Annotated in this window: 50 protein-coding genes and 1 tRNA gene (2 of these 51 only partly in view); 32 read left to right on the top strand and 19 right to left on the bottom strand. The window is 70.0% G+C overall.

Features of this window, described 5'->3' with window-relative positions; translation table 11 throughout:
- From FHT38_RS24315 to FHT38_RS24285, 7 genes are all read left to right on the top strand, one after another.
- Positions 1-547, top strand: partial view of a glutathione S-transferase family protein gene (locus tag FHT38_RS24315; RefSeq protein WP_183493475.1) — the 3' portion only. The gene continues 92 nt to the left of window position 1, outside the view; the window shows 547 of its 639 coding nt (coding positions 93-639); the start codon falls outside the window, past its left edge; its stop codon occupies positions 545-547.
- A gap of 19 nt (positions 548-566) precedes the next feature.
- Positions 567-1,496 carry a pyridoxamine 5'-phosphate oxidase family protein gene (locus FHT38_RS24310; RefSeq protein WP_183493474.1) on the top strand — a complete coding sequence of 310 codons (930 nt, stop codon included), beginning with the start codon at positions 567-569 and terminating at the stop codon, positions 1,494-1,496.
- Between the two features lie 193 nt (positions 1,497-1,689).
- Entirely contained in the window at positions 1,690-3,519 is a 1,830-nt protein-coding gene (locus FHT38_RS24305) for an ATP-binding protein (protein ID WP_183493473.1), read from the top strand.
- 214 nt (positions 3,520-3,733) lie between these two features.
- Positions 3,734-4,720 (top strand): AEC family transporter, encoded by a 987-nt coding sequence (locus FHT38_RS24300; protein ID WP_183493472.1) that lies wholly within the window; start codon positions 3,734-3,736, stop codon positions 4,718-4,720.
- A gap of 61 nt (positions 4,721-4,781) precedes the next feature.
- Complete coding sequence (locus tag FHT38_RS24295; RefSeq protein WP_183493471.1) at positions 4,782-5,699, top strand: N-acetyltransferase; 918 nt, start codon at positions 4,782-4,784, stop codon at positions 5,697-5,699.
- Between the two features lie 235 nt (positions 5,700-5,934).
- Positions 5,935-8,814 carry a pitrilysin family protein gene (locus FHT38_RS24290; protein WP_255488909.1) on the top strand — a complete coding sequence of 960 codons (2,880 nt, stop codon included), beginning with the start codon at positions 5,935-5,937 and terminating at the stop codon, positions 8,812-8,814.
- Between the two features lie 127 nt (positions 8,815-8,941).
- The gene (locus tag FHT38_RS24285) at positions 8,942-10,216 is read left to right on the top strand and encodes a glutamate-5-semialdehyde dehydrogenase (protein ID WP_183493470.1); all 1,275 of its coding nucleotides are present in this window, start codon (positions 8,942-8,944) and stop codon (positions 10,214-10,216) included.
- 45 nt (positions 10,217-10,261) lie between these two features.
- Here the strand turns inward: FHT38_RS24285 and FHT38_RS24280 are convergent, their stop codons facing one another.
- Positions 10,262-11,878 carry a DUF4139 domain-containing protein gene (locus tag FHT38_RS24280; protein WP_183493469.1) on the bottom strand — a complete coding sequence of 539 codons (1,617 nt, stop codon included), beginning with the start codon at positions 11,876-11,878 and terminating at the stop codon, positions 10,262-10,264.
- Between the two features lie 85 nt (positions 11,879-11,963).
- Here FHT38_RS24280 and queC point away from each other — a divergent pair, with 85 nt between their 5' ends.
- A complete protein-coding gene (gene queC, locus FHT38_RS24275; protein ID WP_183493468.1) occupies positions 11,964-12,728 on the top strand; it encodes a 7-cyano-7-deazaguanine synthase QueC in 765 nt (254 codons plus the stop codon).
- Positions 12,729-12,742: 14 nt separating this feature from the next.
- Positions 12,743-13,291: a LemA family protein gene (locus tag FHT38_RS24270; protein ID WP_091730837.1), complete on the top strand. Its 549-nt coding sequence runs from the start codon at positions 12,743-12,745 to the stop codon at positions 13,289-13,291.
- 30 nt (positions 13,292-13,321) lie between these two features.
- Here the strand turns inward: FHT38_RS24270 and folE are convergent, their stop codons facing one another.
- Positions 13,322-14,038, bottom strand: coding sequence for a GTP cyclohydrolase I (gene folE / locus FHT38_RS24265; protein ID WP_091730833.1), 717 nt, complete (start codon positions 14,036-14,038; stop codon positions 13,322-13,324).
- A 116-nt stretch (positions 14,039-14,154) separates the two neighbouring features.
- Between folE and rsmB the strand changes: the two genes are divergently transcribed.
- The 5 genes from rsmB to FHT38_RS24240 all read left to right on the top strand — a co-directional run bounded on the left by rsmB (position 14,155) and on the right by FHT38_RS24240 (position 19,392).
- A complete protein-coding gene (rsmB, locus tag FHT38_RS24260; RefSeq protein WP_183493467.1) occupies positions 14,155-15,549 on the top strand; it encodes a 16S rRNA (cytosine(967)-C(5))-methyltransferase RsmB in 1,395 nt (464 codons plus the stop codon).
- 30 nt (positions 15,550-15,579) lie between these two features.
- Positions 15,580-16,194, top strand: a complete 615-nt coding sequence (locus FHT38_RS24255) for a DUF4390 domain-containing protein (protein WP_091730826.1) — start codon at positions 15,580-15,582, stop codon at positions 16,192-16,194.
- 55 nt (positions 16,195-16,249) lie between these two features.
- Positions 16,250-18,493: an ATP-binding protein gene (locus tag FHT38_RS24250; RefSeq protein ID WP_183493466.1), complete on the top strand. Its 2,244-nt coding sequence runs from the start codon at positions 16,250-16,252 to the stop codon at positions 18,491-18,493.
- 13 nt (positions 18,494-18,506) lie between these two features.
- Positions 18,507-19,241, top strand: a complete 735-nt coding sequence (locus FHT38_RS24245; RefSeq protein ID WP_091730817.1) for a response regulator — start codon at positions 18,507-18,509, stop codon at positions 19,239-19,241.
- A gap of 75 nt (positions 19,242-19,316) precedes the next feature.
- A tRNA-Phe gene (locus tag FHT38_RS24240) sits at positions 19,317-19,392 on the top strand.
- Positions 19,393-19,489: 97 nt separating this feature from the next.
- Here FHT38_RS24240 and FHT38_RS24235 read toward each other — a convergent pair.
- From FHT38_RS24235 to FHT38_RS24220, 4 genes are all read right to left on the bottom strand, one after another.
- Complete coding sequence (locus FHT38_RS24235; protein ID WP_183493465.1) at positions 19,490-19,930, bottom strand: group 1 truncated hemoglobin; 441 nt, start codon at positions 19,928-19,930, stop codon at positions 19,490-19,492.
- Between the two features lie 46 nt (positions 19,931-19,976).
- Entirely contained in the window at positions 19,977-20,873 is an 897-nt protein-coding gene (locus FHT38_RS24230; protein WP_183493464.1) for a DUF3034 family protein, read from the bottom strand.
- A 41-nt stretch (positions 20,874-20,914) separates the two neighbouring features.
- Positions 20,915-21,334, bottom strand: a complete 420-nt coding sequence (locus tag FHT38_RS24225) for a VOC family protein (protein WP_091730804.1) — start codon at positions 21,332-21,334, stop codon at positions 20,915-20,917.
- A 180-nt stretch (positions 21,335-21,514) separates the two neighbouring features.
- The gene (locus tag FHT38_RS24220) at positions 21,515-22,396 is read right to left on the bottom strand and encodes an acyl-ACP desaturase (protein ID WP_091730800.1); all 882 of its coding nucleotides are present in this window, start codon (positions 22,394-22,396) and stop codon (positions 21,515-21,517) included.
- Positions 22,397-22,571: 175 nt separating this feature from the next.
- On the opposite strand from FHT38_RS24220, the gene FHT38_RS24215 reads away from it, so the two are divergent.
- Positions 22,572-23,192, top strand: coding sequence for a glutathione peroxidase (locus FHT38_RS24215; RefSeq protein ID WP_091730796.1), 621 nt, complete (start codon positions 22,572-22,574; stop codon positions 23,190-23,192).
- A gap of 588 nt (positions 23,193-23,780) precedes the next feature.
- On the opposite strand, the gene corA is transcribed toward FHT38_RS24215, so the two are convergent.
- Entirely contained in the window at positions 23,781-24,770 is a 990-nt protein-coding gene (gene corA, locus FHT38_RS24210; RefSeq protein WP_091730793.1) for a magnesium/cobalt transporter CorA, read from the bottom strand.
- A gap of 726 nt (positions 24,771-25,496) precedes the next feature.
- On the opposite strand from corA, the gene hpf reads away from it, so the two are divergent.
- From hpf to hprK, 3 genes are all read left to right on the top strand, one after another.
- On the top strand, positions 25,497-25,838 hold the full coding sequence (gene hpf / locus FHT38_RS24205; protein ID WP_091730788.1) for a ribosome hibernation-promoting factor, HPF/YfiA family: 342 nt from the start codon (positions 25,497-25,499) through the stop codon (positions 25,836-25,838).
- Positions 25,839-26,125: 287 nt separating this feature from the next.
- On the top strand, positions 26,126-26,596 hold the full coding sequence (gene ptsN, locus FHT38_RS24200; RefSeq protein ID WP_091730784.1) for a PTS IIA-like nitrogen regulatory protein PtsN: 471 nt from the start codon (positions 26,126-26,128) through the stop codon (positions 26,594-26,596).
- A gap of 51 nt (positions 26,597-26,647) precedes the next feature.
- Positions 26,648-27,610, top strand: coding sequence for an HPr(Ser) kinase/phosphatase (gene hprK, locus FHT38_RS24195; protein ID WP_091730781.1), 963 nt, complete (start codon positions 26,648-26,650; stop codon positions 27,608-27,610).
- 81 nt (positions 27,611-27,691) lie between these two features.
- Here hprK and fur read toward each other — a convergent pair whose 3' ends face one another.
- Entirely contained in the window at positions 27,692-28,123 is a 432-nt protein-coding gene (gene fur / locus FHT38_RS24190) for a ferric iron uptake transcriptional regulator (RefSeq protein WP_091730779.1), read from the bottom strand.
- 140 nt (positions 28,124-28,263) lie between these two features.
- On the opposite strand from fur, the gene FHT38_RS24185 reads away from it, so the two are divergent.
- The 9 genes from FHT38_RS24185 to FHT38_RS24145 all read left to right on the top strand — a co-directional run bounded on the left by FHT38_RS24185 (position 28,264) and on the right by FHT38_RS24145 (position 38,296).
- Positions 28,264-28,800, top strand: coding sequence for an outer membrane protein assembly factor BamE (locus tag FHT38_RS24185; RefSeq protein WP_255488908.1), 537 nt, complete (start codon positions 28,264-28,266; stop codon positions 28,798-28,800).
- Positions 28,797-29,603: a 4-hydroxy-tetrahydrodipicolinate reductase gene (gene dapB / locus FHT38_RS24180; RefSeq protein WP_183493463.1), complete on the top strand. Its 807-nt coding sequence runs from the start codon at positions 28,797-28,799 to the stop codon at positions 29,601-29,603. The genes FHT38_RS24185 and dapB overlap by 4 nt, the downstream gene beginning before the upstream one ends.
- 40 nt (positions 29,604-29,643) lie before the next feature.
- Entirely contained in the window at positions 29,644-30,288 is a 645-nt protein-coding gene (locus tag FHT38_RS24175; protein WP_091730771.1) for a MotA/TolQ/ExbB proton channel family protein, read from the top strand.
- 26 nt (positions 30,289-30,314) lie between these two features.
- The gene (locus FHT38_RS24170; RefSeq protein WP_091730768.1) at positions 30,315-30,797 is read left to right on the top strand and encodes a biopolymer transporter ExbD; all 483 of its coding nucleotides are present in this window, start codon (positions 30,315-30,317) and stop codon (positions 30,795-30,797) included.
- An 89-nt stretch (positions 30,798-30,886) separates the two neighbouring features.
- Positions 30,887-33,520, top strand: a complete 2,634-nt coding sequence (gene leuS / locus FHT38_RS24165; RefSeq protein WP_183493462.1) for a leucine--tRNA ligase — start codon at positions 30,887-30,889, stop codon at positions 33,518-33,520.
- A 4-nt stretch (positions 33,521-33,524) separates the two neighbouring features.
- Positions 33,525-34,034: an LPS assembly lipoprotein LptE gene (gene lptE, locus FHT38_RS24160; protein WP_091730762.1), complete on the top strand. Its 510-nt coding sequence runs from the start codon at positions 33,525-33,527 to the stop codon at positions 34,032-34,034.
- Between the two features lie 19 nt (positions 34,035-34,053).
- Complete coding sequence (gene holA / locus FHT38_RS24155) at positions 34,054-35,121, top strand: DNA polymerase III subunit delta (protein WP_183493461.1); 1,068 nt, start codon at positions 34,054-34,056, stop codon at positions 35,119-35,121.
- Between the two features lie 27 nt (positions 35,122-35,148).
- Positions 35,149-35,874, top strand: a complete 726-nt coding sequence (locus FHT38_RS24150) for a methylamine utilization protein (protein ID WP_183493460.1) — start codon at positions 35,149-35,151, stop codon at positions 35,872-35,874.
- A 7-nt stretch (positions 35,875-35,881) separates the two neighbouring features.
- Positions 35,882-38,296, top strand: a complete 2,415-nt coding sequence (locus tag FHT38_RS24145) for a bifunctional diguanylate cyclase/phosphodiesterase (RefSeq protein WP_183493459.1) — start codon at positions 35,882-35,884, stop codon at positions 38,294-38,296.
- A gap of 76 nt (positions 38,297-38,372) precedes the next feature.
- Here FHT38_RS24145 and FHT38_RS24140 read toward each other — a convergent pair whose 3' ends face one another.
- Genes FHT38_RS24140 through FHT38_RS24120 form a run of 5 tightly spaced genes read right to left on the bottom strand, consistent with a single transcriptional unit; the run spans position 38,373 to position 43,212 of the window.
- Positions 38,373-38,873 (bottom strand): CinA family protein, encoded by a 501-nt coding sequence (locus FHT38_RS24140; RefSeq protein ID WP_183493458.1) that lies wholly within the window; start codon positions 38,871-38,873, stop codon positions 38,373-38,375.
- Positions 38,874-38,929: 56 nt separating this feature from the next.
- Positions 38,930-39,451, bottom strand: a complete 522-nt coding sequence (locus FHT38_RS24135) for a phosphatidylglycerophosphatase A (protein WP_183493457.1) — start codon at positions 39,449-39,451, stop codon at positions 38,930-38,932.
- Entirely contained in the window at positions 39,448-40,422 is a 975-nt protein-coding gene (thiL, locus tag FHT38_RS24130; protein WP_183493656.1) for a thiamine-phosphate kinase, read from the bottom strand. Before thiL ends, FHT38_RS24135 begins: the two co-directional genes overlap by 4 nt.
- 37 nt (positions 40,423-40,459) lie before the next feature.
- On the bottom strand, positions 40,460-41,116 hold the full coding sequence (locus tag FHT38_RS24125; RefSeq protein WP_091730740.1) for a response regulator transcription factor: 657 nt from the start codon (positions 41,114-41,116) through the stop codon (positions 40,460-40,462).
- Entirely contained in the window at positions 41,113-43,212 is a 2,100-nt protein-coding gene (locus tag FHT38_RS24120; protein WP_183483956.1) for a sensor histidine kinase, read from the bottom strand. The genes FHT38_RS24125 and FHT38_RS24120 overlap by 4 nt, the downstream gene beginning before the upstream one ends.
- Before the next feature lie 306 nt (positions 43,213-43,518).
- Here FHT38_RS24120 and FHT38_RS24115 point away from each other — a divergent pair, with 306 nt between their 5' ends.
- The 3 genes from FHT38_RS24115 (at position 43,519) to FHT38_RS25505 (ending at position 46,759) form a co-directional block, all read left to right on the top strand.
- Complete coding sequence (locus FHT38_RS24115; protein WP_091730730.1) at positions 43,519-45,816, top strand: NADP-dependent malic enzyme; 2,298 nt, start codon at positions 43,519-43,521, stop codon at positions 45,814-45,816.
- Between the two features lie 347 nt (positions 45,817-46,163).
- Complete coding sequence (locus tag FHT38_RS24110; protein ID WP_091730726.1) at positions 46,164-46,595, top strand: barstar family protein; 432 nt, start codon at positions 46,164-46,166, stop codon at positions 46,593-46,595.
- Between the two features lie 41 nt (positions 46,596-46,636).
- Positions 46,637-46,759 carry a hypothetical protein gene (locus FHT38_RS25505; RefSeq protein ID WP_255488907.1) on the top strand — a complete coding sequence of 41 codons (123 nt, stop codon included), beginning with the start codon at positions 46,637-46,639 and terminating at the stop codon, positions 46,757-46,759.
- 93 nt (positions 46,760-46,852) lie between these two features.
- On the opposite strand, the gene rsmA is transcribed toward FHT38_RS25505, so the two are convergent.
- Genes rsmA through FHT38_RS24095 form a run of 3 tightly spaced genes read right to left on the bottom strand, consistent with a single transcriptional unit; the run spans position 46,853 to position 51,464 of the window.
- A complete protein-coding gene (rsmA, locus tag FHT38_RS24105; RefSeq protein ID WP_091730722.1) occupies positions 46,853-47,626 on the bottom strand; it encodes a 16S rRNA (adenine(1518)-N(6)/adenine(1519)-N(6))-dimethyltransferase RsmA in 774 nt (257 codons plus the stop codon).
- Between the two features lie 18 nt (positions 47,627-47,644).
- Positions 47,645-49,039 (bottom strand): peptidylprolyl isomerase, encoded by a 1,395-nt coding sequence (locus FHT38_RS24100; protein ID WP_147240452.1) that lies wholly within the window; start codon positions 49,037-49,039, stop codon positions 47,645-47,647.
- Positions 49,040-49,049: 10 nt separating this feature from the next.
- Positions 49,050-51,464, bottom strand: coding sequence for an LPS-assembly protein LptD (locus FHT38_RS24095; protein WP_091730713.1), 2,415 nt, complete (start codon positions 51,462-51,464; stop codon positions 49,050-49,052).
- 204 nt (positions 51,465-51,668) lie between these two features.
- Here FHT38_RS24095 and FHT38_RS24090 point away from each other — a divergent pair, with 204 nt between their 5' ends.
- Positions 51,669-52,808 carry an aminoglycoside phosphotransferase family protein gene (locus FHT38_RS24090; protein WP_255488906.1) on the top strand — a complete coding sequence of 380 codons (1,140 nt, stop codon included), beginning with the start codon at positions 51,669-51,671 and terminating at the stop codon, positions 52,806-52,808.
- Here FHT38_RS24090 and FHT38_RS24085 read toward each other — a convergent pair whose 3' ends face one another.
- The 3 genes from FHT38_RS24085 to FHT38_RS24075 form a co-directional block, all read right to left on the bottom strand.
- Positions 52,809-53,855 (bottom strand): LysR family transcriptional regulator, encoded by a 1,047-nt coding sequence (locus FHT38_RS24085; protein ID WP_091730706.1) that lies wholly within the window; start codon positions 53,853-53,855, stop codon positions 52,809-52,811. It abuts the gene before it with no gap.
- Between the two features lie 142 nt (positions 53,856-53,997).
- On the bottom strand, positions 53,998-55,473 hold the full coding sequence (locus tag FHT38_RS24080) for a M20 family metallopeptidase (protein WP_183493455.1): 1,476 nt from the start codon (positions 55,471-55,473) through the stop codon (positions 53,998-54,000).
- 92 nt (positions 55,474-55,565) lie between these two features.
- Positions 55,566-56,414, bottom strand: a complete 849-nt coding sequence (locus FHT38_RS24075) for an alpha/beta hydrolase (RefSeq protein WP_091730700.1) — start codon at positions 56,412-56,414, stop codon at positions 55,566-55,568.
- A gap of 66 nt (positions 56,415-56,480) precedes the next feature.
- On the opposite strand from FHT38_RS24075, the gene FHT38_RS24070 reads away from it, so the two are divergent.
- On the top strand, positions 56,481-56,936 hold the 5' portion of the coding sequence (locus FHT38_RS24070; RefSeq protein WP_183493454.1) for a succinylglutamate desuccinylase/aspartoacylase family protein. 531 nt of this gene lie beyond the right edge of the window; 456 of the gene's 987 nt are visible here — the first part of the coding sequence; it begins with the start codon at positions 56,481-56,483; the stop codon falls past the right edge of the window.

Genomic DNA, 56,936 nt, shown 5'->3' with positions numbered 1-56,936 from the left:
GCTGCTGTCGCTGCTGGGCCTGCCCTACGAGGTGGTCGACCTCGACCTGCGCCGCGGCGACCAGCACCAGCCGGCCTTCCTCGCGCTGAACGCGCTGGCGCAGGTGCCGGTGCTGGAGGACGGCGAGCTCGTGCTGCCGGAGAGCAACGCGATCCTGGTCTACCTCGCGACCCGCTACGCGCCCGAGGCCGGCTGGCTGCCCCGCGACGCGGTCGAGGCCGCTTGGCAGCAGCGCTGGTTCAGCCTGTCGGTGAGCCTGCTCGGCCCGGGCGCGGCCTCGCCGCGCTACCGCGCGCTGACCGGCCAGCCGGTGGATCCGGCCTCGCTGGCGCTGGGGCACCGGCTCTTCGCGCTCATCGAGGACCGGCTCGCCCGCGCCGCCTTCCTCGTGGCCGACCGGCCGATGCTGGCCGACCTCGCGTTCTACGGCTACACCTCGCAGGCGCCGATCGGGGGCGTGTCGCTGAGCGACTACCCGCGCTTGCGCGCCTGGCTCGCGCGCATCGAGGCGCTGCCTGGCTTCGTCCCGCTCACCGACCAGCTCTGAACGACGCCGGAGGCTCCCCATGGACAAGTCCTGGCACCCCGCCGAGCAGACGCTGCAGGCGCGCGTCGGCATGCGCGAGCGCATGGCCGAGATCGGCCCGCAGGTGATCCGCGACCACATGCCGGACCAGCATCGCGAACTCTTCGGCAAGCTGCCGACGATGCTGCTGGGCGCGCTCGACGCCGCGGGGCAGCCCTGGGCGACGATGCTGGCCGGCCCGCCGGGTTTCGTCGCGACGCCCGACGCGCGGACGATGACGATCACGACGGCGCTCGACGGGCAAGACCCGGCGCTGGCCGCGCTGCGCGCGCGCGGTCCGGGCGCGCCGGTCGGTCTGCTGGGCCTGGAGCCGCACACGCGGCGCCGCAACCGGATGAACGGCCGGCTCGCGGCGATGTCGGAGGTCGGGCTCGAGGTGGCCGTCGTGCAGAGCTTCGGCAACTGCCCGAAGTACATCCAGGCGCGCGACCCGCTGCGCTGGGACGACACGCCGCCGGCACTGGCACAGCCGCTGGACGCGGCGCTCGATGCCGGCGCGCTGGCCTTGATCGAGGCCGCGGACACCCTCTTCATTGCCAGCGCCTCGGCGCCGGTGCCTGGCGACGGCCGTGCCGAGGGCGTGGACGTGTCGCACCGCGGCGGTCCGCCGGGCTTCGTCGCGGTGCAGCGGCGGCTGGACGGTGGCGTCGACCTGCTGATCCCGGACTTCCCCGGCAACCGCTTCTTCATGACGCTGGGCAACCTGCTGCGCCATCCGCGCGCCGGGCTGCTGGTGCCGGATTACGCCGGCGGCGAGCTGCTCCACCTGGCGGCGGATGCGGAGATCGTCTGGCGGGACGACACGCGCGGGCTGCGCCTGCGGGTCACCGCCGGCCTGCGCCGGCCGGGCGCGCTGCCGTGGCGCTGGAGCGCCGCGCAGCTCGCGCCGCAGTTCGAGCCGGCGCCCTAGCGGCGTCCGCGGCATCCGCGGCGGTGGCCGCAGCCCAGGCGCCGCGAGTGCCCGCGGCGCCCCTTTCGCGCGCCCTCAAATCGCAACCCGTGAAATCCTGGGGGCCGGTTCGTGCCTGCTCGCCGGGCGCGCTCCCGCATTTGCGCGACACTCGGCCGCAAACAACGTGCGAGTCAGGAGAGGGCATGGGGTCATGGGCCGATCGACGCTGAGCATCCAGACGCGGCTGGTGGCCGCGCTGAGCCTGAGCGCGACGGTGCTGGTGGGCTTGATCGGTCTGTACTGGGTCGACCGCCACGAGCACGAACTCAACGAGGCGCTGACCGAGCGCCAGCAGCGCATGGCGCAGCTGGTGGCGCGCGGCTTCGCCGAGCCGGTCTGGAACCTGGACAGCGCGGCGCTGTCCGAGCTGCTGGACGCGGTGATGGCCGATCCCGAGGTCCAGTCCATCACCCTGGCCGCGCCCGGCCTGGAAACCCTGCAGCGCGCCCGCGAGACGCCGGCGGTGCGGCCGCTGACGCTGGAATTCGAGCTCAGCCATCGCGCCGGCGCCCAGGGCGCGGCCGGGGCGCTCGGCCGCGCGACGCTGGTCTACACCCGCAGCTACATCGACCAGACGCTGGGCGAGACGCGCCGTCTGGTGGCCAGCCTGCTGGCCACGGTGCTGGCGGCGATCGCGCTGACCAGCTACGTGCTGGTGCGCCGCCTGGTGGAGCGGCCGGTCTCGCGCCTGCGCGGCCTGGCGCAGCGGGTGGCCAGCGGCGAGCTCGGCGCCCACATCCAGCCCGAGCATGCCGACGAGATCGGCGACCTGACCGACCAGCTCAACGCGATGAGCGCCAAGCTGCGCGACTTCGCCGAGGGCCTGCGCAGCAGCGAGCAGCGCTACCGCAGCCTGTTCGAAAACGCGGCCGAAGGGATCTTCCAGGCCGACGGCCACGGGCGGCTGCTGCGCGTCAACAAGGCGCTGGCCCACATGCTGGGACTGGGCCGGCCCGAGGACGCGCAGGGCGTCACGCTGCGGCGCGTGGTGCGCATCGAGCGCGACGAGTACCGGCGCCTGGCCCTCGCGCTGGAGCGCCACCGGCTGCTGCAGCAGGTGCCGCTGCTGGTGACCACGCGAGACGGACGCGACCTGTGGGTCGAGCTCAGCCTGCACCTGGTGCTCGACGGCGCGCCGCGCATCGAGGGCCTGGTCAGCGACATCACGCTGCGCCGGCTGGCGGAGCAGGAACTCACCCAGCATCGCGATCACCTCGAGGAACTGGTCACCGAGCGCACCGTCGAGCTGTCCCAGGCCAAGCAGCGCGCCGAGGCGGCGAACCAGGCCAAGAGCCGCTTCCTGGCGACGATGAGCCACGAGTTCCGCACGCCGCTCAACGCCATCCTCGGCTTCGCGCAGCTGCTGCAGATGGATGCCTCGCTCAGCGAGGCGCAGCAGCAGCGCATCCGCCTGATGCGCGAGTCCGGCGAGCACCTGCTGGTGCTGATCACCGACCTGCTGGACGTCGCCAGCATCGAGGCCGGCAAGCTGACCCTGCAGCTCAGCCCGCTGGACCTGCGGGCGCTGCTCGAGATCTGCAGCGAATCGATGCGGCCGCGCGCCGCCGAGAAGGGCCTGGCCTTCGACGTCCACCTCGACGCGCAGTTGCCGACGCGGGTGCGCGCGGACGGCCAGCGGCTGCGCCAGGTGCTGCTGAACCTGCTGTCCAACGCGGTCAAGTTCACCGACCACGGCCGGATCGGGCTGTCGGTGGACGTCGTGGCCCAGGGCCCGAGCAGCCTGATGCTGCGCTTCACCGTCTCGGACACCGGCATCGGCATGGCGCGCGCGCAGATGGAGCGGCTGTTCCAGCCCTTCGAGCAGGTGGCGGACCTCTCGCGCCGCGCCGGCGGCACCGGCCTGGGCCTGGCGATCAGCCAGCAGCTCGTCCGCCTGATGGGCGGGGAGATCACCGTCCAGACCTCGGTGGACGAGGGCAGCCGCTTCAGCTTCGCGCTCGAGCTGCCGCTGGCCTCGTAACCCGGCCCCCGGCTTCCCCGACGCTCGCCCCGCCTCTCGTCCCGCGCCCCGGGTCCCCGGCCTCACAGCTACACAGCCACACGGCTGCACGGCCACACGGGCCACACGGGCCTCACGGCCTCGCGGCCTCCGGCCATACGGCCCTTGCGGTGGCCCCAGTCCACTGTGCGGGCGGCGCCCGGCGCGCGCGGGCGCTTGGGCATACTCCCCGGCCATGACTGCCGTCCTGTTCTACAAGCTGCTGGCGATCTTCATCGCCGCGGGGATGGGCTGGTTCGTCGGACACATGCGCTGGCTGGGCAAGGCCGGCGGCGAGAACGACCCCGCCCGCATCCTCTCGAACCTGGCGTTCTACCTGTTCGTCCCGGCGCTGATGTTCCGCACCACCGCGCGGGTGGAGTTCTCCGCCCTGCCCTGGCTCACCGTCGCCGCCTTCTTCGCGCCGGTGGTGCTGATGCTGGTGGCCGTCTACCTCTACGAGCGCCAGCGCCATCCCGACAGCCCCGCCGCCCCGGCGGTGCGCAGCATCACCGCCAGCTTCGGCAACACGCTGCAGGTCGGCGTGCCGCTGGTGGCCGGCGTCTTCGGCGAGAGCGGCCTGGCGGTGCACATCACCGTCGTCAGCCTGCACGCGCTGACGCTGCTCACCGTCGCCACCGTGCTGGTCGAGATGGACCTGGCGCGCCACAGCGCCGGCGGCGCCAGCCTCGGGCGCACCGTCGCCACGACGATCCGCAACACCGTCATCCATCCGGTGGTGCTGCCGGTGCTGTGCGGCTTCGCCTGGCACCTCACCGGCCTGCCGCTGCCCACCGTGCTGGACGAGGTGCTGCAGATGCTGGGCAGCGCCGTGGTGCCGCTGTGCCTGGTGCTGATCGGGATGTCGCTGGCCTACTACGGCCTGCCGCGCGGCGCGATCCGCTCCCTGCTGGGCCTGGCCGCGCTCAAGCTGCTGGTGCTGCCGGCGCTGGTGCTGGGCATCGCGCACTGGGGCTTCGGCCTGTCGGGCATGCCGCTCGCCGTGATCGTCATGATGGCGGCGCTGCCGCCGGGATCGAACGCGATGATGTTCGCGCAGCGCTATCGCACGCTCGAGGCCGAGGCCTCCGGCGCCATCGTGCTGGGCACGCTGCTGTTCGCGCTCACCGCGCCGCTGTGGCTGGCGATCCCCGCCTGGCTGGACGGCGCCGGCACGCCGTGACGAGCGGCGCCGCGGCCCGCGCGCGGCACCATCGCCGTTCCCACCGATCGTTAGGAGCCCCATGACGGCATCGCCCTCCGACCCGACGAGCACCTCCGCCCCGCGTTTCGCCTTCGTCCGCGGCGACGAGATCGCCCCGCAGGCGCTGCATGCCGCCTTCACCGCGGCCTTCTCCGATTACCTGATCGGCCCGTTCCAGATCCCGCCGGCGCAGTGGCCGATGTTCCTGGCGCGGCAGGGCGTGGACCTGGCGCTGTCGCGGGTGGCGCTCGACCCGGCGGGCGCGGCGCTGGCCTTCGCGTTCGTCGCGCCACGGCCGCTGGCCGGGCGCTGGCGCCTGGCCACGATGGGCGCGCTGCCCGCCGCGCGCGGAACCGGCGCCGCGCCGGCCCTGCTGGACGACTTCATCGCCCGCGCCGCCGCCGCCGGCCTGCGCGCGGTGGAACTGGAGGTCTTCGCGCAGAACGAGCGCGCGCGGCGGCTCTACGAGGGCCGGGGCTTCAGCGCGCGGCATCGGCTGGACGGCTACACCGCCGAGCCCGGCATGATCGCGACGGCGCCGCCGCAGGGCCGGGCCGCGCCGCATGCGGTGGAGATGCCGGTCGCGCTCGCCTGGCTGGAAGCCGCGGAGCAGCGCCTGCCCGAGCTGCCGCTGCAGGTGACCGCGGCGACGCTGCGCCATGGCGTCGACTACCACGCCTGGCAGGTCGGGGCGTCCGGCGATGGGGAGGCGCCCGGCGGCGACGCGGCCGCGCAGGTCGTCTTCAGCCTGCCCGACGAGACGGTCATGGTCCACAGCCTGGTCGCCCCGCGCGAGGCCGACGCCCGCGCGCTGGTCCAGGCACTGGTGGCCGTGCATCCGCAGCGCCGGCTGCGCGTGCCGCAGCTGCAGCGGGACGACCTCGGCGGCGCGGCCTTGCGGGCGCTGGGGGCGGTGCCGCAGCCGCTGCACCAGCAATGGATGCTGCGCCCGCTGTGAGGCGGCTTCGGCGCCGCTGCGGTGCCGTATCGGTGCCGCTTCCATGCCATGTCGACGCCATGTCGACACCATGTCCACGCCCTATCGACGCCGCGTCGACGCGGTCTTGACGCCCGCCGGCCACGCGGGCGCGGTACCCTCGCCCCGCCTTGATCTGCCTGAGTTCCGGCACTTGTGAGGGCCGCCCGCTTTGGATAGCGTGCGCCGCACCAACCTTGAAGGGAAGCGTCCCACCATGCGATTCATGCCCGCGGCGCCCGCCGCCATCACCCTGGCTGTCCTGACCGCGCTCGGCGGCCTTCATGCGGCCGTCGCCGCGCCGGCCGCCGCTGGCACCAGCGCCGTCTCCACCGTCGGCGGCACGCTCAACGTGAAGCTGGAGAAGGTCAAGCTGCCCAACGGCTTCGAGGTGATCCTGGTCGAGGACCACCGCCTGCCGCTGGTGGCCTTCAACCTGTGGGTGCATGCGGGTCCCCGCAACGAGGCCAAGGGCCAGACCGGCTTCGCCCACCTGTTCGAGCACCTGATGTTCGCCGGCACCCGCCACATCCCGCGCGGCCAGGCCGACAAGATCATCGACGCCGCCGGCGGCACCGATTCCAACGGCACGACCGACTTCGACCGCACGAACTACTTCTTCACGTTGCCGTCCAACCAGCTCGAATTGGGCCTGTGGCTGAAGTCGGACATGCTGGGCTACATGATCGACGAGGTCGATTCGGTGGCGCTGGCCAACCAGCAGGACGTAGTCCGCAACGAGCGCCGCCAGTCGGTCGAGAACCGGCCCTACGGCATCGTCGAGGAAGCGCTGTACCAGGCGCTGTTCCCCGAGGGCCATCCGTACCGCGCCACCGTGATCGGCTCGCATGCGGACATCCAGTCGATCAAGCTGGAGGACGTGAAGGCCTTCGCCCGCAGCTACTACCGGCCCAACAACGCCACGCTGGTGCTGGCCGGCGACTTCGACCCGGCGCAGGCCAAGCGGCTGGTGCAGAAGTACTTCGGCCCGCTCAAGGCCGGTGATCCGGTGCCGCCGGTCAAGGTCGAGCAGCCCCGGCTGACCGAGGAAAAGCGCATCGAGGTGACCGACCGCATCGAGCTCTCGCGCCTGGACGTGGCCTGGCACACGCCCGCCGTGTTCCAGCCGGGCGACGCGGAACTGGACATCGCCTCGCACGTGCTGGGCGGCGGCAAGTCCAGCCGCCTCTACAAGACACTGGTCTACGACAAGCAGCTGGCGCAGTCGGTGCAGGTGCAGCAGTACTCGCTGTCGCTGGGCTCGGTGTTCTCGATCGAGGTGGTGGCGCGGCCCGGCAAGTCGCTGGACGAGATCCAGAAGATCGTCGACGACGCCGTCGCCGAGCTGGCCACCAATCCGCCCACGCCCGAGGAGATGGCCCGTGCCCGCGCCGCGATCGAGACCGGCACGCTGTCGCGGCTGGAGAAGGTCCAGACCCTGGCCGACCAGATCAACTACTACAACCAGCAGGCCGGCGACCCGAACTACATCGGCAAGGACCTGGCCCGCTACCAGGCGATCACGCCGGCGCAGGTCCGCGACGTGGTGGCGCAGCAGCTGAAGAAGAACGCCCGCGTCGTCGTGCTGGCCACGCCGGGCGAGCAGAAGCTCGCCGCCGAGGTGCCGACGCCGCCGGCGCCCACGAAGGCCGCCCAGGGCGAGCGCGAGTCGATGAACCCCGACGTCGCCTGGCGCAAGACGCCGCCCAAGGGCGGCAAGGCCAAGGCGCCGGTGCTGCCCGAGGGCCGGCGCCTGACGCTGGCCAACGGCCTGACGCTGATCCACATCCCCAACCCGGGACTGCCGCTGGTGAGCGCGACGCTGGTCGTGCGCGCCGGCCAGACCGCCAATCCGGCGGACCGGCCGGGCCTGTCGAGCTTCACCGCCGGCATGCTGCAGCAGGGCACGCAGACCCGCTCCGCGCAGCAGATCGCCGACGAAGCCGCCGCACTGGGCGCCGCGATCAGCAGCGGCGCCGGCCGCGACGAGGCCCGCATCGAGGCCAGCAGCCTCAAGCGCAACTTCCCGCAGACGCTGGCGCTGATGGCGGACGTGGCGCTGCATCCGGCGTTCGACGCCGGCGAGATCGCGCGCATGCAGAACCAGCGCCTGGCCGCGCTGCAGCAGCAGCGCGAGCAGCCGCCGGCCGTGGCCGCGATCGTCGCCAACCGGGTGGTCTACGGCGAGGGCCATCCGCTGGCCAAGACCTCGCTGGGCGACGAGGCCGCGATCAAGGCCACCGACGCGGCCGCGCTGCGCCAGTTCTGGTCCACCCACTACCGGCCGGACCAGGCCGCGCTGGTGGTGGCCGGCGACATCTCCGCCGACGAGCTCAAGGCGCTGGCCGAGCGCCTGTTCGGCGGCTGGGCGCGTCCGGCGACCGCGGCGGCGACGGTGAACACCGCCGCGCCCCAGCCGGTGGCCGCACGGGTCGTGCTGGTCGACAAGCCGGGCGCGCCGCAGACCGCGCTGAGCGTCGTTGCTCCGGGCCCGAAGGCCGGCACGCCCGACGCCGAGGACATCAAGGTCATGAACGCCGCGATGGGCGGCCTCTTCACCTCGCGGATCAACACGCAGCTGCGCGAGGTCAAGGGCTACACCTACGGCATCTATTCGGCCTACACGATGAACCGCGACAGCGGCCTGTTCGGCATCCGCGGCAGCGTCCGCACCGACGTGACCGGCCCGGCGCTGAGCGACATGTTCAAGGAGATCGAGGGCATGCGCGCCAAGCCGATGGGCGCCGAGGAGCTCAACCGGGTGCGCAACGCGCAGCTGCTGGCGCTGCCGGGCCTGTTCGACACCAACCGCGTCGTGGCGTCGAGCTACGCCAGCGAGTGGGCGGTCGGCATGCCGGCGGACAGCATCACCGCGCTGCCCCGCAAGTTCGCCGCGGTCACCGCGAACAGCGCCTACCAGGCGACCAGGACCCACGTCGACCCGGCGGCGCTGATCGTCGTGGCCGTCGGCGACAAGGCCAAGGTGCTGCCGCAGCTGGAGGCGCTGGGCCGCAAGCCGCTGGAGATCCGCGATCCGCAGGGCGCGCCGGTCGGCGTGACCGCGCCGTCGATGCCGTCCTCCGCCGCGAAGCCCTGACCGGGCTTCGGCAACGCCCTCTTCCCCGCGCGGGAAGAGGGGATGAAGCTTCGCGAAGGCTAGGCTGGCCGCTTGCGATGGCCCCAGGGCGGCGGAGACCGCGTGGCATCGGTCAGAATCCCCGTCCATGACCGACCTCACCGCCTACATGACCGGCGTCGGCGAGGCGGCCCGCGCGGCCGCGACGCTGATGGCCGCCGCGCCGACCGCCGCGAAGAACATCGCCCTGCTGGCGCTGGCCCGCCGCCTGCGCGAGGCCGGCCCGGCCCTGGCCGCCGCGAACGAGCGCGACCTGTCCGCCGCCGTCGAAGCCGGCCTGGACGCGCCGATGGTCGACCGCCTGCGCCTGACCCCGAAAGTGCTCGCCACCGTCGCCGAGGGCTGCGAGCAGATCGCCGCGATGCCCGATCCGATCGGCGAGATCACCGGCGTGAAACGCCGCCCCACCGGCATCAGCGTCGGCCAGATGCGCGTGCCGCTGGGCGTGTTCGGCATGATCTACGAGAGCCGCCCCAACGTGACCATCGAGGCCGCGTCGCTCGCCATCAAGAGCGGCAACGCCTGCATCCTGCGCGGCGGCTCCGAGGCGCTGCACAGCAACCTGGCGCTGGCGGCGCTGGTGGCCGACAGCCTCGAGGAAGCCGGCCTGCCGCGCGAGGCGGTGCAGCTGGTCAACACCACCGACCGCGCCGCGGTCGGGCTGCTGATCGCGATGCCGGCCTTCGTCGACGTGATCATTCCGCGCGGCGGCAAGGGCCTGATCGAGCGCATCAGCCGCGAGGCCCGCGTGCCGGTGATCAAGCACCTGGACGGCAACTGCCACAGCTACGTCGACGCCGAGGTCGACCTGGACCTGGCGGTGACCGTCGTCGACAACGCCAAGACGCAGAAGTACAGCCCCTGCAACGCGACCGAGTCGTTGCTGGTCCATGCGAAGCAGGCCGCCGACTTCCTGCCGCGCATCGGCATGGTGTTCGCGGCCAAGGGCGTGGAGATGCGCGGCTGCGAGCGCGCGCTGGCGCTGCTGGAAGCGGTGCCGCGCGACCTGCTCAAGCCCGCCACGCCGCAGGACTGGGACACCGAGTACCTGGCGCCGGTCATCAGCATCAAGATCGTCGACTCGCTGGACGAGGCCATCGCGCACATCAACCGCCATGGCTCGCATCACACCGACGCGATCCTCACCACCAACCACCTCAGCGCGATGCGCTTCCTGCGCGAGGTCGATTCGGCCAGCGTGATGGTCAACGCCAGCACGCGCTTCGCCGACGGCTTCGAGTACGGCCTGGGCGCGGAGATCGGCATCTCCACCGACAAGTTCCACGCCCGCGGCCCGGTGGGCCTGGAAGGCCTGACCTCGATGAAGTGGGTGGTGCTGGGCCAGGGCGAGATCAGGACCTGACGCGGTCCTGCGCGCCCGGCCTCGCGGAGCCGGCCGCGCGCAGCCTCAGGGCAGGTTCGGAACGTTGGCGTCCTTGGGCGCGCTGACCTTGTAGACCGCCTGGAAGCGCTGCGTCTGGTTCGGCGCCAGCGGCAGTTCCCACATCTGGATCCCGCGCTGGTCGCGCCAGTCGGCCTTGGTCACCGGCGGCGTGAACTGCGTCTGCACGCGGATGTCTTCGTGCTCCGACACCGGCGCCGGCTCCAGCACCTGCAGCGTCACCGGCTTGCCGCGCAGGTTCTCGACCTGCCATTGGCGCGTCACCACGACCTCGCGGCGCCCGCCGATGAAGCCGCCGTTCGCGCCATCGCGCTTGTCGGGCTCCACGCGCACGCGCAGCCGGTCGTCGAGACCGAAGGGCAGCGTCCACGTGGTCTCGCCGCCGAACTGCAGCGGCACCTGGCCGATCAGCGCGTTGTCGCGGAACAACTGCACCGGCCCCGCGGGCCACGAGCCCTGCGGGCGTGGCAGCTCGGCGACGAGGTAGGCCGCCGCCTCGGTCCGTGGTTGCACGCGTGCAAGCACCCGGGCCTGCTCGGCCGTGCGGCCCAGGCTGACCGTCGACATCGCGCCGTCCGCGCGCAGCGTCACGCGCTGCGGCAGGTCGTATTCGGCGCCGAACTCGCCTTCGAAGACGCTCGGATCGAAGCGGATCGTCTCCGCGACGCGCGAGCCCGTCACCTCGACGGAACGCAGATCCGCAGCCGGCGCCGGTGCGGCCATCGCCACCGGTGCGATCGCCATCCGGGAACGGGTCATCTTCTCGAAGATTTCCTGCTGGACCGCCAGCGTCCAGGGCACCAGTGGCTCGAGCGCGACGGCGTCGCGCGGCCGCACCGTCGAGAGCTTGAGCTTCACGTCGGTCCAGTCCTCGCCGCTGGTCTGCGCGATCTGCGCCAGGCGCTCGATCGCCAGCGCGCCGGTCGCGGTATCCAGGCGCGCGCGATATTGCGGCTGCCAGCCGGCGCCCGCGACGCGATAGGAGAGCCCGACATCGGCCGCCTCGGCCGTCGACAGACGCAGCGTCACCACCGACACCTGGGCCGACGCCGTCGGCGCCAAGGCCTTCGCCGCCGCCAGGTCGTTGCCCAGATCGGTCAGCCGGTCCTTCAGCGTCTGACGCCGCGCGGTCAGGTCCTGTCCGTTGCGGCGCAGCGTGTCCAGGCTGGCGCCGAGCGTGGCGCCGGGCCGCGCCTCGCGATCCGAGAGCCCCTTCAGGTAGCCGAGCGCCAGGTCGACGCCGGCGATCTCCGCCTCCACGGCGGCGCGCTGCTGCTCGATCTCGCGCACCCGCGGATCGCGCTGGCGGCATTCCGGCAGCGAGTCGCGCGGGGCGCGCTCGATTTTGAGCTCGCCGAGATTCACGCCCGGCGGCGCCTGGACTTGCAGCGCGTCGCGCTCCAGGCTGGCGGGCAGACAGGCGAAGCGCGCCTGGACCGCGCCAGCCGGCACGCGCAGCGTGCGGTCGACCTGCGCGCCACCCGGGTACAGCAGCACCTGCGAAATGGTGGACACCCCCGCGGAACCGGCGGCCGCGCGGGCCTCGCCGAGGGCCAGCGGGCCGGCCGCCAGCGCCGCCAACGCGGCGCCCGCGACGGCGCGCGTCGTGAACAGTCGTTGCATTGCTTTTCCTCCTTGGGCCGGCCACGCTATCACGGTGCTGGCACACTTCCGGCCTGCCGTTTTCCTTGTCAACCGCTGGTCCGCCATGTCCGACGCCGCCCCCGCCCCGATCCCCGCCGTCCACGCCTCGCGCCGCAAGGCGCTGGTGCTGTTCTCCGGCGGCCAGGACTCCACCGCCTGCCTGGCCTGGGCGCTGGACCGCTTCGCCGAGGTCGAGACCCTGGGCTTCGACTACGGCCAGCGCCATCGCATCGAGCTCGACTGCCGCCAGACCGTGCGCGCCGAGATCGCCGCGCAGTTCCCGCACTGGGCGCCCAAGCTGGGCGAGGACCACCTGCTCGACCTCGGGCTGCTGGGCCAGATCTCCGACACCGCGCTGACCCAGGAGCGCGAGATCGAGCTGCAGGCCAACGGCTTGCCCAACACCTTCGTGCCGGGCCGCAACCTGCTGTTCCTGACCTTCGCCGCGACGCTGGCCTACCGGCGTGGCGCGTCGGTGCTGGTCGGCGGCATGTGCGAGACCGACTTCTCCGGCTACCCCGACTGCCGCGACAACACGCTCAAGGCGCTGCAGGTGGCGCTGAGCCTGGGCCTGGACACCCCGATGACACTGGACACGCCGCTGATGTTCCTGACCAAGGCGCAGACCTGGGCGCTGACCGAAGCGCTGGGCGGCACGGCGCTCAACGACCTGATCGTTGAGCACACGCACACCTGCTACCTCGGCGAGCGCACCACCCGCCATGCCTGGGGCTGGGGCTGCGGCCACTGCCCGGCCTGCGAGTTGCGCGCCCGGGGCTGGGACGAGTTCCAGCGCGCCCGCTCCGGCGGCGCGGCGGTCTCGGCCTGAGCGCGGCGGACGCGATGCAGTGGCATTGGAACTGGGGGCTGTGGGCGCTGGCGGCGGTGCTGGTGTTCTGGAGCATCGGCGCCTACAACCGCGTGATGCTGCTGCGCAATGAAATCGCCAGGGCCTTCGCGCAGTTGGACGACGCCTTGACCCGGCGCTTCGCGCAGGGCGACCTGCTGCTGGAGCGGCTGCGCGAGCGCCTGCCCAGCGAGCAGGCCAGCCTGGACGCGCTGGCCGCGGCGCAGGTCGAGGCGCGCGCCGCGACGCAGGCGGTGCGCGTCAGGCCGCACGCAGCCGATCCGGTGGCGACGCTGGCGGTGGCCGCGGCGGTGCACGGCGCGGCGCTGACGCGGCTGGTGTCGCTGGTGGAGCATCACGCCGAACTCAGCATCGAGCCCGACCTGGCCGGCGCCGTCGACGAGCTCAAGATGATCGAGCGCCAGCGCGCGTTCTCACGCCAGGTGTTCAACCAGGCGGTCGAGGCCTACAACGCCGCGATCCGCCAGTTCCCCACCCGCGTGCTGATGAGCTTCGTGGGCTTCAGCGAGGCGCGCAGCCTCTGAGCCGCTGAGCCGCCGAGCGCCTGGGGCGCCTCAGCCCTTCTGCTTCATCAGCGCCAGGAACTCCGCCCGCAGCGTCGCGTCCTTCAGGAAGGAGCCGCGCATGACGCTGTTGGTCATCGTCGAGTCCATGTCCTTGACGCCGCGCCAGTGCATGCAGAAGTGGTCGGCGTCCATCACGATGGCCAGGCCGTCGGGCTGGACGCGTTCCTGCAGCTCGTTGGCCAGCATCACGACGGCTTCTTCCTGGATCTGCGGGCGGCTCATGATCCATTCGGTCAGGCGCACGTACTTGGACAGGCCGATCAGGTTGGAATGCTCGCTGGGCAGCAGGCCGATCCAGACCTTGCCGATGATCGGGCACAGGTGGTGCGAGCAGGCGCTGCGCACCGTGATCGGGCCGACGATCATCAGCTCGTTCAGGCGCTCGGCGTTGGGGAACTCGGTCACCGGCGGCGGCGGCGCGTAGCGGCCGGCGAAGACCTCCTTCAGGAACATCTTGGCCACCCGCTTGGCGGTCTCCTGGGTGTTGTGGTCGCTGTCGGTATCGATGACCAGCGCTTCCAGCACGCCCTGCATGCGCGCCTGCACCTCGGCCTGCAGCTGGTCGAGCTCGCCCGCCTCGATGAATTCGGCGATGTTGTCGTTGGCGTGGTGGCGCCGCCCGGCCTGGACCAGCCGGTAGCGGATGCGCTCCGAGGCCGGCAGCGCGGCCAGGTCCTCGGGGCTCAGGATCGGGGTGCTCGTCATGAAGCCTGCGTTCTCATGGGGGACCGGCGATTGTCGCGGCTTCCGCCCGGGATTGCGAAAGCCGGGGCTTGGCCTTGCGCGGGGCCCGGTCGGGACGGGCCCACTAAACTCGCGCGGTGTCTTCCGTCCCCTCCCCCAAGAACGCCGCCAGCGGCGGCGCGCCCCCGCTGCACCGGCTGCTGGCCAATGCCTCCGACGCGGTCCAGGCCGTGCGCGACGGCCACTCGCTGACCGACTGGCTGTCGCGCTGCCCTGCCGAGATCCGACCCGGCGTGCAGGCGCTGAGCTTCACCGTGCTGCGACGGCTGGGCGCCGCGCAGGCGGTGCGCGCGGCCCTCGCCCCCAAGAACCCGCCGCCGCGCGTCGACGCGCTGCTGCTGACCGCGCTGGCGCTGCTCTGGCCCGGCGAATCGGCCTACGCCGAGCACACGCTGGTCGACCAGGCCGTCCATGCGGTCCGCCAGCGCGCGCCCAACAGCGCCGGCTTCGTGAACGCGGTGCTGCGCCGTTTCCTGCGCGAGCGGGAGGCGCTGGTCGCCGCCGCCCAGGCCGATCCGGTCGCCCGCTTCAACCATCCGCGCTGGTGGCAGGACCGGCTGCGCGCGGACTGGCCCGCCGCCTGGGAAGGCCTGCTCCAGGCCAACCAGCAGAAGCCGCCGATGACGCTGCGCGTCAACCCGGCCCACGACGACCTCGCCGGCTACCTCGCCCGGCTGGGCGAGGCCGGCATCGCCGCCCATCCGGCCGGCGCGCTGTTCCCGCAGGCGGTGGTGCTCGACGAGCCGCGTCCGGTCCAGGCCCTGCCCGGCTTCGACGACGGGCATGCGTCGGTGCAGGACGCCTCGGCGCAGCTCGCCGCGCCGCTACTGCTCGGCCAGCACCCGCCTCAAGACCTGGCCCCCGGCGAGGACTGGCCGCTGCTCGGCGCCGGCGCGCGGGTGCTGGACGCCTGCGCGGCGCCCGGCGGCAAGACCGCCCATCTGCAGGAACTGGCCGGCAACCGCCTCGATCTGCTGGCGCTGGACGCCGACGCCAAGCGGCTGGAGCGGGTCCGCCAGAACCTGCAGCGGCTGCGGCTGGAGGGCGCGGTGCGCGCCGCCGACGCCCGCGACACCGCCGCCTGGTGGGACGGGCGCGCCTTCGACGCGATCCTGCTGGACGCGCCCTGCAGCGCCTCCGGCATCGTGCGCCGCCATCCCGACGTGCGCTGGCTGCGCCGCCCCGACGACATCCCGGCGCTGGCGCGGATCCAGTCCGAGCTGCTGGAGGCGCTGTGGCCGCTGCTCAAGCCGGGCGGCCGGCTGCTCTACGCGACCTGCTCGGTCTTCCGGTCCGAGGGACAGGACCAGATCGACGCGTTTTTGCAACGCCATGGCGATGCGCGGTCGCGTCAGTTCGACCAGGGGGCCGGGCATCTGCTGCCGCTCGCGGACAATGCCCGCCAGGACCTCGCGCCCGGCGCGGCGGCCGTCACCGACGGCTTCTATTACGCGCTGTTGCACAAGGCCTGATCCCCGAACTCCTCGTCGAATCCCGTCCGCGTGTCCCCGCCGTCCCGTTCCGTTCCGCTGCGTGCCTGGTGGCAGCGCCTGACCCTGGTCGGCGCGCTGCTGGTGCTGCACGGCTGGGCACTGGCGCAAGGCGTGGCGCTGCAGCTGCTCAACGCGGAGCGCGCCGAGGACGGCCTGGCGGTCAGCTTCAGCACGCGTTTCGAGCTGCCCCGGCAGGCCGAGGACGCGCTGCTCAAGGGCGTGGCGATCTACTTCGTCGCCGAGGTCCAGGTGCTGCGCAGCCGCTGGTACTGGCGCGATGCCCGGGTCGCCCAGGCCAACCGCACCTGGCGCCTGACCTGGCAGCCGCTGACCCGCCAGTACCGCGTCAGCACCGGCGGCCTGCATCAGAGCTTCGACACCCTGGGCGAGGCGATCGCCTCGCTGCGCGGTGTCTCCGGCTGGCGCGTCGCCGACGCCAAGGAGATCGAGGACGACGGTCGTTATTACCTGGAGTTCAGCTACAAGCTGGACACCGCGCAGCTGCCCAGACCGCTGCAGATCGGCCTGGGCGGCAGCCAGGGCTGGACGCTGGGCGTCGACCGCACGCTGACGCTCACGCTCGAGGCGCCGGCCGCGCCGCCGCCCAACAAGCCGCAGCCCTGACCGCGCGTCGCCCCATCCGTTCCCGCCTCTCGTGACTCAGCAAGGATCCTGACCCGTGACCAAGTCGGCACGCCTGGCGTGGTTGATCTCCGTGGCCGCGATCGCGGGCGCCTGCGGCATGCTGGCCTTCCTGCTGTCCATCAGCACCACCGCGCAGCGCGGCTTCCTGGAGCGCCATTTCGTCTGGCTGTTCTGGGTGAACGTGGCGGTCGCCACCGCGCTGGTCATCGTGATCGGCGCCGCCGGCACGCGGCTGGCGCTGCGCGTCAAGCGCGGCCGCTTCGGCAGCCGGCTGCTGCTGAAGCTGGCCGGCATCTTCGCGATCGTCGGGGTCGTGCCGGGGCTGCTGATCTACACGGTGTCCTACCAGTTCGTGAATCGCAGCATCGAGAGCCTGTTCGACCAGCGCCTGGCCAGTGCGCTGGAAGCCGGCCTCGCGCTGGGCCAGGACACGCTGGAGAACCTGCGCACCGAACAGAACGCGCGCACCCGCGCCGCGGCCGAGCGCTGGGAGGACGGCGCACTGGCGCCGCTGGCGCTGGAGCGGCTGCGCGACCAGATGAATGCGCGCAGCGTCGCGCTGATCGCCGGGAACGGGCAGGTCGTGCTGTCCGCCGGCGGGGAGTCGAGCGAGATCCCCGAGCGCCCCAGCAGCACGCTGCTGGCGCAGGCGCGCAACAACGGCGTCGCCTCGCGCCTGGAGGGCCTGGAGGACGAGCAGCAGGCGGTGCTGGGCGAGGCCCGCATCCGCTCGCTGGCGCTGCTGCCCAGCAGCGCGCTGCAGCTGACCAACAGCGACCGCTACCTGATGGTCGTCAAGCAGATCTCCGGCAAGGTCATCAGCAACGCGCTGAACGTGTCGGCCGCCAACCAGGAGTACCTGCAGCGCTCGCTGCTGCGCGACGGCCTGCGGCGCATGTACCTGGGCACGCTGACGCTGGTGCTGATCCTGGCGGTGTTCGCGGCGCTGCTGCTGGCGGTGGCGCTGTCCAACCAGCTGGTGCAGCCGCTGCTGCTGCTGGCCGAGGGCATGCGCGAGGTCGCGACCGGCGACCTGAAGGCCAAGCCGGTGTTCCGCTCGCGCGACGAACTCGGCGGGCTGACGCGGTCCTTCGCCGACATGACCCAGCAGCTGGCCGACGCGCGGGCCCAGGTGGAGCTCAGCGTGACGCAGCTGGAAAGCGCGCGCACCCATGTGCAGACCATCCTGGACAACCTGACCGCCGGCGTCATCGTGTTCGACCGCGACCGCCGCATCGAGACGGTCAATCCCGGCGCGACCCGCATCCTGAAACTGCCGTTGTCGGCCTACGTCGGCCGGCCGCTCGAGGACCTGCCGGCGCTGGCGGCCTTCGGCAAGGACATCTGGCAGCGCTTCGAGCTGCAGAGTCCGGAATCCGGCGAGCGCGAGCACTGGCAGGACTCCTTCGAACTGCAACTGGACGAGAAGACCGCGCTGACCCTGCTGGTGCGCGGCGCGCTGCTGCCGCAGGAGGCGCGGCTGCTGGTCTTCGACGACATCAGCGAGGTGGTGTCGGCGCAGCGCTCCGCGGCCTGGAGCGAGGTCGCGCGCCGGCTCGCCCACGAGATCAAGAACCCGCTGACGCCGATCCAGCTGTCGGCCGAGCGGCTGCAGTTCAAGCTGGAGTCCAAGCTCGAGGGCAACGACCAGGCGATGCTGGTGCGTTCCGTCGGCACGATCGTGAACCAGGTGCAGGCGATGAAGCAGCTGGTCAACGAGTTCCGCGACTACGCCCGCCTGCCGGCCGCCAAGCTGGCGCCGCTGGACCTGAACGCGCTGGTGGCCGAGGTGCTGACCCTGTACGCCGAGGCGCAGGAATCCGGCCACCTGGGCGCGGACCTGGCGTCCGATCCACCGGCGATCCTGGGCGACGCGCCGCAGCTGCGGCAGGTCATCCACAACCTCGTGCAGAACGCGCTGGACGCGGTCAGCGAGCGCCCCGACGGCCGGGTGACCGTGCGCACGCAGAAGGCGATGAACGAGGCCGGCGAACTGCGGGCGCTCCGGCTGGTCGTCACCGACAACGGCCACGGCTTCGCGGAGAACGTGCTGAAGCGGGCCTTCGAGCCTTACGTCACGACCAAGACCAAGGGGACCGGCCTGGGGCTGGCGGTGGTGAAGAAAATCGCGGATGAGCATGGCGCGCGCATCCGGCTGGTGAATCTCCCAGCCGCCAGCGGCGCCGATCTGCCGCCGAGCGGCGCACAAGTTTCGTTATCATTTTCAAAACTCGCGACTGCACCGAGCCCTGCGCAGGACGCGCCTCGGCCCGCGTGAACAGTAGGCATACATGGCAACCATTCTTGTTGTTGACGACGAATTGGGCATCCGCGCCCTCTTGTCTGAAATCCTCTCGGACGAGGGGCACACGATCGAGCTCGCGGAGAACGCCCAGCAGGCGCGCGCCGCCCGCGAGCGCTCGCGGCCCGACCTGGTGCTGCTGGACATCTGGATGCCTGACGTCGATGGCGTGACGCTGCTGAAGGAATGGGGCAGCTCCGGCCAGCTGACGATGCCGGTGATCATGATGAGCGGCCACGGCACGATCGACACGGCGGTCGAAGCGACCAAGTTCGGCGCGATGGCCTTCCTGGAAAAGCCGATCACGCTGCAGAAGCTGCTGCGCGCGGTGGAGCAGGCGCTGGTGAAGACCACGCCGCGCCCGGCCCCGCCGGCGGCGCCGGTGGTGGGTGTGGGCCTCAACATCGGCAACAGCTACCCGCGCCCCGAGGTGCTGCCCGCGATGACGGCCGGCACGCTGCCGATGCCCTCGGCCGGCCTGGCGCCGGTGGCGCCCCTGCCGCACCAGGGCCTGGCCTCCGAGCAGGTGTTCGAGCTGGACCGACCGCTGCGCGAGGCGCGCGACGCGTTCGAGAAGAGCTACTTCGAGTTCCACCTGGCCAAGGAGAACGGCTCGATGACCCGCGTGGCCGAGAAGACGGGGCTGGAACGGACCCATCTGTACCGCAAGCTGAAGCAGCTCGGCGTCGATCTTTCAAGAAACAAGCGGGGCAGCGGAATTTAGTGCTATAGTCGCGGTCTTCGTTGTTCAGCACGAGTCGCAAGACCCGGAACAACGGAGACAGAGACCCAGTCTCATGGCCAAGTAGCTCAGTTGGTAGAGCAGCGGATTGAAAATCCGCGTGTCGGTGGTTCGATTCCGCCCTTGGCCACCAGATTCACGAAAGCCCGGCTCCGCCGGGCTTTCTGCTTTCTGCGGCCCCACGACGCTCATCACCACACCTCGAACCAAAGCCGCACACGCGACCAAGCTCACTGCGTGATGATGTCCCGATGCATCGGCGCGAGCAGCGCCAGCAGGCGGTTCTGAACGGCGAACGGCACCCGCTGCGCGTCCATCGCCAATTGCAGGTCTTCGACCAACGCATTGAAGTCGGCCTTGTCCAGCGCGAGGTGGGCATGCGACTTCGCCATCGTCTCGCCGTCGTAGACGCATGGGCCGCCGCTGAGCTGGCAGAACTGCTTGCGGATCGATTCCTTCAGCGCTTTCGGGTTGACGCCATCGAACTTGCGCTTGATGCGCTCATCCGCATAGGCGCGATCGATCATGCCGTCGACGATGTGGGCGATGCCCTCCTCGCCGCCCAGCGCGCGATACAGCCCGTCATCCGCCGCGCCGGCGATCGACGCGGCGCCCACGCCCATCAGCAGAGCCAGCGCGCCAGCCCTCCACAGCCTTCGAGCGGATCGCATCGTGCAGACCTCCTGGTCGAGTCGTCGGAGCGCGGCGAGGCCGCGGTCAGTAGGCGAATTGAATCGAGCCGTAGACGCCGCGCTGACGACGCGGCTGGATCCCCGGCACGATGCCACCGAGGTCCACATAGGCAGCCGTCAGCGACACATGCTTGTTGGGCGCCCAGGCGACGAACACATCCTTCCAGTCGTCCTCTCGCAGCGCGTCGCCCAGGATCGATGAATTGAGCTTGTCGGGCTTCACGCGGTACTCGACGCCCACCGCCCACTGCTTATTCAGCAGGTAGGCGATCGACACCTCCGGCACCAGCGAATAACTGCCGCTCGCCGTCCCGCCGAAGCCCAGCAGGCCGTTCTGATTGGCGCGCGTCGCGCGCAGCGTCAGGTTCACCAGCGTGCTTTGCGCCAGGAACAGCTTGGTCGCGCTCAGATAGATGTCCACGCCCTGACGCTTCGCGCCGAGCGCGCTCAGCGTCGGCGCCAGGCCACCCGCGTCGAGGTGCTTGTACTCGACGCCCAGCGCGAGCTGCGGCATCCAGGTGTCGGCATCGAGCACCGCATCGCCGCCCAGTCGCACCTTCGCGCCGAGGATCGTCTGCTTGAGCCGGAGCCCGGGTAACCCCAGCGCTGCGCCCGTGGCGCCAGCGCTCAAGTCCTGCCTGGCGATCGACAGCTCGGCGCGCTCGCCAAAAGCCACGGCGGCGCCGTAGCCGGTGAAGCCGTAGTCCTGCACCGGCAAGCGCGTGAGGTACGCGGTCGCACCGATCTGGCCCGCCGTCGCGTAGCTGCCGGTCAATGCCCATGGCGACAAACCGCCACCAGCCGCGCCATCGATGCTGCTCACCCCGCCGGTCAACAGCAGCTTGCCTTGCGCCTGTGCGGCGCAGGCCAGCGGCGCGGCCATCAACAACGGCGCGATCAATCGCAGCAGCAGGTGGTCCATGAGCAGAGACGGTGAGGATGCCGAAGACGTCGCGCGGGCGCTTACCAGGCGCCGGTGTTGGGCATCGAGATCCAGGGCTCGGCCGGCGGCAGCGCCGGGCCGTCCTGCAGCAGCTCGATCGAGATGTTGTCGGGCGAGCGCACGAAAGCCATGCGGCCGTCACGCGGCGGGCGGTTGATCGTCACGCCAGCGTCCATCAGGCGCTGGCAGGCGGCGTAGATGTCGGGGACCGCGTAGGCCACGTGACCGAAGTTGCGACCCCCGGTATAGATCTCGGGATCCCAGTTGTAGGTCAGCTCGATCTGCGCGTCCTCGTCGCCGGGTGCGGCCAGATAGACCAGGGTGAAACGGCCGGCCTCATGCTCGCTGCGGCGCACCTCCTGCAGCCCCAGGGCGTCGCGGTAGAACTTCAGCGAGGCATCGAGATCGGTCACTCGGACCATGGTGTGCAGATACTTCATGAGCGGTGTCGGATGGCGTTGGACAGTGGAATCGACGCGAGGTCGGACGGCGCATTGTGGCCGGGTGGCGAGCGGTTTGCATGCAGCGGGGCATGCGTGGGAACACCCTCGAGGAGCGCTGCGGCTCAAATGAAGAAGGCCCGCGTCGGCGGGCCTTCGTACGAGCGGAAAACGCGAGGGTCAGGTCGCCTGCGGCGTGGCGTCGCCACCTGGCGCCTGCTGCGTCGCCTGAGCCAGGCGTTGCGTCAACTCCTTGCGGAAGCGGTTCAACTCCTGGACGCTCACGAAGCTGCGCTCCATCAGCAGGCTCATGTTGTGCAGGATGCGTTCGACGACCTTGTTTTCCCAGACGCTGTCGAACTGGATCTGCTTGTCGAGCCAGCGCTCCAGCCACTCCGGATCGGGCAGGCGGCTCTGGATGGTGTCGCGCGGGAACAGCTTGGCGTTCACATGCAGGTTGGTCGGGTGCAGCGCCTGCGCGGTGCGGCGCGCGCTGGCCATCAGCACGCCGACCTTCGCGAATGCCGCCTTCGCCTCGTCCCCGAACTTGCTCATCGCGCGCTTCATGTAGCGCAGGTAGGCGCCGCCATGACGGGCTTCATCGCGCGACAGGGTCTCGTAGATCGCCTTGATGACCGGCTCGGTGTGCCATTCGGCGGCGCGGCGGTACCAGTGGTTCAGACGGATCTCGCCGCAGAAGTGCAGCATCAGCGTCTCCAGCGCCGGGGCCGGATCGAATTCGAAGCGCACCTCGTGCAGTTCCGCTTCGGTCGGCACCATGTCCGGACGGAAGCGGCGCAGGTATTCCATCAGCACCAGCGAATGCTTCTGCTCCTCGAAGAACCAAACGCTCATGAACGCGGAGAAGTCGCTGTCGTCCTTGTTGTCGCGCAGGAACATCTCGGTGGCGGGCAGCGCGGACCACTCGGTGATCGCGTTCATCTTGATCGTGCGCGCCTGGTCGTCGGTCAGCTTGGACGCGTCGAACTTGTCCCACGGAATATCCGTGTCCATGTTCCAGCGCACGGCCTCGAGTTGCTTGAAGAGTTCGGGATAAAGCATCTGTCTGCGTCCTGTTAAGCGCGCCGGATTCTACCGGTCGCACCATGACAATCCCTTACGGCATCGGCCCATGGGGCGATCTGGCCTAATCCCGCATCCGACCGATCTCACGCCGGGTTCGCTTATTACGAAGCAGCACGACCGTTCGGATTCACCGATCCTGGAGACACAGCCCATGAACACGTCCTTCGGTTCCCTCCTGCGGCGCGCCGCCTTCGCCGGCCTCGCGATGGTCGCGATGGCTTTGGCCACGACCGCCGCCCATGCCGCACCGGCGGCCGAGCCCGCGACTTCCGGCGCAGCCTGCCCGGAGCTGCTGAACCGGCAAATGCCTCGCCTGCAGGACGAAAAACCACAGGCGCTGTGCCAGTACGCCGGCAAGGTGGTCCTGGTGGTCAACACGGCAAGTTTTTGCGGCTACACGCCCCAGTACAAGGCGCTGGAAGCGGTGTCCGCGCGCTATGCGGACAAGGGGCTGGTGGTACTTGGTTTTCCATCCGGTGATTTCGGCAACCAGGAGTACGGCAGCAACAAGGAAATCGCCGAGTTCTGCGAGAACACCTTCAACGTGAAATTCCCGATGTTCAGCAAGAGCAGCGTCGCGGCCGGAAAAGCCGATCTGAACCCGCTCTTCGCCGACCTGGCCAAGCGCACCGGTCAGGCGCCGAAGTGGAATTTCCACAAGTACCTGATTTCGCGCGACGGCAAGCAGGTCATGAGCTTCGCGTCGGGCGTGAGCCCGGACAGCTCGACCTTCACCCAGGCCGTGGAAAAGCTGCTGGCGCAGCCGCAGTGAACGGGCATCGCAGCGGGAACTCGAAAATCCTGTCGCTTGAGCTCGTTCCAGCTTGCAAAAGCTGAATGAAAGGCGCGGGAGGAGGCAATCGGCACGCCTGTGGCGAGGGGCCTTCATCAGCCTGAAAACTGTCCCGGCTAGCCGGGACAGCAGTGACAGTTGCTCACGTATTTGTCGCTCGGCGGGGTGACTTCCGCGTCGATGCGCTGCACCATAACGACTCGATCAATACATCGCTGATGAGAAACGCAAGCGACGACGCCGATAACAGCGCTCACTTTGAGCTGACTTAAACACGGCGGATGGCGCAGCAGCGTGGGAGGGCATTCCGCGGGTTTACACCGATCCCATCAGCGATGGGAGTACAGTCGACGCAACCACTTTCAGCCGCAAGACCTGCTTCTTCGTGAAGCTGCAATCCCGAGGCCTTTCTCCTCCTCCTCCCTCCCTCCCTCGTTGGCCAGGGGCGTCTTGAGGCTACTTTTCTACCCAGGGCTTCCGCTTCGCGGAAGCCCTTTGCATTTGCGGCGTCCAGCCGAAAAAAAGCGCGCCTCCTGGCGCGCCCTGGTCAGCGTCGAGCGGGCTTGATCAGGCCAGCCAGCCCTTGCGGCGGAAGTAGATGAAGGGCGCCGCCACCGACGCCACCATCAGCCCGATCGCGAAGAAGTAGCCGTACTTCCAACGCAGCTCCGGCATCGCCTCGAAGTTCATGCCATAGACGCTGGCGATCAGCGTCGGCGGCAGCAGGGCGACGCTCGCGACCGAGAAGATCTTGATGATCTTGTTCTGGTTGATGTTGATGAAGCCGACCGTGGCATCCATCAGGAAGTTGATCTTGTCGAACAGGAACGCGGTGTGCGAATCGAGCGAATCGATGTCGCGCAGGATCTGGCGCGATTCCTCGAACTGCTCGGCGTTGAGCATGCGGCTGCGCATCATGAAGCTGACCGCGCGCCGGGTGTCCATGACGTTGCGCCGGATGCGCCCGTTCAAGTCCTCCTCCCGGGCGATCGCCGCCAGCACCTGCCCCGCCTCGGTGTCGTTGACGTCCTTCTTCAGGACCCGCGCGCTCACCTTCTCGAGGTTGTCGTAGATGCCCTCCAGCACGTCGGCGGAGTACTCCGCGTCCGCGTCATAGAGCTTGAGCAGCACGTCCTTGGCGTCCTCGATCAGCGCCGGGATGCGACGGGCCCGCAGGCGCAGCAGCCGGAACACCGGCAGGTCCTCGTTGTGGATCGAGAAAAGCACGTTGTCGAAGAGGATGAAGGCGACCCGCACGTTGCGCGGCGCTTCCATGTCGTCGATCAGGAAGTCGGAGCGGATGTGCAGCTCGCCGTTGTCTTCCTCGTAGAAGCGGGCCGATTCCTCGAGATCCTCGTCGACGATGTCCTCGGGAATCACCAGATGGAAGCGTTCGCGGATCCAGTCCTTTTCCTCCGGCGTCGGCGACTGCAGGTCGACCCAGACCGGGTTGCGGTCGGCCCCGGCGAGCGAGAGCAGTTCGGCGGCGGTGGAAATCTCTTCCTGGACCATGCCTCCCTTGAGGCGGCCATTGTCCAGCGTGAACACATTCAGCATGCGGATCCTTCGTCGGCGGTGCGCGCTCGGGCGAACGCGCAAGCCGGAGTGCGCGTTGACGGACCCTTCGAGGGTCGCCGCGGCGCGAGAGTTGCCAGGAGCAGGCGACGCCAGGCGGCGCGCCAGGGGGTCGAGGTGGCCCGTCTCACTCCGGACAAGCGTCGCGGCGGCGTTGGATGCGGTGGAGCAGAACGCTCAGGGGCTGCGGCGGATTGACGCTGGAGTGGACGGCCACCGAGGGTGGTCGCTGTCCAAGGGGGACTCCAGTAATCGGGACGCGGGATTATCACATCGCGTCCCGAGGGCCAGCAAGGAAGCGCGAGGAGGACGCCCGGTCGGAAGGCCCGCGCCGCACAACACCCAGCATTCCAGCACGGACCTCGCCCTGCTGCAAGGCGGGAAAATTCGCCCCCAAACTTGCTTTCCATCACTTGCCGAGGCTGGGGATCGGGAGCAGACTGGACTCGTCTTCTTCATCGATCTCGCCTCAGAACCCGCATGCCATCGGCCCTCGCGGCCTTCCGGGTCCCTCGCGGACCGCTCACCCGTCGCGCCGTTTCCGACACTCCATCCGCTTCCCCCGCGTCTCCAGCTCGATGCCGGCGACGTGCCGACCGACCCTCACCGACTCCCCACCTCACCAAGACCCTGCCCGCTCTTTTCCCCGCGGCAACGACCGCCGACTCCGACTCTGTTTCCGACCAAGCCCTTGTGAAAGGAGGCTTTATGAACCTGACCATCAGCGGCCACCATCTCGAAGTGACACAGGCTCTGCGCGAATACGTGCTGAACAAGCTCAGCCGGGTGCTCCGCCACTTTGACCAGGTCGTGGACGTCAACGTCCTGCTGACCGTGGAGAAGCAAAAGGAAAAGGATCGACGCCAACGCGCTGAAGTCACGCTGCATGTGAAGGGACGGGAAATCTTCTGCGAACACTCGAACGGCGATCTCTACGCCGCCATCGACGAGCTGATGGACAAGCTGGATCGCCAGGTCTGCCGCCACAAGGATCGGGTGCAGAACCATCACCATGAATCGGCCAAGCGCATGGACTTGAGCGCCGGATGACCGATCTCCGCGAATCCGACGGTCCTCCCCGGCCCGTCGGGCTCGCTGCCGGATCTTCGGGATTACCCGGAGATCCCCCGCAAGGCGGCCCATCGGGCCGCCTTTTTGCCGAGAATTGTTGCGATGCAACACCAGCGGAGACGTTTTCACAGAAGCGTCGCATCCGTCACACCCCCTCTCGGTAGCGGGATTCCTATAATCCAGTCCTTCAACCCTCGAATCTGCGTACCCGCTGGTGCGCAGGCTGCTTCCCCAGCTCGCCGGTCGACATGGCCGGTAAATGCCCGATGAACCGTCTCGCCGCCATCCTTCCCGCCAGCAACGTGCTGGTCGATGTGGACGCTTCCAGCAAAAAGCGGGTCTTCGAACAGGCCGGGCTGCTTTTCGAGAACAACCATTCGATCTCCCGCGCCGCGGTCACGGACAACCTGTTCGCCCGCGAGCGCCTGGGCTCCACCGGTCTGGGCCACGGCGTCGCGATCCCGCATGGCCGCATCAAGGGCCTGAAGAACCCGCTGGCCGCGGTGCTGCGCGTGCAGCAGCCCATCGGCTTCGACGCCCCCGACGACGAACCGGTCACCCTGCTGATCTTCCTGCTGGTGCCCGAGGCGGCGACCCAGAGACACCTCGAGATCCTGTCCGAGATCGCCGAGATGCTGTCCGACCGCGAACTGCGCGAACGCCTCAAGACCGAGGCGGAGGCCGCCACCGTGCATCGCCTGATCGCCGACTGGGAACCGCTGAAGTCGGTGGCCTGAGCGGCCCGGCGCCTCGAGACGATCTCTCCACACCTCCAGCCCCCGCCCAACTTGAAAGCCACCTCCATCAGCGCGGACCGGTTGTTCGAGGAACACCGCGAGGCCTTGCGTTGGGAGTGGATCGCCGGGCATGCGCACCCTGAACGCCGTTTCGACGAAGCCGCGCTGCGGGACGCCCAGTCGGCCGCCGACCTGGTCGGCTACCTGAACTACATCCACCCCTACCGCGTCCAGATCGTCGGCCGGCGCGAAGTCGCCTACCTGAGCCAGGCCTCGGGCGACGTGCTGGACCGCCGGATCTCGCGCATCGTGACGCTGGAACCGCCGGTCATCATCGTCGCCGACGACCAGGTGCCGCCGGACCGGCTGGTCGCGATGTGCGACCGCGCCGAGATCCCGCTGTTCACCACCGCCGAAAGTGCCGGCCACGTCATTGACCTGGTGCGAGCCTACCTGGCCCACGTCTGCGCCAACCGCACGACACGCCACGGCGTGTTCATGGACATCCTCGGCCTGGGCGTGCTGCTAACCGGCGAATCGGGACTGGGCAAGAGCGAACTCGGCCTGGAACTGATCAGCCGCGGCCACGGTCTGGTGGCGGATGACGCGGTCGACTTCTTCCGGATCGCGCAGACGGCCATCGAAGGCCGCTGCCCCGAACTGCTGATGAATCTGCTGGAGGTCCGCGGCATCGGCCTGCTGGACATCAAGGCCATCTTCGGCGAGACGGCGGTGCGCCGGAAGATGCGGCTCAAGCTGATCGTGCACCTGGTCCGCAAGGAAACGATGGAGCGCGACTTCGAGCGCCTGCCCTACGAGCCGCTCTACGAGGACGTGCTGGGCATGCCGGTGCGCAAGGTCGTGATCGCCGTGGACGCCGGCCGCAACCTGGCCGTGCTGGTCGAGGCCGCGGTGCGCAACACCATCCTGCAATTGCGCGGCATCGACACCTACCGCGAGTTCGTCGAGCGCCACCAGCGCGCGATCGAGCAGGGACTGAACGACAACAACTGAACGCGGCGCCGCTTTCGACGGTGCATGACGAAGGGGCTCCGCGGAGCCCCTTGTCGTTGACGCCGCGATCGCCGGACCGGGTCAGCGGGCCATCTTGTGCGGGCAGTCCTTCTTGACGCAGTTCGCGTACAGCGCGAGCGAGTGCTCCTGCAGCTGGAAGCCACGCTCCTGCGCGATCGCGTGCTGGCGCTCCTCGATCTTCGGATCGTAGAACTCCTCGACGAAGCCGCAGGTCAGGCAGACGAGGTGGTCGTGGTGGTGGCCCTCGTTGAGCTCGAAGACCGCCTTGCCCGATTCGAAGTGGTTGCGCGACAGCAGGCCGGCCTGCTCGAACTGCGTGAGGACGCGATAGACGGTGGCCAGACCGATGTCGGCGCGTTCATCGAGCAAAGCTTTGTAAACGTCCTCGGCGGTCATGTGCCGCTGCTGGGCGGTCTGGAAGATCTCGAGGATCTTGATGCGGGGCAGCGTGGCCTTGAGCCCGCTGTTCTTGATTTCGTCTGACCGGTTCATGGGGTTTGCGCCTGCGGGGAAGCGGGGGTGCGTGCCGCTAGAATCTCGCGATCATAGCCCTTGCGCCTCGGCCAATCCGCGCCATGTCATTGAATTCCCGTATCGCCTGCATTGCCCGCCGGAACGCCTCCGGCGCCGCGATGGCAGGCCTGGTTGTCGGTCTGCTGGCGCTGGGCGGCTGCTCGCAGATGCCCAAGTTCGACGCGCTCTCGGTGAGCGGCGACAAGGTGCTGGGCCTGGTGACGCCCTACCGCGTCGAGATCGTGCAGGGCAACGTGGTCACCAAGGAACAGCTGGCCGCGATCAAGCCGGGCATGAGCCGTGTCCAGGTGCGCGATGTCCTGGGCTCGCCGCTGCTGACCGACGTCTTCCATGAGTCCCGCTGGGACTACGTGTTCACGATCCGCCGCCAAGGGGCCGCGCCGCAGAACCGCCACATCCTGCTGACCTTCGACGGCGACCAGCTGTCCAAGATCGACGCGCCGGACGACCTGCCGACCGAGAAGGAATTCATCGCCTCGATCAACACGCTGAAGGTCTCCGGCAAGGAACCCAAGCTGGAGCTGACCGAAGAAGAGCGCAAGGCGCTGCCGCCGCCGGTGCGCACCGCCGCGGCGTCGGCGCCGGAGCCGATGGGACCGACCCGCGACTACCCCCCGCTGGAGCCGCGCCGATGAGCCGTCTGCGGATCGCGATCACCGGCGCGTCCGGCCGCATGGGCCGGATGCTGGTCGAGGCGGTGCTCGCCGCCGACGACCTCGAGCTGGCCGCCGCGCTCGACCGCGACGGCAGCCCGGCGCTCGGCCAGGATGCCGGCGCCTTCCTCGGTCAGATCACCGGCGTGGCGATCACCAGCGACGTGCGGGCCGGCCTGTCGCGGTCCGACGTGCTGATCGACTTCACCCGCCCCGAAGGCACGATGGCGCACCTGGCGCTGTGCGCCGAACTGGGCGTGCGCACCGTCATCGGCACCACCGGCTTCAGCCCCGACGAGAAGGCGAAGATCGGCGAGTACGCCCAGCGCGCCGCCGTCATGATGGCGCCCAACATGAGCGTCGGCGTCAATGTCGTGCTGAAGCTGCTGGCGCAGGCGTCCAAGGCGCTCTCGCAGGGCTATGACATCGAGATCGTCGAGGCCCACCATCGCCACAAGGTCGACGCGCCCAGCGGCACCGCGCTGAAGATGGGCGAGGTCGTCGCCGAGGCGCTTGGCCGGGACCTGAAGACCTGCGCGGTCTACGGCCGGGAAGGCGTCACTGGCGAGCGCGATCCGTCGACGATCGGTTTCGCGACGGTCCGTGGCGGCGACGTCATCGGCGACCACACGGTGATGTACCTGGGCATCGGCGAGCGCATCGAGATCAGCCACAAGGCCTCGAGCCGCGCGACCTTCGCGCAGGGCAGCCTGCGCGCGGCGCGTTTCCTGGGCGAGCGCAAGACCGGGCTGTTCGACATGAACGACGTGCTCGGCATGGCCTGAGCGCGACGCGCTCGATCACCGGCGATCGACGAACGACGCGATGACCGAACTGATCCATCTCTGGCAAGCGGGCGACGGTGTCGCCCGTTTCGTTTCCCTGCTGCTGCTGGCGATGTCGGTGTGCAGCTGGGTGCTGATCTTCTGGCGCGGCTGGACGCTGGCGCGGGCCCGCGCCGACCTGGGCCGCGGCCTGCCGGTGTTCTGGACGGCGCCCGACCTGGGCCAGGGACGCGAGCACCTGGCGCCGCTGGACCGCGGCGCGCTGATGCTGCCGCTGATCGACGCCGCGATGCAGGACAGCGCGCCCGGCACCCTGGCCGCCACCGCGCGCAAAACCTCGCAGCTCACGCGCCGTCTGCGCGACGCGCTGCACGCGGTGCTGGGCGGCCTCAACCGGGGCCAGGTCATGCTGGCGACCATCGGCGCGACCGCGCCCTTCGTCGGCCTGTTCGGCACCGTCTGGGGCATCTACCACGCGCTGCTGAGCATCTCCTCGACCGGCAACTTCAGCCTGGACAAGGTCTCGGGGCCGGTCGGCGAAGCGCTGATCATGACCGCCGCCGGCTTGGCGGTGGCCATCCCGGCGGTGCTGGCCTACAACCTGTTCGGCAAGTGGGTCGCCGCCTGCGAGGCGGAACTCGAGGGCTTCGCGCACGACCTGCGCGAGTTGATCGACGAGGCGTGAGCGCCCGCCTGACCTGAGCTGATGCCATGAAGTTCGGCCGCCTCGAACGCCGCGAAGCGCCCAAGCCGATGGGCGAGATCAACATGACGCCGCTGATCGACGTCATGCTGGTGCTGCTGGTGATCTTCATCATCGCCGCGCCGCTGATGGGCAGCGCGCTGAAACTGGACCTGCCCAAGAGCGATGCCGCCGCGCCCGGCCCGGGCGCCAAGTTCATCGCCCTGGTGATCACCCCCGAGGGGGACTACCTCTTGGGGGACGAGCCGCTCGACGCCAAGGCGGTGCGCGAGCGCCTCGTGCAGCTGGCCGCACGCCAGCCCGACGCCGAGCTGCGCCTGAGCGCCGACCGGGCCGTGCCTTATGGGAAGGTCGCCCAGTTGATCGGCTGGGCGCAGAAGGCGGGGCTGAACCGGATCGCTTTCGTCGCGGAACAAGGCGAGGGCGAGGGCGGCGAAGTCGGCGAGGCCGGCCCCGCCAGAGCAGCGCCCGACCCCGCCGCGAAGCGCTGATCGCTCACCCCCGCAGGGTGGCGCCCACCGGGAGGATGGGCGGCGGCGCGCGGCCTCCTACAATCGGCGGCTACGTTGCCCGAGCCACCATGAACGAGAAATACGCTCCCTCCGAGGTCGAACAGGCCGCCCGCGACCACTGGAACGCCAGTGACGCCTACCGCGTCGTCGAGGACGCGTCCAAGCCGAAGTTCTACGCCTGCTCCATGCTGCCCTACCCGAGCGGCAAGCTGCACATGGGCCATGTCCGCAACTACACGATCAACGACATGTTGACGCGTCAGCTGCGCATGAAGGGCTACAACGTGCTGATGCCGATGGGCTGGGACGCCTTCGGCCTGCCCGCGGAGAACGCGGCGATGAAGAACAAGGTGCCGCCGGCCGCGTGGACCTACGACAACATCGCCTACATGAAGTCGCAGATGCAGGCGATGGGCCTGGCGATCGACTGGTCGCGCGAGATCGCCACCTGCAAGCCGGACTACTACCGCTGGAACCAGTGGCTGTTCCTGAAGATGCTGGAGGCCGGCATCGCCGAGCGGCGCACGCAGGTCGTGAACTGGGACCCGGTCGACCAGACCGTGCTGGCCAACGAGCAGGTGATCGACGGCAAGGGCTGGCGCTCGGGCGCGACGGTCGAGAAGCGCGAGATTCCCGGCTACTACCTCAAGATCACCGACTACGCGGAAGAGCTGCTGGCCGCGGTCGCCGATCCGTCGGACAAGAACTTCCTGTCGGGCTGGCCCGAGCGGGTGCGCCTGATGCAGGAGAACTGGATCGGCAAGAGCGAGGGCCTGCGCTTCGCCTTCCCGCACGCGATCCAGGGCGAGGACGGCCAGCCCATCCAGGACGGGCTGCTGTACGTCTTCACGACGCGCGCCGACACCATCATGGGCGTGACCTTCTGCGCCGTGGCGCCGGAGCATCCGCTGGCCGCGCACGCCGCGAAGACGAATCCCGCGCTGGCCGCCTTCATCGAGGAATGCAAGCAGGGCGGCACGACCGAGGCCGAACTGGCCACGCAGGACAAGAAAGGCCTGGCGACCGGCCTCTTCGTGACGCACCCGCTGACCGGCGAACAGGTCGAGGTCTGGGTCGGCAACTACGTGCTGATGAGCTACGGCGACGGCGCCGTGATGGGCGTGCCGGCGCATGACGAGCGCGACTTCGCGTTCGCGAAGAAGTACGGCATCGCGATCAAGCAGGTCGTCGCCGTCGAGGGCGAGACCTACTCGACCGACGCCTGGGCCGAATGGTACGGCGACAAGCAGCGCGGCACCTGCATCAACTCCGGCGCGCTGGACGGCCTGACGCACAAGCAGGCGGTGGACAAGGTGGCCGAACTCGTCGGCACCAAGGGCCTGGGCGAGAAGAAGACGACCTGGCGCCTGCGCGACTGGGGCGTGAGCCGCCAGCGTTACTGGGGCACGCCCATCCCCATCATCCATTGCGACAGCTGCGGCCCGGTGCCGGTGCCGGAAAAGGACCTGCCCGTCGTGCTGCCGGAGGACTGCATCCCCGACGGCAGCGGCAATCCGCTGAACAAGCGCGCGGACTTCCTGAACTGCAGCTGCCCGAAGTGCGGCGCCGCCGCCAAGCGCGAGACGGACACGATGGACACCTTCGTGGACAGCTCGTGGTACTTCATGCGCTATTGCGATGCGACCAATCCCGAGCAGATGGTCGCGAACGGCACCGACTACTGGATGCCGATGGACCAGTACATCGGCGGCATCGAACACGCGATCCTGCACCTGCTGTACGCGCGCTTCTGGACCAAGGTCATGCGCGACCTGAAGCTCATCAAGTTCAACGAGCCGTTCACCAACCTGCTGACGCAGGGCATGGTGCTCAGGGGCGCCTTCTTCCGCAAGCCGGAAGACGCCGGCAAGCACTACTACTGGGAGCACGAGGTCGACGTCATCCGCAACGAGCATGGCCTGCCCACCGGCGGCACGCTGAAGGCCGACGGCCTCCCGCTCGAGTACGAGATGACGACGATGTCGAAGTCGAAGAACAACGGCGTGGACCCGCAGGCGCTGATCGACGAATACGGCGCCGACACCGCTCGTCTGTTCGTGATGTTCGCGTCCCCGCCCGAGCAGACGCTGGAGTGGAACGACGCCGGCGTCGAGGGCGCGCACCGCTTCCTGAAGCGGGTCTGGGGCTTCGGCGCGAAGCAGGCCGAGGCGATCAAGGCCGGCGGCGCCGATTTCGCCGCGCTGAACGACGAGGGCAAGGCGCTGCGCCGCGAGGTACACCTGGTGCTCAAGCAGGTCTCGTACGACTACGAGCGCATGCAATACAACACCGTCGTGTCGGGCGCGATGAAGCTGCTGAACGCGCTGGAAGGCTTCAAGGCCGAGGGCCAGTCGGCCGCGGTGCGGGAAGGCTTCTCGGTGCTGCTGCGCGTGATCTACCCCGCCTGCCCGCACATCGCGCATGCGCTGTGGACGGAACTGGGCTTCGCCGCCGAACTGGGCGAGCTGCTGGACGCCCCCTGGCCGCAGGTCGACGAAGGCGCGCTGGTGCAGGACCAGATCGAGCTGATGCTGCAGGTCAACGGCAAGCTGCGCGGCTCGATCAAGGTCGCCGCGTCGGCCGACAAGGCGGTGATCGAGGCCGCCGCGCTGGCCAATCCCGAGTTCGAGAAGTTCGCCGAAGGCAAGACGCCCAAGAAGGTCGTCATCGTGCCGGGCCGCCTCGTCAACGTGGTGGTCTGACGCCATGAAGCGCCGCCACCTGCTGTCCTTCGCTTCCCTGGGCGCGCTGGGCGCCGCGGCCGGGCTCCCCGGCTGCGGTTTCGAGCTGCGCAAGGAACCGGTCTACCACTTCAAGACGCTGGCGCTGACCGGCTTCGTGCCGCACTCGCCGCTGGCGCAGGAGCTGCGCCGCCAGGTGCAGCGCAGCACGGTGCGCCTGGTCGAGGACCCCAACCGCGCCGACGTCATCATCGACGCCGAGCGCGAGGTGCGCGACAAGACCTCGGTGGCGACGACCGCCGCGGGGCAGATCACGGAATGGCAGCTGCGACTGTCGCTGGACTACTCGCTGCGCACCGCCGGCGGGGACATCCTGCTGCCGCGCACCGAGCTGCGCCTGACCCGCGACATGAACTACAGCGAAAGCGCGGCGCTGGCCAAGGAGCAGGAAGAGGCCTCGCTGCAGAAGGCGATGCAGGTGGAGGCCGTCGGCCTGCTGCTGCGCCGCCTGGCGGCGGTCCACCTGCCCAACTGAACGCCGACGGGACGCGCGGATGCAGATCAAGGGCGAGGCGCTGGCCGGCCAGTTGGCCAAGGGGCTCAAGCCGGTGTACGTGGTGCACGGCGACGAACCGCTGCTGGCGCAGGAAGCCGCCGACGCGCTGCGCGCCGAGGCCCGCCGGCAGGGCTACAGCGAGCGCCAGGTGTTCACCGTCAGCGGCGCCTACTTCGACTGGGCGCCGGTGATCGCGGCTTCACAGGCGATGAGCCTGTTCGCCGACAAGCAGCTGATCGAGATCCGCATTCCCACCGGCAAGCCGGGCAAGGACGGCTCCGAAGCCCTGCAGCGCTACGTCGACGGCCTGCCGCCCGACGTGCTGACGCTGGTGACGCTGCCGCGGCTGGACAAGACGCAGCTGAGCAGTGCCTGGTTCACCGCGCTGGACGCGGCCGGCGTGTCGGTGAAGGTCGATCCGGTCGAACGGCGCGAGCTGCCGGCCTGGATCGCCCGGCGCCTGCAGCAGCAGGGCCAGTCGGTGGCCTCCGGGGCGCAGGGCCAGCAGGCCCTGGAGTTCTTCGCCGACCGGGTCGAGGGCAACCTGCTCGCCGCCCACCAGGAGCTGCAGAAGCTCGCGCTGCTGCACCCGCCGGGCGAGCTCAGCCTGCAGCAGATCGAGGCGGCGGTGCTGGACGTGGCGCGCTTCGACGTCTTCAAGCTCAGCGAGGCGCTGCTGGGCGGCAAGATCGGCCGCGTGCTGCGCATGCTCGAGGGCCTGAAGGCCGAGGGCGAGGCGGCGGTGCTGGTGCACTGGACGATGGCCGAGGACATCCGCGGCCTGAAGCGGGTCCATGACGCGGTGGCGGCGGGCAAGCCGCTGCCGATGGCGCTGCGGGAATCCCGCATCTGGGGACCGAAGGAGCGCCTGTTCGAGCGCATCGTGCCGCAGCTGCACGGCGCGGCGCTGACCCGGCTGGTGGTGGCCGCCCAGATCTGCGACGGCATCGTCAAGGGGCTGCGCCACCCCGAATGGCCCACCGATCCGTGGGAGGCGCTGGGGCGCCTGGCCCTCATGTTGGAGCAAGCCCTGCGTCCGCCGGCGCAGAAAAACCGCTATGGTTGACGGCATCTCGTCCACCTGACGTCGCCGATGCGCCTGCTCCGCTCCGCAGCCCTGTCGACCGGCCGATCCGGTACCGTCGCTTGCCGCCCGTCCCCTGACGGCACGGGGACGCCGGGCGCGCGGAACGCCTCGCCGCGGCAGGCGTGGGCTTCGGCGCGACGGCTCGCCGCCCTGGCGATCGCGCTGGGCAGCGCCGGCGCGAGCCAGGCCGCGGGCCAGGCCACGGATTGGACCCTCCAGGTGCGCGACGCCGCCGGCGCTCCGGTGCCGAACGCAGCGGTTGCCGTCGAGCTCAAGGGCCAGCCCGCCCGGCCGGCGACCGGCGCCGCGGCCACGATGGCCCAGCGCGATCGCCAGTTCCAACCCCAGTTGCTGGTGGTGCAGACCGGCACCGCGGTGAACTTCCCCAACTTCGACACCGTCCGACACCACGTCTATTCGTTCTCCCCGACGAAGAAGTTCGAACTCAAGCTGTACTCGGGCACGCCGGCCGAGCCGGTGGTCTTCGACAAGCCCGGCGTCGCGCAGCTGGGCTGCAACATCCACGACCGGATGAGCGCCCACATCGTCGTCGTCGACACGCCGCTGTTCGGCATCACCGACGCCAAGGGCGAGGTGACGCTGAACCTGCCGCCGGGCGAGCACCGCCTGCGGCTGTGGGCGACGCGCATGGGCAATGCCGCGCCGAGCGCCCAGCCGCTGGTGGTCGCCGCCGGCGCCGCGGGCGTGCTCAAGGTCGAGCTCAAGGACTGAGGCGCCCATGCGCTGGCCGGACTTCCTCAACCTGCGGCGGCTGGAGGGGCGCATCGTCGCGCTGTTCCTGGCGCTGCTGCTGGTCGTCCAGCTGCTGAACCTGGCGCTGATCAACGAAGGCATCGGCCGCAATGCGCGGGCCTCGGTGGCCGAGGAACTGGAGGCCGGCGAGCGCATCCTGGTCCAGCTGATCGACGAGGACAACGAGCAGCGCGGCCTGGTGGCCGACCTGCTGCAGTCGGACTACGGCCTGCGCCAGCTGGTCGCGGCCGGCATCCAGGGCGAGGAACTGCGCGGGATGCTGCAGGACGTCTTCACCAACCTGAGCGCGCGGGGCGACGCTTCCTTCATCGGCTACGCGGACGACAGCTTCAAGCTGGTGACCGCGACCGACCCGATCGCCGCCAAGGTCGCGCCGCTGCTGCGCGGCGTCACGCGCCAGCAGCAGGGCCGCACGCAGAGCCAGCTCCTGCTGGTGGGCGGCAAGGCCTATCAGGTCGTGGTCGCGCGGATGCGGGCCGCCGGGCTGGGCGGCTGGATCTTCACCGGCTTCGAGATGAAGAGCGACCAGCTCCAGGAGCTCAAGCGCATCGTGCGCATCCAGGGCGTGCTGCTGGCGCAATCGGCGGCGGGGCAATGGCAGGTGCTGTCGACCGTGCTGGACACGACCGCCACGGCGCGCGCGGTGCAGGCGCTGCCCACCTTGAGCGCGACGGACCGCACGGTGCAGACCTTCCATCTGGAACTGGAAGGCGAGCAGTTCCAGGCCCGCCTGCAGCCGCTCGACCATGGCGGCGATACCGACAAATCGGTGGCGGTGCTGCTGCTGCGCTCGGTGGACGAGGCCCTCGCGCCTTACCGGCGGCTGCAATGGATGCTGCTTGGCCTGAGCGTCGCCGGGGTGCTGCTGTTCGCGATCGGGGCGGTGCTGACCGCCCGCCGCATCACCGGGCCGGTGAAGGCGCTGGCCAGCGAGGCGCACAGACTGGGCCAGGGCGACTATGCGCGGCCGGTCGAGCGGCCGTCCAGCGACGAGATCGGCGACCTGGCCGAAGCCTTCGAGGCGATGCGCCAGGGCATCCGGTCGCGCGAGGAGGAGGTGAACCGGCTCGCCTTCTGGGACCCGCTGACGGACCTGCCGAACCGCGAGCAGTTCCACCAGGCGCTGGCGCGGCGCATGGCCGAGAGCGAGGTGCGCTTCTCCCTGCTGATGCTGAACCTGGACCGCTTCAAGCATGTCAACGACGTGCTGGGGCGCGCCTTCGGCGACCGGCTGCTGCGCGCGGTGGCGGACCGGCTGCAGCATTTGCTGAAGGACGAGGTGCGGCTGACCGCCCGGGTCGGCGGGGACGAGTTCGTGCTGCTGATCGAGGGCGCCGGCGCGACGCGCGCGGAGACGATCTGCAAGCGCATCCAGCGGGATTTCGAGCGCACGCTCAGCATCGACGACCAGACGGTGGACCTGTCGGCCGGGATGGGCGTGGCGCTGTATCCGCAGCACGGCCGCGATCCGATGCTGCTGCTCGCTCGGGCGGAGCTGGCGATGCATGCGGCCAAGCGCGGCCAGAGCGGCTGCGAGGTCTATGCGCCGAGCATGGACGCGGCCAGCCAGGAGTCGCTGTCGCTGCTCAGCGAGCTGCGCCACGCGATCGACGCAGGGGAACTGCGGCTGTTCCTGCAGCCCAAGGTGGATCTGCATGCGCAGAAGATCTCGGGTGCGGAGGCGCTGGTGCGCTGGCAGCATCCGTCGCGCGGGCTGGTGCCGCCGATGGCCTTCATCCCCTTCGCCGAGCAGACCGGTTTCATCCGCCAGATCACCGCGTGGGTGCTGCAGGCCTCGGCGCAGGCCTGGATGAGCCTGCAGCGCGAGGGCCTGGCGCTGCCGATCAGCGTCAACCTGTCGACGCGCGACCTGATGGACCAGGACCTGCCGATCAAGGTGGCGGACCTGGTGGCCGGCGTGCCGCCGCCGGCCCTGTGCCTGGAGATCACCGAGTCCGCGATCATGGACGACCCGCAGCGCGCGCTGCAGACGCTGGAGCAACTGCACGCGCTGGGCTTCAAGCTGTCGATCGACGACTTCGGCACCGGCTACTCGTCGCTGGCCTACCTGAAGCAGTTGTCGGTCGACGAACTCAAGATCGACCGCAGCTTCGTGATGAACATGGAGCGCGACATCGACGACGCGAAGATCGTGCGCTCGACCATCGAGCTGGCGCACAACCTGGGCCTGTCGGTCGTGGCCGAAGGCCTGGAGACCGGCAAGCAATGGACGCTGCTGCAGACGCTGGGCTGCGACCAGGGCCAGGGGTATGCGCTGTCGCGACCGATGCCGGCCGAGCAGTTCGCGCAGTGGCTGCGCGACTGGCAGCCACCGGACCTCGGCGATGCGCGCGCGAGCACGATCCTGGCCGGGCTGTGACGACGAGCCAGAGCGTCGGGTCGCTCAGGGGCTCGAGGCTTGATGTCCGGGCGGCTCGACCCCTCGAGCCAGGCGTTCAGGAGTCGCGATCCTCCAGCGCATCGCACAGCGCCTCCAGGCCCGCGCGCACCGTGCGCGCGCGGACTTCGTGGCGGTCGCCGGTGAAGTGCTCCTTCCACACGCGGATCCTGGTGCGCCCATGCATCAGCGCCAGCCACACCGTGCCCACCGGCTTGCTTTCGGTCCCGCCGCCCGGCCCGGCCACGCCGGTCACCGCGATCGCCCAGTCGATCGGCGCATGCGCGACGAGGCCACGGGCCATCTGCTCCGCCACCTCGCCGCTGACCGCGCCGTGCAGGCCGATCAGCGCCGCCGGCACGCCCAGCAACTCGGTCTTGGCCTCGTTGCTGTAGCTCACGACGCCGCGCTCGAACCATTGGCTCGACCCCGCCAGGCTGGTGCAGGCCGCGGCGATCAGCCCGCCGGTGCAGGACTCCGCGGTGCCCATGCGTTCCTTGCGCTGGATCAGCGCCAGCGCGATGCGCTCGATCAGTTCGGACTCGTCGGGAAACAGCATGGGGATCTCCTCGTCGATGGGTCTGGCATCCGTGGATGAAGGCGCGGCTCGCAGCGTCAATGCAGCGAGGCCCGCGCGCCGGCCAACACCACGAGCGTACATCCGGCGGCGACCAGATCGTCGAAGAGGATCCCGAAGCCTTGCCACACCGTCACCGGCTGCCCGGGCTCGATCTTGAAGAGACCGTCGGCCCAGCGCACCGGCCCGGGCTTGGCGGCGTCGAAGTAGCGGAACAGCGCGAAGGCGGCCAGTTGCCATCCGAAGCCCGCCGGCATCAACAGCCACAGCACGAGCCAGATCGCGATGATCTCGTCCCACACCACCGCCCCCGGGTCGCAGGTGCGCAGGTGCCGCGCCGTCACCGTTGCCGCCCACCAGCCGACCGGCAGGCTGACCGCGATCAGCACCGCCCACTGCGCCGGCGACAGCCACAGGTTCAGCACCGCGAACGCGGCCCAGCCCCACAGCGTGCCCACGGTGCCCGGCGCCTTCGGCGACAGGCCGCTGCCGAAGCCCATTGCGATCCAGTGGGCGGGGTGTCTCGCCATGAAGGCGAAGGTCGGTCGGACGGCGCTCATGACTTGAAGTGGTCGAAGCTGCGCGGCAGGTCCTGCACCGGATGCCCCAGGCCGTCGACCACGCGCAGGCCGGGGGCCGACTCGATCCGTCCGATGCGGTAGACCGGCGTGCCGGCGGCGCGGCCGGCCTCGAGGACGCGCTGGCGAGCATCGGGCGGCGCGGTGAAGACGAGTTCGTAATCGTCGCCGCCGGTCAGCAGGCACAGCCGCTGGAGGTCCTCCGGCATCGCGCCAAGCACCGCCGAGCGCGGCAGGTCCGCCAGGCGCAGCGTCGCGCCAACGTTGGAGCGCTGGAGCACGTGCCCCAGGTCGCCCGCGAGCCCGTCGGAGACGTCCACCGCGCTCGTCGCCAGGCCTCGCAGCGCCTTGCCCAGCGCCACGCGCGGCTCGGGCATCTCCATTCGCAGGCGGACTTCGTCGAACTGCGCGGCGCTCAAGGACAGCGTGCCGCGGAACACCTCCAGCGCCAGCCGCGCATCGCCCAGGGTGCCGCTGACCCAGAGGTCGTCGTCGACGCGCGCGCCCGAGCGCAGCAGCGCCTGGCCGGCGGGGACTTCGCCCATCGCGGTGATGTTGAGGTTGAGCGGCCCGGCCGTGGTGTCGCCGCCGGCCAGCACGATGCCCTGCGCATCGGCCAGCTCGAACAGCCCCTGCGCGAAACCGGCCAGGAAGGCCTCGTCGACGCGCGGCAGCGCCAGCGAGAGGAAGAAGGCCCGCGGCGTCGCGCCGCAGGCCGCCAGGTCGCTGAGATTGACCGCCAGCGCCTTGTGGCCGAGGCGCCGCGGCGAGACCGTCGACAGGAAATGCCGGCCCTCGACCAGCATGTCCGCCGTCACCAGCCATTGATGGCCGGCCGTCGGCGTCAGCAGCGCGCAGTCGTCGCCGATGCCCAGCGCCACCGCGCCGCCCTCGGTGCGGCCGGCGCGCGCGGCGCGGCCGAAGAAGCGGTCGATCAGGTCGAACTCGCCCAGCGGCCGCCCGTCCCGTCGCTCCCGCGAATCAGAAGAATCACCCATGGGCGGCATTGTCGCCGCGCAGCAGGTTGGACAACTCCACCGCGGACTTCACGTCCATCTTCTCGAACACCCGCGCGCGGTGGACCTCGACGGTGCGCACGCTGATGTTGAGCTGGTCCGCGATCAGCTTGTTGGGCAGGCCCTGCACCACCAGCTGCATGACCTCGCGCTCGCGCTCGGTCAGCTCGCCGACACGGTGTCCCAGCGCCGATTTCGCATCGCGCGCGGCGATCGCCTCGGCGCTCTGCGCCAGCGCCTGTTCGACGCGGTCGACCAGCGCGTTGTCGGAGAAAGGCTTCTCGACGAAGTCGTAGGCGCCCTGCTTCACCGCCGCCACCGCCGTGGGCACGTCGCCATGACCGGTCAGGAAGATCACCGGCAGCGTGTCCAGCAGGCCGCGCTCAATGAGCCGCTCGAACAGCGCGAGCCCGCTCATGCCCGGCATGCGCACGTCCAGCAGCAGGCAGCTGGGCGCCGACGGCCAGTCGCGTCCGCCGCGGGGCAGGCCGTCGAGCAGCGACTCGAAGGCCTCGGCGCTGCCGAAGCCCTCGGACAGCAGCCGGCGCGAGCGCAACAACCAGGCCAGCGCATCGCGCACCACATCCTCGTCGTCGACGAGGTAGACCATCGGCAGGGACTGCGGCTTCATGCGGACGACTCTCCAGATCCAGTGACGGGCAACCGGTCGGCCCCGGTGCCGGGGGCCGCGCCAGGCGCATCCTCGCACGGCAGGCTGAAGCGGAACTCGGTGCCGGTCGGCGACGCGGGGGCGACGCGGCTCTCGAAGTCCATCGCGCCGCCGTGCTGTTCCACGACCGTGCGGCACAGGCTCAGGCCCAGGCCCATGCCCTCGGTGCGGGTCGTGAAGAAGGGCGTGAACAGCTGGCGCGCGACTTCCGCCGGAATGCCCGGCCCATGGTCGACCACCGCGAAGCTCAGCCAGCGCGGCTGCAGGCGCCGCACGCGCAGCACCAGCGCGCGGTCCGCCAGCGGCGTGGGACCGTCCATCGCCTGGATCGCGTTGCGGGTGAGGTTCAGCAGCACCTGCTCGACCATCGTGCGGTCGCAGCGCACCCGCGGCAGGCCCTTGGGCAGGTCCATCTCGATGCGGGCGCCGCTCTTGCGCGCCTGCAGCCGCACCAGCGGCAGCACCGCGTCGAGCAGCTGCTCGACATGGACCCACTCGCGCGCCGCCTCGCGCCGCCGCACGAAGTCGTGGACGCTCTTGATCACGCGGCCGGCCCGCTCGGCCTGCTCGGCGATGCGGGTCACGGCCTGCCGCACCATCGCCGGCGTCTGCGGGTCGTCGGCCTCGCGCACCATCAGGTTGATCGACGCGGTCGCGTAGCTGGCGATCGCGGCCAGCGGCTGGTTCAGTTCGTGGCTGAGCAGCGAGGCCATCTCGCCGACCGTGGCCAGGCGCGCCGTCGCCTGCAGCCGGTCCGACTGCTGGCGCGACAGCTCCTCGACCTTGCGCTGCGCGCTCAGGTCCAGCACGGCGCTCATCCAGCCGGTCTGCTGGCCCTCGGCGTTGAGCAGCGGCGCCTCGTAGATCATCACCGGGAAGCGCTCGCCGGTGCTGCGCGCGAAGACCGTCTCGAAGCCCTCGCGCGGCGGCAGGCCGGCCTCCCATCTCGCCTCGCGGTCGTGATGGCGGCGCCAGTATTCCTCGATGAACTCGGGCGGCCAGTACGGCGGCGCCTGCGGCGGTCGGCCGGTGCCGACCAGCTCTTCCGCGGCGTAACCGACCATCGCGCAGAACGCCGGGTTGACGTAGCTGATGTTGCCGTCCAGGTCGCGCGCGCGCAGGCCGGTGATCAGCGAGTTCTCCATCGCCTGCCGGAACGCGAGCGACTCGGCCAGCGCGTGCTCCGCCTGCGCGCGCTTGCGCGTGTCCCGCGCCAGCACGATGACCAGCGCGAACAGCGCCAGCGACAGGCCGATCACCAGCGCCGTCGCCAGGTTGGGGATCAGCTGCGGCCGGCCGGTCGCGTTGTCCACGCGCAGCTGCAGGCTCAGGCCGGGCAGGTCGAGCAGGCGCTCGGACAGGTAGAAGCCGCTGCCGCGCGTCAGGCCGGTGCGCGCGAGCCGCGTGCCGTCGCCCTCGACGAAGGACATCTCGAAACGGCGCGCCTGCTCCTGCGAGACCGATTCCTCCAGCAGCGGTCGCAGCCCCATGGTCGCCACGACGTAGGAGCGCGGCTCGCCGGCGCGCACCCGGGGCAGGCACAGGTCGGCGACCTCCATGCCGTCGCCGCCGGGGCCCGGCACGAAGTACGAGCGCGAGAACAGCGGCGTGCCCTGGCGCAGCGCGGCGATGCAGGCGAGCTCGGTCTCGATCTGGAGCTGCTCGCGCGACAGCGTCGAGAACAGCGGCGGCGCATAGGGCGTGTCGACCGCGCGGCGCACCTGGCGCTGCTCGTCGCGCAGCTCGATGCGCAGCATGACCCGCGTCTGACGCAGCTGCGCGGCGGCGTTGCCGCGCCAGTCGTCGTCCTCGGCCCACATCAGGCCCTGCAGGCCCTGCAGGTCGCGCCCGATCAGCTGCTTGGCGCGCGCGGTCACCTCGGCGGCGGCGAGATCGGAGGCCTCCTGCGCGCGCGCAGCCTCGTGGCTCAGCGTCAGCGTCAGCAGCAGCGACTGCGCGATCAGCAGCAGTCCCACCAGCGTGCCCCACAGCAGCGCACGCCGCCAGCGCCGCGGCCGGGTGCCACGTGCCAGGGGGGTGGAAGGGGCGGACAGCATGATGGTGGGCGAAGGCAAGCAGGGACCGCGGCGCGGCGTGAAGGGGGCGTCGGGACGCGCCGCGAAGGACTTTGGAGTGCCTTGAAAGGACCTTGAAAGCCAGGTCCGGACGAGGGCCTCGCGCGCGTGCGGGGCAGGCAGTATGGCGCTCGCGCGGGCGCTCCGGATGCGCAGTTTCGCGTATGCCCCTGCGGCCCGGGCGACATGCAGCATACGCATAGTCCGCACTGTCGCCGCCGGGTCGGACTCCTACAATCGCCGACCCGGCCCACGACGGCGGACCGGTTTCAACCAGAAGAGTCCCCCATGTCCACGTCCGAAGAAAAACGCGCTCAGCTGCGCCAGGCCGCTCTCGAATATCACGAGTTCCCGACCCCCGGGAAGATCGCCATCGCCGCCACCAAGCAGCTGATCAACCAGCGTGACCTGGCGCTGGCCTACTCGCCGGGCGTGGCCGCCGCGTGCGAGGAAATCGTCGCCGACCCGGCCAACGCCTTCCGCTACACCTCGCGCGGCAACCTGGTGGCCGTGATCTCCAACGGCACCGCCGTGCTCGGCCTGGGCGACATCGGCCCGCTGGCCTCCAAGCCGGTGATGGAAGGCAAGGGCGTCCTGTTCAAGAAATTCGCCGGCATCGACGTCTTCGACCTCGAGATCGACGAGAAGCACGACCTGGACAAGCTGGTCGACGTGATCGCCGCGCTGGAGCCGACCTTCGGCGGCATCAACCTCGAGGACATCAAGGCGCCGGACTGCTTCTACGTCGAGCGCGAACTGCGCAAGCGGATGAAGATCCCCGTCTTCCACGACGACCAGCACGGCACCGCCATCGTCGTGGCCGCCGGCCTGCTCAACGGCCTGAAGGTCGCGGGCAAGGACATCCGCTCGGTGAAGCTGGTCACCTCGGGCGCCGGCGCCGCCGCCCTCGCCTGCCTGAACCTGCTGGTCAAGCTCGGCCTGCCGCGCGAGAACATCTGGGTGACCGACCTGGCCGGCGTCGTCTACGAAGGCCGCGCCGAACTGATGGACCCCGACAAGGCCGTCTACGCGCAGAAGACCGAGCTGCGCAGCCTGCGCGAGGTCATCGCCGGCGCGGACGTGTTCCTGGGCCTGTCGGCCGGCGGCGTGCTCAAGCAGGACATGGTCGCGTCGATGGCGGCCAAGCCCATCATCTTCGCGCTGGCCAATCCGAATCCGGAGATCCAGCCCGAGGACGTGCACGCGATCCGCGACGACGCGCTGATGGCCACCGGCCGCACCGACTATCCGAACCAGGTCAACAACGTCCTGTGCTTCCCCTACATCTTCCGCGGGGCCCTGGACTGCGGCGCGACGACGATCAATGACGAGATGGAGATCGCCGCCGTCCACGCGATCGCCGAGCTGGCGCAGGCCGAGCAGAGCGAGGTCGTCGCCGCCGCCTACGCCGGCGCCAACCTCAGCTTCGGCCCCGAGTACCTGATCCCCAAGCCCTTCGACCCGCGCCTGATGATGAAGATCGCCCCGGCCGTCGCGAAGGCGGCCGAGGCCTCCGGCGTGGCGCTGCGTCCGATCCAGGACATGCCGGCCTACCTGGAGAAGCTGCAGAGCTTCGTCTACGCCTCCGGCACGACGATGAAGCCGATCTTCCAGATCGCGAAGAAGGCGCAGCACAAGCGCGTCGCCTACGCCGAAGGCGAGGAGGAGCGCGTGCTGCGCGCGGTGCAGGTGGTCGTCGACGAAGGCATCGCCCGCCCGACGCTGATCGGCCGCCCGCAGGTGATCGCCCAGCGCTGCGAGCGCTTCGGCCTGCGCCTGCAGGAGGGCCGCGACTACGACGTGGTGAACACCGAGTTCGACCACCGCTATCGCGACTACTGGCAGACCTACCTCGCGATGACCGAGCGCAAGGGCGTCACGCAGCAGCTCGCCAAGATCGAGATGCGCCGCCGCCTGACGCTGATCGGCGCGATGATGCTGCACAAGGGCGAGGTCGACGGGATGCTCTGCGGCACCTGGAGCAACACCGCGATGCACCTGCAGTACATCGACCAGGTCATCGGCAAGCGCCCCGGCGTCAAGAACTTCGCCTGCATGAACGGCCTGATCCTGCCGGGCCGCCAGGTCATGCTGGTCGACACCCACGTCAACTACGACCCGACCGCCGAGCAGATCGCCGAGATCACCGTGATGGCGGCCGAGGAAATGATGCGCTTCGGCCTGCGCCCGAAGGCGGCGCTGCTGTCGCACAGCAATTTCGGCTCGAGCAACTGCCCGTCCGCGGTCAAGATGCGCGACGCGCTGGCGCTGATCAAGGACAACGCGCCCTGGCTGGAAGCCGACGGCGAAATGCACGGCGATGCCGCGCTGGACCCGCATTACCGCGAGCAGCTGGTCTCCAACAGCACCCTGACCGGCGAGGCCAACCTGCTGGTCATGCCCAACATCGACGCGGCCAACATCAGCTACAACCTGCTGAAGACGGCGGCTGGCGGCGGCATCGCCATCGGGCCGGTCCTGCTGGGCGCGGCCAAGCCGGTCCACGTGCTGACCCCGTCGGCGACCGTTCGCCGCATCGTGAACATGACGGCGCTGACCGTCGCGGACGCGAACGCGGCCCGCTGAGCGAGCGGCGATACCAGGGCCGGACCGGCCCTGGTATCGCTCATCCAAGCTGCTGGAGGGCCTTTAATCCCGACCTCCGGTCCGGCCTATAGAAAAAGTTTGTAGTGGCTCACCAGTCAATTTCCACTGGATGACTACTCACGTTTATGGGTGTTTGGGCGAATGTGTGCGCATGCTAACAATGCCGCTTTTTAAGGCATTGTGGTAGCCCCCGGCTTGAGCATTCGAGGCCCTTTCTGTACCATCTTGGTTTCAGAGTTCAGGGTTAACCCTCGCTGGCTCAGCCCTCCCCCACCGACGATCACAGGCCCCGCGGGCGCTGTTCCGGTGCACGGCCCCACCCAGACATGAGCTCGGATACCCCATCTAGGAGGAACGCGACAATGCTTTTGCAGACAGTCCGTCCCAACATCGTGCAGGCGATCAGAGCCTACCGGGTCGAGGACTTGATGCAGGCCGCGCAGGACGCCGGCCAACATTTCCTGTACGCCAACCTGTCTCCGGCCGAGACCAAACAGGACGTGCTGGAACTGATTGCCAGCAACTTCCTGTTCCCGGCGCACTTCGGCAAGAACATGGAAGCGCTGTACGACTGCATGACCAACCTGGTCCACAAGTCGGGCACGCAGCCAGGTTTCGTCGTCGTGTTGGACCAGTTGCCCGATCACGCGAAATTCGATCGGGAGGCACGCGAGCAGTTGCTCGATGTCTTCCGCGAGGCGGCCGACTTCTGGGCCGAGCGGAAGATCTCCTTCAGGTGTTTCTATTCTTTTCAGTAGCCCGCTCCCAAGAATCAGGGTCATGGGAGCGGGCGACTGAGGTGGCCCCCGAAGCGAAGCCGGTGCTCAAGAGCACCAAGACCAATCCGAACCCCAACTTCGGCATGAACATGCCGATGATGTGCAGCGCGTTCGACACGTCGATGTGGCTCAGCGCCGCTTGATGGACTGAAGCGCCGGTTCTGCGCACAAGGCCTTCCGGCGACGGAAGGCCTTTTTCATTGGGCGTCGCCGACCTTGCGCGCGCTGGCAGCCGCTCAGCCCTGGACCGCCTGCGCCAGCGCGACGAACTCGGCCACTGGCACTTCCTCGGCACGGCGCTGCAGGTCGAAGGTCCCGCCGAAGCCGCGAGCCTCCAGCCACTTCCCCAGCGAGTGCCGCAGCAACTTGCGGCGCTGGGAGAACGCCGAGGCCACCAGCTCGCTGAGCAGCGCCTCGTCGATGCGGGCGGGCGCCGACAGCGGCACCATGCGCACGATCGCCGAATCGACCCGCGGCGGCGGATCGAAGGCTTCCGGCGGCACGTCGAACAGCGCCTCGACGTCGTACCGCCATTGCAGCATCACGCTCAGCCGGCCGTAGTCCTTGCCGCCGGGTCCAGCGGCCATGCGGTCGACGACCTCCTTCTGCAGCATGAAGGTCTGGTCCACCACATGGTCCACCACGCCGAGCAGGTGGAAGAGGATCGGCGAGGAGATGTTGTAGGGCAGGTTTCCGACGACCTTCAGCTTGCGGCCCCGTTCCGCGGCCAGCGCCGCGAAGTCCACCTTCAGCACGTCGGACTCGATGACGGTCACATCGCCGCGCTTGCGCATGCGCGCGGCCAGGTCGCGGTCCAGCTCGATGACGGTGAGCGGCTGGCTCGAGGCCGGCAGCCGCTGCAGCAGCGGCAGCGTCATGGCGCCCAGCCCGGGACCGATCTCGACCATCGCCTGGTCCTCGCCCGGGCCGATGGCGTCGATGATGCCGTCGATGATGGCCTTGTCGGTCAGGAAGTGCTGGCCGAAGCGCTTGCGCGCGACATGTCCCATGAACTCAGTCCCGGCCGCTCAATCCAGCCACTCGCGCGTCTCGATGAAGGCGCGAGCGCGCATTTCCTTCATCCAGTCGTTGTACGCGTCGTCGTACTTGCGCTCGCGCAGCGCGTTGCGCGCCTGTTCGCGCAGCTGCTTGTTGTCGAGCACCACGTCGCGGCGCTCCATCACCTGGATCAAGTGGATACCGAAGCGCGACGGCACCGGGTCCGAGATGCCCTTGAGCGGCAACGCATCCATGGCCTGCTCGAACTCGGGCACGAAACCACCCGGCGACACCCAGCCCAGGTCCCCGCCTTCCTGCGCGCTGCCGTCTTCCGAGTTGGCTCTGGCCAGTTGCTCGAAGGTGGCGCGGCCGGACTCGATCGCGCGCTTGAACTCGACCAGCCGGCGCGTGGCCTGCTCCGGCGTCAGCTGCTCGGACGGGCGCAGCAGGATGTGACGCGCGCGCGTCTGCACGACCACGTTGATCGAGGCCTTGCCGGTCTGGCGCTCGATCAGCTTCATCACATGGAAACCGGCCTCGGAGCGCAGCAGTTCGGGGCGCACCTCGCCGGGCTGCAGGTCCTTGACCGCATCGACGAAGACGTCCGGCAGCTTGTCCGCCGCCCGCAGGCCGATCTCGCCGCCGCGGTTCTTGTTGGCGTCCTCCGACAGCTCGCGGGCGACCTTGGCGAAGTCCTCGCCCGCCTTCACCCGCGCCAGCGCCGATTCGGCGCGCGCCTTGCGCTCAGCCAGCACGACCGGGCCGGCGCCTTCGGGCACCGGCACCAGGATCTGCGCCACGTTCAGCTGCGCGCGGCCCTGCAACGCGGCCTGGCGCTCGTCCAGGTACTTGTCGATGTCGCCGTCGGTAACGCGGATGCGGCCCTGCACCTCGCGTTCGCGCACGCGCTCGCTCAGCATCTGGTCGCGCAGGTTCTCGCGGAAGCGCTTGAAGTCGATGCCTTCGGCGGCCAGGCGCTGGCGGAGTTCCGGCATCGTCAGCTTGTTCTGCGTGGCCACGTTCGCGACGACCCGGTCCAGCTCCGGCTCGTCGACCCGGGGACCGTTCTCGCGCGCGTAGGTGACGACCACGCGCTCGTCGATCAGGCTGTCCAGGGCCTGCTTGTGCAGCAGCTCGTTGGTCACGTTCTGGCCGCGCTGGCGGGCTTCCTCGCGCATGCGCTCGGTGCGCTGGATCACTTCCGACGCCGCCACGATGTCGGTGTTGACGATCGCCGCGATGTAGTCACCGGGCTTGAGCTGGCGCTGTTCGACGACCGGGCGATTGGGCGTCGCGGCGGCCGCCGATGCGGCCGAAGCGGCCGGGGCGGGGGCGGCTGGCCGCGTCTGCGCCGAGGATGCCGAGCCGGCCAGGGCGGCGGTCAGGGACAGGAGCGTGGCCGCCACAGGCTTGAGATGTCGCATCGAACGCAGTTCAGTCATAAGTGCCAAAAGCCGACCGCTCGGAGCTGAGCGACCGGTAACCCGGAATATTGTCTCTCAACACCTTCAGGGCATTGGAGCCCAGCGGCGACAGGCCGACCAGCTCCAGCTGCAGGATCAGCCGGGTATTGGTTTCCGCGCGACCGGTGGCCTGGCGCTCGGCACCGACACGAAGGATCCAGCAGCCCGAGTCGTATTCGGCGCCGATGACGGAATCGGTGAAGCGCTTGTCGCGCATGCTGTACTGCAGGCGGCCCGCGCCGTACCAGGCGCCGGCGCAGCCCGGTCCGCCCGCCACCGACTTGCGGTCCGGTCCGAACAGCGGCCACTGCCAGGCCAGCTCGACCTGCTCGCTCTGGCCGCGCGCCAGCCGGTAGGACGCGCTGACGGTGCGGAACGGCCCCGGCGAATAGCGCAGCCGCAGCACCGTCCGCTCGACCTTGCCGTCGGACGAGTTCAGCTGCAGCGTGCTGTCGGTCCACCAGGCCTGGTTCAGGTGGGCCGAGGCCAGCAGCACCACGTCCGAGAGGCGGTGCGTCTGCGGCGTGCCATCCGGCGTGATGCGCTGGTTGCGGAACAGGTAGCGCTGGACCATGCCCAGGCGCAGCTGTTCCTCGCCCTTCTCGTCCTCGATCCAGCGCGTGGTGGCGCCGAAGGCCAGCATGTTGGCGTCGTTGACGCGGTCCACGCCGGAGAACTGGTTCTCCGCGAAGACCGAATCGAAGTTGTAGTCGCGCGGCGCGGCGTCGAAATTGGGGATCAGGCTCTGGTCCCGGTACGGCGTGTTCACGTACAGCAGGCGCGGCTCGAGCGTCTGGCGCATCGCCTGGCCGAACAGCGAGGTGTTGCGCTCCAGGATCCAGCCGTGGTCGACGCTGAAGGTCGGGATGGTGCGACCGATCGAGCGCCGGCCGGTGGCGTCGATGGGCTGGTCCAGGTTGTAGCTGGCCGAATTGACCGACAGCTTGGGGATCAGCCACCAGGCCGCGCCGCTGAAGGGCAGGCTGACGTGACCCAGCAGGTGCATGCGCTCGCCGGTCTGGGTCTGCGAACTCAGCGCGCCGCCGGGCAGGTCGAAGCGGTTGTACTCGACCTCCAGCCCGCCTTCCAGGCGCGCGCGACGGCCGGTGGGCAGGTAGCCGGCCAGCACCGATTCATCGGCGCCGGTCTGCAGCCGCACGCCGATCTGCGGCGAGCGCTGGTAGGGCGACGCGAACTGGTCCTCCACCTGCGCAACCTGCAGCGGCTGCCACTTCTGCACCCGCGCGTAGGTCTGCATCTCGCCCCAGTTGAAGCTGAAGTCGCGCTGCGTGCGCAGGTCCGTCGACAGCAGGCGCGGCGTCTGGGACAGCATGCGGCTGCGCAGGTCCTTCCAGTAGTCGTCGTCGGAGACACGCTCGGTGTGGACGTTGTAGGTCCAGTTGGGCGTGATGTCGCCGTCGCCGTTCAGGCGCAGGTCCCAGCGCGAGCGGCCGGTCACGCGGTCGTGCGGCAGCAGCGCGTAGTCGATCTGGCCGCGATGACCGGGCTCCAGGTAGCGGAACTGGCTGTCCACGCCGGGGCCGCGCCGCGTCATGATGAAGGGCGTGATGGTCGCGTCGCGGTTGGGCGCGATGCTCCAGTAGAAGGGCTGGCTGTACTCGACGCCGCTGCGATTGTCGATGTTGACGTTGGGCGGCAGCAGGCCGGACTTGGGCTGGTCGCCGAGCGGGAAGCTCAGCGACGGCGCCGCCAGGATGGGCACGCCCAGGAAGCGCACCACCGCGTCCTTGGCCACGCCCTCGCCCGCGTCGAAGTCCAGGTTCAGGCTGCTGGTGACCAGCTCCCAATCGCGCTGGCCCTTCTTGCCGGCCTTGGCGTCCTGCAGGTCCTGCTCGCCCTTGTCCGACACCGGGCAGGTCGAGTAGGTCGCCTCGTCGGCGCGCATGCGCTGGTCGCCGAGGAAGTGCAAGGCCTTGGCGCTGCCGCTGCCGCCGGTGGCGGCGAAGAAGTAGGTCGGGCTCTCGAGCTGGCCTTCGAACTTGTCGACGAAGAGCTCCAGCTTGGGACCACGCAGCACCGCGCCGTTCTGGCTGAGCTCCACCTCGCCCTCGGCGGTGGCCAGGTCCTGCGGGTAGTCGTAGCGCAGCGTCTTCGACTTCAGCAGCATGCCGCCGTAGCGCAGCTGGACGTCGCCCTCGGCGGTCGAGGTCTGGTCCATCTCGCTGGTGATGCGGTCGGCGCTGAGCGCCATCGCGGGCCGGGCGTCCTTGCGCTTGGTCTGGTGCAGCTGCTTGACCGACTTGAGGATCAAGGGCTGGCCGGCGGACTCCTGCGCCTGCGCCGTAGACACGGAGACCGCGGGCAGCGCGACCGCCAGGGCGGCGGCCAGGGAGATCGGACGGGGTCGGGAAACCGGAGGGCGCATCAGGCGGGCAGCGTCTTGCAGAGGTCAGGCGGCCGCGCGTCGGTCGCGCCGCGCTGCCCGGGGTTTGTAGAATCATTATCCACGAGGCTCGCCGGCCGGCAGGACCGCCGAAGCGCCTTGTCACCGTCCTCCGGGGCCGCTCGCGCAGCGGCCCTTCTGCTTCCCGCCCCTGCCTCGCGCGGGCTTGCGCCCATGCCCTTGCCGATGACCGCTTCCGATCCGACCGCCGCGCCCGTGCCCTGGCCCGATGCAGACCGCGCCGCCCGTTTCCACGCCTGGATCGCGCCGCTGGTCGAGCCGCTGGGCCTGCGGCTCGAGACGCTCGCCGTCGCCAGCAGCGACGCCGGCTTCCGCCGCTACCTGCGCGTGGCAACGAGCACCGGCGGCACGCTGGTCGTCATGGACGACCCCGCGACGCCGAATCAGCTGGCCGCCTTCCTGCACGTCGGCGCGCTGATGGCCGAACGCGGCCTGCATGTGCCGCGGGTGGTGGCCCACGATGTCGCGCAGGGATTCGCGGTGATGGAGGACCTGGGCCGCCAGTCCTACATCGCGGCGCTGCTCGAGGCGCAGCGCGCGGGCGACGAGGCGCTGCCGCGGCAGCTGATGCGCGACGCCGCCCAGGCCCTGCTGCGCTGGCAGACCAGCGCCTCGGCCCGCGCCGAGGGCGCGCTGCCCGTCTTCGACGAGGCCTTCGTGCGCCGGGAGCTGCAGATCTTCGTCGACTGGTGCGTCCAGGCCCACCACGGCAAGCAGTGGAACGAGAAACAGCAGGGCTACTGGGACCGGACGGTCGCCCTGCTCGCCGCCAACATCGCGGCCCAGCCGCGCGTGCCGATGCACCGCGACTACATGCCGCGCAACCTGATGGTCTGCCCGCCGGGCGACGGCACCGGCGCCTTCGCATCGCCCGGCATCCTGGACTTCCAGGACGCGGTGATGGGGCCCGTCACCTACGACATCGCCTCGCTGCTGCGAGACGCCTTCATCTCCTGGGACGAGGCCGAGGAGCTCGACTGGGCGGTGCGCTACTGGGAAGGCGCCCGGCGCGCCGGGTTGTTCGGCCTGGATCCCGGCGGCGAGGACCCGCATGAGATGGCGCTGGACTTCGGCCTGTTCTGGCGGCGCCTGGAATGGACGGTGCTGCAGCGACAGCTGAAGATCATGGGCATCTTCTGCCGGCTCAAGCACCGCGACGGCAAGCCGCATTACGCCGAGGACCTGCCCCGCTTCTATGCCTACGTGGTCAAGACGGCGACCCGCTACATCGAGCTGTCGCCGCTGCTGCGCCTGATCGAGGACCTGCAGCCGCAGTACACCCAGACCGGCTTCAGCCTGCGCTGATCAGTCGCCGTCGGCCGGCGCCGATGCCGATGCGGCCGACGCCTTGGCGGCCCTGGCCTCGCGGGCGGCCTGGAGCGCGAGGAGCTCCTGGGCCGCCAGGTAGCTGGGGCAGCCCGCGGCGGCCAGCCACGGATCCTCGTCGCGGCCGCCGAAGATCTCGACCAGGAAGTCCATGAACGCACGGGTGCGCGCCGGGACGAACTTGCGCGTCGGCATCGCCGCCCACAGCTGGTAGCTGTAGATGCGCCACTGCGACAGCACGCGCTCGAGCGCGCCCTCCATCAGCGCGTCGCCGACGACGAAGGACGGCAGCCCCGCGATGCCCAGCCCATGCAGCGCGCAGGCGTACTTGGTGTCCACCGACGAGGTCGTCATCACCGGGCGCGACGGGATCGCGAAGAAGCTCTCGGCGGTGAGGCCGTCGGCACCGCAACGCTCGAAGGTCACGCCGCGCGACAGCTCATGGATGGGCGGCAGCATGATGTCGTGCTGCTTGAGCTCGGACGGATGCTGCGGCCGGCCGCGCCGCGCGAGGTACTCCGGCGAGGCGCACATGATCACTTCCGTGCGCGCCAGCTTGCGGGCGATGAAGTCGCCCTGCAGCGGGCTGCGCGTCGAGATGACGGTGATGTCGAAGCTCTCGTCCAGCGTGTCCACCGGCCCGGGAGCGACAAGCTCGACGCTGACCAGCGGGTACATCGCATGGAAGCGGGCCATGTGGCGCGCCAGCTGGTGGATCGCGATCGCCGGCGGCATCAGCACGCGCAGGCTGCCGCGCGGCTCGTTGGTGGCGGCGGAGGCCAGCGCCTCGGCCTCCTCGATGTCGCTGAGAATGCGGCGGCAGCGCTCCAGGTAACCCTCGCCGACATCGGTCAGCGACAGCCGCCGGGTCGTGCGGTTGAGCAGCCGCGCGCCGAGGTGCTCCTCGAGGTCGGCCACCAGCCGCGTGACCACGGCCGGCGCCAGGTCCATGGCCCGCGCCGCGCCGGCGAGGCTGCCCTCGTCGATCACGCGGGTGAAGACCCGCATCGCCTTGACCTGATCCATCCCGTCTCCTCCGGGCGACTGCCGCGGGGTTCCCGCGTCGGTCGCCTCTCTATGACTTCGCGATGCGCCGGAGACCGGCCTCAGGGTGCGCGACGGCCGGGCCGCCGCGCCGGGGGGAAGCGCCTCGGCGCCCCGTTCGTCGTCAGGGGTGCGCGGCGATCACCTGCGCCACCGCGGCGGTCAGGCGCTTGCCGTAGGGCACGTGCAGGAACTCGTTGGGGCCGTGGGCGTTGCTCTTGGGGCCCAGCACGCCGCAGACCATCATCTGCGCGGCCGGGAAGCCCTTCTGCAGCATGCTCATCAGCGGGATGGTGCCGCCCTGGCCGATGTAGCCGACCGGCTGGCCGAAATGGGCCTGGCTGGCCTCGTCCAGCGCCTGGCTGAGCCACGGCGACAGCTCCGGCGTGTTCCAGCCGGTGGCGCCATAGGCGCCGGCGCGGCCGTCCGGCACGAAGCTGACCTTGGCGTTGTAGGGCGCGTTGTCCTCGAGCAGCGCCTTGAGCTTGAGCGCGGCCTCGTTGCCGTCGATGAGCGGCGGCAGGCGCAGCGACAGCTTGAACGCGGTGTACGGGCGCAGCACGTTGCCGGCGCTCTTCAGTTCGGGGAAGCCGTCCACGCCGGTGACCGACAGCGTCGGGCGCCAGGTGCGGTTGAGCAGCACCTCGACCGAGTCCTGCGTCACCGGCAGCACCGGGCCGCCGTCCGCGCCGCAGGCCCAGGGCAGGCGCTTGTAGACCTCTTCCTTCAGGATCGCGGCGGTGGCCCGCGCCTGCTCGTGGCGCACGCCGGGGATCTCGCAGTGGAAGGACTCGGGCAGCAGGCGGCCGGTCCTGGAGTCCTCCAGCCGGTCCAGCACCTGGCGCAGGATGCGGAAGGACGAGGGCACCACGCCGGACGCGTCGCCGGAGTGGATGCCCTCGGTCAGCACCTCGACCTTCAGCACGCCGGAGACCATGCCACGCAGCGAGGTGGTCATCCACAGGCGGTCGTAGTCGCCCGCGCCGGAGTCCAGGCAGACCACCAGCGAGACATTGCCCAGCCGCGGCTTGAGCAGGTCGATGTAGGCCGGCAGGTCGTAGGAACCCGATTCCTCGCAGGCCTCGATCAGGCCGACGCAGCGCGGGCGCGGCACGCCCTGCTGGTCCAGCGCCAGCAGCGCGGTGATCGACGCGTAGATCGCGTAGCCGTCGTCGGCGCCGCCGCGGCCGTAGAGCTTGCCGTCCTCGTACTTGGGCGTCCACGGGCCCAGGTCGGCGCGCCAGCCGTTGAACTCGGGCTGCTTGTCCAGGTGGCCGTACAGGACGACGGTGTCGGTGCTGTCCGCCTTGGTCGCCGGCAGCTCGAAGAAGATGACCGGCGTGCGGCCTTCCTGGCGGATGACCTCCAGCTTCAGGCCGGGGATCTTCTTGCTTTCCACCCACTGGGCGGCGTCGCGGACGACGCGGTCGAGGTAGCCGTTGGCCTGCCAGTCGGCGTCGAACATTGGGCTCTTGGCCGGGATGGCGATGTAGTCGGTCAGCGCGGGGACGATCTCCTGGTCCCACACCTTCTCGGCGAAGGCGCCCAGGGCGCTGATTTCATCGGCTTGCAGCGGCAACGACGGGTCACGTGCGTTCATGCGGGTCTCCTGCGCGGCCGGTCGGGCCGCCGTGGCTGGGTCCGGGGTCGCGGTCGCGGCCGGTCCGGGCGGAAGGGGTGAATCGGGCGATTCTAGGAGCGTGCGCCCAGCCAGGCGCGCAGCCGGGCGAAGACCTGTTCGCGCTCAGGTTCGTTGAAGATCTCGTGCGCCAGGCCCGGGAAGGGGACGGCCTGCACCGCGCCGCCCGCGGCGGCGGCCGCGGCGAAGGCGGCGCTGCCCGCCGGGGCCACGCAGCGGTCGGCGCCGGCCCACATCAGCAGCGTCGGCGTGGTCCAGCGCGGCACCAGCGGCAGGGTGTCGGGGCCGAAGCTGGCGATCATCCGGGCCAGCGTCGGGGTGATGCGGTCGTGGACCAGCGGATCGTCCTTGTAGGCCTGGACGACCTCCGGGCTGCGCGAGACCCACGACGGATTCAGGCCGTTGCCCACGGCCAGGTGCGGCACCAGCGGCAGGGTGGCGCCCAGCAGGCCGCGCTGGAACGCCGACAGGCCGGGGTCGAGCGCCGGGGAACTGAGGATCAGCCCGTCGACCGGGCGCGACCAGGGCGCCTGCTCGAGCGCGCCGGCGACGAAGCGGGCCGCGACGGCGCCGCCCATCGAATGGCCCAGCAGGATCAGCGGGCCGCGTCCCTTGCGGTCGTCGGCGCGCAGGCCGTCGATCGCGGCGGCCAGGTCGCGCAGCAGGCTGTCGTGGGCGGGGATGTCGCCGCGCGGTCCGCCGGAGGCGCCGTGGCCGCGCTGGTCGTAGCCGGCGGCATGCCAGCCCCAGTCGTTCAGGCGCCCGGCGACGGCCTCGTAGCGCCCGATGTGCTCGCCCAGGCCGTGCACGATCAGCACGGTGCCGCGGGTGGGCAGCGACAGGTCGGCGCCCCATTCCCGCCAGTGCAGCGGGAGGCCGTCATGGCCGGTCAGAGTCTTCATGGGGCCGGAGTGTAGGATCGCCCGCGCCCAGTCTTCCCGCCGGGGACGCCCCCCGTTCCGACGACGATGACCCCTGCCCTGCTCGAGTCCTTCCCCGCCTTCAACCCGGAAGTGCGCCTGCAGCCGCCGCCCCTCGAGCGCTGGCGCCGCGGTACCGGCACGGACGTGGCGTTCGTCCACGTGCTGGACTCGGGCCGGCCGGGCCCGGTGGCGATGGTGGTGGCGCTGGTGCACGGCAACGAGCTCTGCGGCGCGATCGCGCTGGACGGACTGCTGGGTCGGTCCCTGAAGCCGCTGCGCGGCCGGCTGGTGCTGGCCTTCGCGAATGTCGAGGCCTACGGGCGCTTCAATGCGCTGACGCCGTTCGCGTCACGCTGCGTCGACGAGGACATGAACCGCGTCTGGGACGAGGCGGTTCTGCGCGGGCCGCGCGACTCGGTCGAGTTGCGCCGGGCGCGCGAGCTGGCGCCCTTCGTGGACGCGGCGGACGTGCTGCTGGACCTGCACTCGATGCAGGAGCCG

The sequence above is a fragment of the Mitsuaria sp. BK041 genome, assembly GCF_014193085.1.
Lineage (GTDB): Bacteria > Pseudomonadota > Gammaproteobacteria > Burkholderiales > Burkholderiaceae_C > Roseateles.
This window is presented reverse-complemented; position numbering and strand designations above follow the sequence as displayed.

Bases quoted from the DNA above. Each gene is read 5' to 3' on its own strand.
- FHT38_RS24310 (WP_183493474.1), top strand. From the start codon at position 567: ATGGACAAGTCCTGGCACCCCGCCGAGCAGACGCTGCAGGCGCGCGTC.
- FHT38_RS24305 (WP_183493473.1), top strand. From the start codon at position 1,690: ATGGGCCGATCGACGCTGAGCATCCAGACGCGGCTGGTGGCCGCGCTG.
- FHT38_RS24300 (WP_183493472.1), top strand. From the start codon at position 3,734: ATGACTGCCGTCCTGTTCTACAAGCTGCTGGCGATCTTCATCGCCGCG.
- FHT38_RS24295 (WP_183493471.1), top strand. From the start codon at position 4,782: ATGACGGCATCGCCCTCCGACCCGACGAGCACCTCCGCCCCGCGTTTC.
- FHT38_RS24290 (WP_255488909.1), top strand. From the start codon at position 5,935: ATGCGATTCATGCCCGCGGCGCCCGCCGCCATCACCCTGGCTGTCCTG.
- FHT38_RS24285 (WP_183493470.1), top strand. From the start codon at position 8,942: ATGACCGACCTCACCGCCTACATGACCGGCGTCGGCGAGGCGGCCCGC.
- FHT38_RS24280 (WP_183493469.1), bottom strand. From the start codon at position 11,878: ATGCAACGACTGTTCACGACGCGCGCCGTCGCGGGCGCCGCGTTGGCG.
- queC (WP_183493468.1), top strand. From the start codon at position 11,964: ATGTCCGACGCCGCCCCCGCCCCGATCCCCGCCGTCCACGCCTCGCGC.
- FHT38_RS24270 (WP_091730837.1), top strand. From the start codon at position 12,743: ATGCAGTGGCATTGGAACTGGGGGCTGTGGGCGCTGGCGGCGGTGCTG.
- folE (WP_091730833.1), bottom strand. From the start codon at position 14,038: ATGACGAGCACCCCGATCCTGAGCCCCGAGGACCTGGCCGCGCTGCCG.
- FHT38_RS24245 (WP_091730817.1), top strand. From the start codon at position 18,507: ATGGCAACCATTCTTGTTGTTGACGACGAATTGGGCATCCGCGCCCTC.
- FHT38_RS24235 (WP_183493465.1), bottom strand. From the start codon at position 19,930: ATGCGATCCGCTCGAAGGCTGTGGAGGGCTGGCGCGCTGGCTCTGCTG.
- FHT38_RS24230 (WP_183493464.1), bottom strand. From the start codon at position 20,873: ATGGACCACCTGCTGCTGCGATTGATCGCGCCGTTGTTGATGGCCGCG.
- FHT38_RS24225 (WP_091730804.1), bottom strand. From the start codon at position 21,334: ATGAAGTATCTGCACACCATGGTCCGAGTGACCGATCTCGATGCCTCG.
- FHT38_RS24220 (WP_091730800.1), bottom strand. From the start codon at position 22,396: ATGCTTTATCCCGAACTCTTCAAGCAACTCGAGGCCGTGCGCTGGAAC.
- FHT38_RS24215 (WP_091730796.1), top strand. From the start codon at position 22,572: ATGAACACGTCCTTCGGTTCCCTCCTGCGGCGCGCCGCCTTCGCCGGC.
- corA (WP_091730793.1), bottom strand. From the start codon at position 24,770: ATGCTGAATGTGTTCACGCTGGACAATGGCCGCCTCAAGGGAGGCATG.
- hpf (WP_091730788.1), top strand. From the start codon at position 25,497: ATGAACCTGACCATCAGCGGCCACCATCTCGAAGTGACACAGGCTCTG.
- ptsN (WP_091730784.1), top strand. From the start codon at position 26,126: ATGAACCGTCTCGCCGCCATCCTTCCCGCCAGCAACGTGCTGGTCGAT.
- fur (WP_091730779.1), bottom strand. From the start codon at position 28,123: ATGAACCGGTCAGACGAAATCAAGAACAGCGGGCTCAAGGCCACGCTG.
- FHT38_RS24185 (WP_255488908.1), top strand. From the start codon at position 28,264: ATGGCAGGCCTGGTTGTCGGTCTGCTGGCGCTGGGCGGCTGCTCGCAG.
- dapB (WP_183493463.1), top strand. From the start codon at position 28,797: ATGAGCCGTCTGCGGATCGCGATCACCGGCGCGTCCGGCCGCATGGGC.
- FHT38_RS24175 (WP_091730771.1), top strand. From the start codon at position 29,644: ATGACCGAACTGATCCATCTCTGGCAAGCGGGCGACGGTGTCGCCCGT.
- FHT38_RS24170 (WP_091730768.1), top strand. From the start codon at position 30,315: ATGAAGTTCGGCCGCCTCGAACGCCGCGAAGCGCCCAAGCCGATGGGC.
- leuS (WP_183493462.1), top strand. From the start codon at position 30,887: ATGAACGAGAAATACGCTCCCTCCGAGGTCGAACAGGCCGCCCGCGAC.
- lptE (WP_091730762.1), top strand. From the start codon at position 33,525: ATGAAGCGCCGCCACCTGCTGTCCTTCGCTTCCCTGGGCGCGCTGGGC.
- holA (WP_183493461.1), top strand. From the start codon at position 34,054: ATGCAGATCAAGGGCGAGGCGCTGGCCGGCCAGTTGGCCAAGGGGCTC.
- FHT38_RS24150 (WP_183493460.1), top strand. From the start codon at position 35,149: ATGCGCCTGCTCCGCTCCGCAGCCCTGTCGACCGGCCGATCCGGTACC.
- FHT38_RS24145 (WP_183493459.1), top strand. From the start codon at position 35,882: ATGCGCTGGCCGGACTTCCTCAACCTGCGGCGGCTGGAGGGGCGCATC.
- FHT38_RS24140 (WP_183493458.1), bottom strand. From the start codon at position 38,873: ATGCTGTTTCCCGACGAGTCCGAACTGATCGAGCGCATCGCGCTGGCG.
- FHT38_RS24135 (WP_183493457.1), bottom strand. From the start codon at position 39,451: ATGAGCGCCGTCCGACCGACCTTCGCCTTCATGGCGAGACACCCCGCC.
- FHT38_RS24125 (WP_091730740.1), bottom strand. From the start codon at position 41,116: ATGAAGCCGCAGTCCCTGCCGATGGTCTACCTCGTCGACGACGAGGAT.
- FHT38_RS24120 (WP_183483956.1), bottom strand. From the start codon at position 43,212: ATGCTGTCCGCCCCTTCCACCCCCCTGGCACGTGGCACCCGGCCGCGG.
- FHT38_RS24115 (WP_091730730.1), top strand. From the start codon at position 43,519: ATGTCCACGTCCGAAGAAAAACGCGCTCAGCTGCGCCAGGCCGCTCTC.
- FHT38_RS24110 (WP_091730726.1), top strand. From the start codon at position 46,164: ATGAGCTCGGATACCCCATCTAGGAGGAACGCGACAATGCTTTTGCAG.
- rsmA (WP_091730722.1), bottom strand. From the start codon at position 47,626: ATGGGACATGTCGCGCGCAAGCGCTTCGGCCAGCACTTCCTGACCGAC.
- FHT38_RS24100 (WP_147240452.1), bottom strand. From the start codon at position 49,039: ATGCGACATCTCAAGCCTGTGGCGGCCACGCTCCTGTCCCTGACCGCC.
- FHT38_RS24095 (WP_091730713.1), bottom strand. From the start codon at position 51,464: ATGCGCCCTCCGGTTTCCCGACCCCGTCCGATCTCCCTGGCCGCCGCC.
- FHT38_RS24090 (WP_255488906.1), top strand. From the start codon at position 51,669: ATGACCGCTTCCGATCCGACCGCCGCGCCCGTGCCCTGGCCCGATGCA.
- FHT38_RS24085 (WP_091730706.1), bottom strand. From the start codon at position 53,855: ATGGATCAGGTCAAGGCGATGCGGGTCTTCACCCGCGTGATCGACGAG.
- FHT38_RS24080 (WP_183493455.1), bottom strand. From the start codon at position 55,473: ATGAACGCACGTGACCCGTCGTTGCCGCTGCAAGCCGATGAAATCAGC.
- FHT38_RS24075 (WP_091730700.1), bottom strand. From the start codon at position 56,414: ATGAAGACTCTGACCGGCCATGACGGCCTCCCGCTGCACTGGCGGGAA.